Origin of the sequence: Campylobacter sp. RM9334 (assembly GCF_020138145.1) — a bacterium.
Taxonomy (GTDB): Bacteria; Campylobacterota; Campylobacteria; order Campylobacterales; family Campylobacteraceae; genus Campylobacter_E.
In genome coordinates, this window is the sequence record NZ_JACGAX010000015.1 from 1 (window position 1) to 49,782 (window position 49,782).

Sequence of the window (49,782 nt, forward strand, 5' to 3'; positions counted from 1 at the left end):
ATATTTTAAAATATTTAAATAATTTAAACTCACTACTAGTTTTTCCACTTTATATTTTTTTACTTAATCGTATTTGTTTTGTATTATTATGTTATATTATTAATTTCTAGCATTCTTACAACAGAATTAGGTTTGCAATAAAGCTTAATGATGAAATTATTTATTAATTAGACAGTTTCAAACCGTGTTGTGATAAAATTAGGTTTGCAATTTAATTTCGTTTTTTTGCTCGTTTAGGCTGTCTTTGTTTCAAACCGTGTTGTGATAGAATTAGGTTTGCAATTTAATTTCGTTTTTTTGCTCGTTTAGGCTGTCTTTGTTTCAAACCATGTTGTGATAGAATTAGGTTTGCAATTAGTTTTAACCGAACTTTACAATATTTAAAGTTTCATGTTTCAAACCATGTTGTGATAGAATTAGGTTTGCAATTTGAGTTGTAGGGCTGAAATGCCCTACCCCTAAAAGTTTCAAACCGTGTTGTGGTAGAATTAGGTTTGCAATCAGGAACAGGCAATGATAGAGCTATTAGATTAAGTTTCAAACCGTGTTGTGATAGAATTAGGTTTGCAATCATTTACCAGCGCCATATCAGAATGGAGATTTTGAGTTTCAAACCGTGTTGTGATAGAATTAGGTTTGCAATTAGAAGATTTACAATGAGCCGTTTTTTAGTTCCTTTAGTTTCAAACCGTGTTGTGATAGAATTAGGTTTGCAATCATACCAGCACTATCATATCCACGATATTCAAGCTCTGTTTCAAACCGTGTTGTGATAGAATTAGGTTTGCAATCAAATATTGTAAAGTTTTTGAGCCACACAAAAATCTGTTTCAAACCGTGTTGTGATAGAATTAGGTTTGCAATTTCTCCGTAAGTTCTAACAGGAACACCATTATAAAGGTTTCAAACCGTGTTGTGATAGAATTAGGTTTGCAATAGCAAGGAAAACTTGCTTATATATCAAGTATTTGAGAGTTTTTAAAAAATAGTGATTTTTCCACTTTTAAAATTCTTTCAAATTTTAGTACTTTAGTGGAAAAATTAAACCTATGTTTAGTTTGTATCACTAAAATTAAAAAGCAAATCTAATTCTATCACAACACGGTTTGAAACATGTAATCATACCTAAAGACTCTATATTTCACTCAAAATTGCAAACCTAATTCTATCACAACGAGCGTTTGAAATCATAAGTAGGTAGAAATACCGAAAAGTTAGTAAAATATCGGGCAACTGGCTTAGCCACCCCGATAAACTTTAACACAAACATACTAAATTTACTCCCTATCATCACAATAGTTAAAAAATTCACATTGATTACAAGCATTAAGACTAGCGCTACTATTTGGAAAAATTCCATTATCTAAAAGATTTTTCATATCTTTTACAACTCTTTTAAGCCTAGCAAAATCATTCGGAAAAATATTAAAAACCTTATGTTTTAGATGATTTAATGAACATAAAATCACTCTTTTGCAAGGCTTAGCATAAGTTTTACTAGCCATTTTTGCGTATGCTAGTAGTTGCATTTTCGCCCCGTTACTAAGATTTAGATTATCACTTTGTTTAAACTCAAGCACCACCACCTCATCAACCCCAACAAAGAGCATATCACAAACCCCGCACAATTCTTCATCTTCTAAATATTGATTTTTATAGGCTTTATATTCGCTTAGCCCAAGTTTAGCAAATGTGCGACTTTTGAAAAGCTCATCTTGCTTTTTATGAAAATCATTGCCAAAATCTACATGCTTAGGATATTTTGGTGTAATATCGCAAAAATTATAAAAATAAAATATCCTAGGACAAAACACAAACTGCCTAATCAAACTCGCTTTCAAAAGTTCCATGAAATTCCAATCTAAGCTTTTTTGTAGTAATTACACGAATATTCTATTTTATAATCTATCTTATTTAATTTTAAATTCTCTTCTATAATTTTTTTCTTTTTATCGTGCTCCATTGGATTTATGGTATTTAAAATACCTCTAGCTATACCTTCTAAACATTTTTTATTAATCCCTATTGACATATCATCATCACCCCAACCAGCCTTGTGTCTTGTGCCTGTGCATAAAAATGATATGCTTATATTTTTATTTTGTAAAATTCTAGTAGTACTTTCATAACAAATTGCTTGATTTCCTATAACTTCAAGATTATCACAAATTCCATAGCTATATGTATATCCTTGAAAAATACGCATAGCATTATAAGGATTGCAAATAAAAATTATAACATCAGGTAAATTTAAATAATTTTCAATAGGAGCTATAACAACTCCATAATTTTGCTCTTTAAAGTAGTTTAATTTTGAACGAACATTAAAAGCTGTTTTATCGTCTTTATAAAGCCCCCAACTAGCCCATCTTTGTCCTTTATCATTCAATGTATCAGATGGATTTATACCTAATACTCTAGGAGCACTTTTGCACTTAAAATCAGCTTCTTTTGCCTTATAAGCAGTTCCCATAGCAGCCATTCTTACCATAGCACAATAATTAAGAGCCTTTGATGGCTCTTTAAAATCAATTTTTTCATATTCTTCTTTTGAATTAATTAATTTAATTCCTATAATTTTATACTTTAAAATTAGTGAAGAATAAAGTGTATTAACAATATCAATATAATTCATATTAGTCCTTATAAAACTCAAAAACTCCAGGAAAAGCAGCATTTATCTTATCTTGCACACCTTTATCTTTAAAACTATTTGCAAAATCAATTGCCCATTTTGCATTTTCATTTTTTGCTTTTACAATAACACCCATAGGAACATTTATCATTTCATTATCTCTTGCTAAATAACTTTTTGGGTCTTTTTTAGCATTACTCATATGAGTAAAAAATACGCAAGCAGCATCTAATTCATCCAATGCTTTTACTGTTTGGGCTTGGTCTAAATCTATAAACCGAAATCCTATTTGTTACACTGAGTGAATATTTTCTAAGCTTAAATGTTACACTGAGTGAATATTTTGGTGAAAATAGCCAGTAAATCTTAATTATTATAATTAATAAAATAATTTAATTTTATTTTAATATATACTTAAATACAAAATTTGTACTTATACCTAAGTATTTATTTCTTTCATTTATTACTTCAATTAATCTTATTAATTCTAAGATATTATACATTTTTAGTTTTATTCCATTAAAATTAAAATCACATAAATGTAAATTAAAGGCATTGTCTTTAAAATAACTGAAATTAAAAACGTGATGATGCCTAAATACTAAGCAGTCTTTATGATTATAACCATCTTCTACAACTGCTATTTTCCCATTTTTATTATCTTCAATTGTAAAGGCTGCATATTGAAAGTTATGGTCGCTTCTATAAATATATGGGGCATAATAGTATTTCACGCTTGTTTCAAAGAAATAAAACTCATCACTTGAAGATACTGTATCCAAGTCTAAATTTAGCTCAAAACGTGTATATAATTTTAATTTATATCTCATTGGATATATAATTGTATTTACTCTTCTTTGTAGTGTCCTACCAGCACAAGCTATATGTCTGTGATAATAAATACTGCCACACTTTTTGCATTTAAGGTATTTTTTTAATTGGCGTGTATTACAATAATCAACTGTGTTGCATTCTCTACAATAATATATTATATCTATTTCATACTTATCATTCTGTTTATTCATAATCTACCTTAATTGTTTATTTTTATAAAAGCCCGTTCAAAATCTTTTATAGAAATAGCTTTACTAACAACTCCTATGATTTTTGTATTTTCAAAGTCTTCTTCATTGATTTTAAAATCAGGATAAAATGAATTTAAAGAACTAAGTGTTATTTCTTTTGTGTAAGGATTTTTTAATATTTTTTTACAATATATATCGCCATTAATATTAATAATAACAATTTCCCCATCCTTTATACGATTAAAATCATTTTTATTTCGCTCTACAACTACAAATTCACCGCTGTGAACAAATGGTTCCATACTATCACCATATATTTTAATAATATCTATATTTTTTGCATTATTTACATTTAATAATTCTTTTGCAAATGATTTATCAAGCACTATTTCACTACATTGCTCATCACAATTAATTACACCATATCCTGCAGATGCACTTATATCTTGATAATATCTTACACTGATTACATCTCTTACAGGTGCAATCTCATCATAAAACACACTCTCTAGTCTTATATTGTTTTTCTTGCAAATATCAAGTATTAGTTCATAAGGAATTGAGTTACGAAATTTCCAACTTTGCAAAGTGCCATAAACGACATCGTATTTATTACAGAATTCTTGTTCGTTATCAATACCTAGCATATTTAAAAGTTTTGCAATCAATTCTTTAGCAGTTTTCATAATTTAACCTTTACAATTTTGTAAATATTTTAACAAAATTTAGTTTAATTTTCATTTTGTATAAAAAATAATTTCAATTTACATAATTGTGTATTGACTTTAATTTCATTTTGTAGTAACATTTACAAAAAAGTAAAGCAAAGGACTAAAAATGACTATTACAGAACGCATAAAGAATCAATTTGGTTCATTAAAACATTATGCAAAATGTAAAAATATCAATTATGGCTCATTGAGAAATTATATTACTGGTAAAAGACCAGACCTTGTAACGATAGAAAAAATCCTAAAAGAAGATGGCTTTATTAAAGATACAAAGGAAATCGCATAATGCCATTTATTGCTACAAAATACGCTGCATTAATATTTAAAGTAACAGAGAGCAACTTAAGATATGCAGCGATAAATAATTCTAAAAAATATACCTACACAAAATTTCAAAACAAGCTTTTATTTAAGGTAACTTCAGCACAGCTTCGTATTGCTTTAAATAAAGGCTTGATAGACGCTAACATTGAAGTTTATAACGATGAATTAGTGCTTATTCAAGACTTTTTCAAGACTAATAATGAAAAACAAAAAAAAGGAGAAATAAATGCTAATAATAAAGAGAACTCAAGCGATATTAGAAATAACTGCATTGATGGAAAGCACGATGCAAGAGATAGAGAAGCTAGAGCAAGAATATACGAGAGCGTTGGATGTAACGATACTAGACCAACTAATGCAGGAGAAAACAAAGGAACTAGAGAGCTTACACAATCAACTAGCACACTACTTTCTACCACAAAAAAACTTAGCGAACACTCAAGCAGCAAAGCTTCAAACATTGATGAACAAAGCACTCTAAATGAGTGCTTAAACGAGCGTAATGCAGTGGGTAATTACGCTCCTTTAAGCATTCAGCTAGATACTACACAAAGTAAAAATATAAGCAAAAAAGAGCTTATTTATGATGTTATTTGTGAGTATGTAAGGCGTGGTTTTAGTATAAAATCAGCTTGTGCTAAGCTCGGTATATCAAGACAGCAGTATTATAGACTTGCTAAAAAGTATGAAGAAAATGGACTTTTAGGCTTTGTTGATAAAAGAACAATTAAAAAAGCTAGTCGTATTGGCGAATGCATACCTAAATATCTTCGTGAGTTAGCATTAAATCTATGGAGAAAAAGTGGTGCTGGTGGTATAAGTTACGCAGAATTACACGAAATCCTACACGAAAACGCTAAAAACTTTGATTTTAAAGGCTTTTTATTAAAAGATACAGCTGAGCTTTTTAGCGTAAAGACACTTCAAAACTACATAGAAAACTATAAAAAAGAGCATTTACTAGAAGCTGTGATGGTAGAGCAAGGCGAAGATAAAGCTAAGTCATATTTGCAACCAGCTATGGGAGATAGCAAAGCTAGAGTTAGTGCTAGAAATGAAATTTGGCAGATTGATAGCTCTAAGCTAGATATGTTTGTGATTGATGATGAGGGTAATGAATTTAGACCTGATATTTTAAGCGTGGTTGATGTTTTCAGTGGTCGTTGTGTAGCGACTTTAGCCGATAAATCAAACGGATTATCACTTATAAGACTGCTTTGGAAAGCTATAAGTGAGCTTGGAATACCTAAAAAAATTAAGGGTGATAATGGAAAAGACTACTTAGGCTCAACTTTTCAGCACACTTTACAAAAGCTAAATATAGCTTATGAAAACACTCCGCCGTATAGTGGCGAGAAAAAAGCTATGGTAGAAAGACATTTTAAGACTTTACAACATAGTTTTATAAGTTTTGCTCCTGGATATATAGGACACAATTTAGCAAAGCGTGAAAAAATAGAGCAAAGAACAGCTAAAAAAGATAGAAGTGCTAAAAATGCTTATGGCAAAGTCAAAAAAACAAATCAAAAGCACCTATTAAGCTTTGAAGAAGCTTTAAATCTTTTAGATAAAGGTGTGGCTAAGTGGAATATGCAACGCCACAGAGTCAAAAGTGGTGTTTCAAGGCTTGACTTGTGGAACTCATGCACTAATACCATTACAAAAATTACTTATGAATACTTTTTGGCTCGTGCGGGTGAAAGTATCGTGAAAAAAGTTCAAAAAACGGGCATAAATCTAAATAAGAGAACATATATAAGTGCAGATATGCCGCTTGTCGGAACAGAACTTTTAGTGTGTATTAATATAGATAATGTTTCAGAACTTTATATGTATAGTAAAGATGCCGAATTTATAGGTATAGCATACGATAAACAAATCGCAAATATAAGCCTAGAAGAGCTAAAAGCACATCAAAAAGAATTCAAACAAGCACAAAGTAAAGTAAGAAAAGTTATCAAAAAAGCAGAGCTTAGCGACTTTACACAAACTAGCGTTGAATATGACTTAAAAATAAGAGAAAAAGAACACAACGAACTACTAAATACACCAAAAAACAATGTCTTATTGGATGATAAAACGGTAAGTGTATATAAAGCAAATAAAAAGCTTTTAGATGAAGTAAGACTTAGTTTTGAAGATTATGAAATAAGTGAAAGTAAAGATAGCAAAGATGCGACTTGGGAAAGTATTTTTGATGATGTAAATGTTGGATAGTGCTTAAAAAAGCCTTATTTATAAGGTTTTTTTAAATACTTTTCAAAGGAGATAAAATGGATGTTAGAGCAAGACTAAAAGATTTTTGTAAAACAAATAAAATTAGTCAAAGACAAGTAGCTGATAGTATAGGATACAATACTACTTATCTATCAAAATATATGAATAATGATAAAAACTTCAATTATCACGAAGAAGTTGAGCTTAAAGTAAAGCAGTTTTTAGATAGTTTCAAGCCTAAAAAATCGCAACATAGCGATGATTTTATAATCACACATGATGTAAAAGCAATCTTTGGAACTATTGATATGATAGTAAGCGTGTGTGGTATGGGTGCGATTATTGGACTTGCAGGAACAGGCAAGACAAATACTATTAAAGAATACGCTAAAAAACACCCACAAGCAATTCTTATAGAAGTAGTGCCAACTATTAAAACAAAAGCACTTTTAAAAAGACTTTGTTTAAATCTTGATGTTCGCTCTACTGGTTCAAGTGATGATATGTTTTTAGCAATTACTGATGAACTAAAAAAGAGAAATCATATCATCATAGTAGATGAAGCTGAGACGCTAAATCACACATGTCTTGAAATACTTCGCAGAATGCATGATTTAACAAAAACTCCACTTGTATTTGTAGGAACTCACAAGCTAGAAAATAATCTTACAGGCATACTTAAAAACAACACTAATGAATTTGAGCAATTAAGCTCTAGAGCGAGTTTGCATTGGAGACTACAAGGCTTAAAACCAAGTGAGATAAAAGATATTTGTTCTCGCTTTGGCATAGATGATAGCGAGTGTGTAGATTACATTGAGGGTTTAGCTCGTAGAAACTTTAGAAGCACAATGAGTTTATTAAAACGAACAAAAGAACTAAGCGAAAAAGCAAATATCAAGATAACACGCGAACTAATAGCAGAAGCTAAAAAAATGTTGATGTGAAAGGATGATAAATGCAAATAAGATTAGAGAGTAAGAAGGTGATGATTAAAGGATACTTTGCTGATTATTCAAGCAAGTATTTTTATACAGATGGTGAGCTTATTTATCGCTATGGCGATAGCAAAGTCGTTGATATTTTAAAGATTTGAATGTTTATCAAGCCCTTGCAATAAGGGCTTAAATAAGCATTTATGCTAATTATTTTAAAAGGAGATTTTATGGCAATTATTGATGAAAAAGGTCGTTGGCTTAATGGCAAAAGTGAGTGGGTTCATCCAGAGCTCATTAGAGCTGATGAGCAGTTAAAAGATGGCTTAGTTGAAAGCATATTGGCTAAAGTAGAAAACAAAAACACTGAGCTAGTAGCATTAAAAGATGAGATAAATAACGACATTGAAAGCTACTTGGATTTATTGCTAGAAAAATACAATCTAGATGCAAGAAGTAACGCAAAAAAAGGCAACTTTACATTTGAAAACTACTCAAAAACTCTAAAAATTCAAATTCAAATGGCAGAAAAGATTAATTTTAACGAAAAACTAAACATAGCAAAAGCAAAAATTGATGAGTATCTAAATGACATCGTAAAAGATAGCAGTGAAGACATTAAAGTATTGATAAATAAAGCTTTTGAAGTGGATAAAAAGGGTAATTTAGATAGTAAAAAAATTTTATCACTTCGCTCTTATGATATTAAAGACCATAGATGGCAAGAGGCAATGGAAATTATCAGTGAAAGTGTAGAAATCGTTGGCGTTAAGCCTTATATTAGATTTTATAAAAGAGATAAAGCAACTGATAGCTGGGCTAATGTAAGTTTAGATTTTGCAAATATTTAAAATAGTTTTGCAACGCACTTGCAAAAGCGTTGCAAAGCCTTTTTAAGTATTTAGAAAAAGGATTAAAATGATATTAAGAAGCTTAAGAGAAATTATAAAACTTGATGATTATGAGCTTATTTTTACTGAACTAAAAAGACTAGACCACTTTGGTTATATGCTAGAGTTAAATAAGGCTTATGGCACTAAAGGATTAAATTATGAAGAGCTACGCCTTTATGGGTATAGAAAGCTAACATTACAAGAATGCAAAAATGCTATGCGTAAAGCTTTATTTGAATGCGTAAATGAAATTTGCAAGGCTTACAAATGACACCAAAACAAAGAAAATTTAGAGCTGATTTAATACAAATCATTCATATTTTAAAAGCTGAAAAAGGTATTGATGATGAGATGTATAGAGCGATTTTATTTGAAAGATATGGCGTAGATAGTAGCACACTTTTAGACATTGATGAGCTTAAAGATTTTGCTATTATTCTTGGATACAAAGGCTTTGAAACTAGAAAAGCAAAGGCTAATCGTGAAATAGAAAGTCATATTGAAACTACAAATCGTGGCACTTCTACTAAGACACAAATCGCTACAATTTTAAAAATGTGGCGAAATTCAAAAGTAGTAAGAAATAAAGACATTGCAGGACTTTTAAGCTATTGTAATCGTATTTTAGGCTACATTCCGTTTTCTTTAGGAATGATGAGTAAAAGCGATGCAAGTAAAATGATAAATGCTATAAAGAATTTAAAATGAATGATTTAGAATTAGAATACGCAGTATTACTTGCTTGTATTGAAAACAACGAAAACATAAGTGAAATAGTTAATATTTTAAATAAAGCTGATTTTTCTAATAAGAAAAATGGCGAAATATATGAGTTTTTATTACATAAAAATTCTTTAAATGAGAGTGTAGATTTAAAGACTTTAAAAATTGCTATTAATTTAAATGAATATCATTTAAGAGAACTTGAGAATGCAAATTCATTTATAGATATTAAAGAATACGCAAAAATACTTAAAGATTTAAGCGTTAAAAGAAGCCTTTTTGCACTATGTTCTAATACTATAAGCGAGATAAAAGCTAGTAGTATTAATGGCTATGATTATGCTGCTTCTTTTCAAACTAAACTTATAAAAATACTTGAAAGCAAAAACAACGAAAGCATAAAAACAAGCACACAAGGTATTAATGAGTTTTACACAGAGCTTAATCGTGTTGCTAGTATTGTTGATAAAAACCTTATAGGTTTAGATACTGGCTTATCTATGCTAAATTATTATACAAAAGGTTTTAAAGCTGGAGAGTTAATAATTATAGCTGCACGACCAGGAAATGGTAAAACCACACTAGCTTTAAATGTGGTGTTAGCAGCACTTAAGCGTGATAAAAATGTATTGTTTTTTAGCTTAGAACAAGAAGCATATAGCTTATTTGCAAAGCTTATAAGCTCTGATACAAGTATCAATTTAAGCTCAATAATTGAAGCAAATCTATTAGATTATGAAATAGAAAATATTCAAGCAAGTGCTAATTTTTTAAGCACTAAAAAGCTTTTTGTATATGATAATGGCTTTTTAAATATAGATGAATTAAGACTAAATGCTAGAAAATATCATAAAGAGCATAAACTAGATTTGATTGTTTTAGATTACATAGGTTTAATGAACTCAAATATTAAAGCTGAAAGACATTTGCAAGTTGCTGAAATTACAAGAAATCTTAAAATGTTAGCCCTTGAGCTTAAAATCCCTATTATTGCACTAAGTCAGCTTAATCGTGCGATGGAAACAAGAGCTAATAAAAAGCCACTTTTATCAGACTTAAGAGAGAGTGGAAGCATAGAGCAAGATGCTGATATAGTATTATTTTTAAGCGAAAACGAAAATCCAAAAGGTTTAGAAGAACGCCCTACAATTTTAACTATAGCAAAAAATAGGCGTGGAGAATGTGGCGACATTTTCTTAGACTTTAAAGCTAGAATTTCAAGATTTTTTATCTGTGAAAATTCACATCAAGTAGAAGTTTTATAAGTTTTGTTAAAAAACTTTTACTTAACTTATTGTATAATTTCTCACCCACGCAATTCAAATCAAAAAGGTTTTTTAATGTTTTATAGTTTTATAGAATATGCAAAAACGCATTCTACTGAAGATATTATGCGTGAATGGGGTGGAGTTAATATTTATATACCTAGCAAAAAAGATGATTATGCTGAACTTATCGCAAAATACAACGAGTTAAAAGATAAAGTGGAGCATTCAAAACTTATTTTTCAACTTAGTAGAGAGTTTGATTTAAGCACAAGTCGTGTTTATGCACTAACTAAAGAGCATAGACCAAGTGATTTAGGGCTATTTGCTAATCTTTAAAGCCCTTTTTATTGTGTTTTCAAGCTCTTTTAAAATCTTTTGTTTTATCTCATCGTTTAGCTCTGCGTTTTCTATTGTTTCGCCTTTAATAGGCAAAAATGGACGTGCAGGAATGCCATTTTTAGAGCCAAACTGATGAGAAAGCCCATAAGAAAAACCACTTTTAGACTTACCACGATTATTAAAGACAAAAAAGCCTTTATTATCCGCTTTAGTGTCCCAATGATTGCCTAAATCCCCTGTATTAAAAAGCAACTTATGGTCTTTTTTATCTTTTCTTTTAGCCCATTTATTGCCTTTTGCATCACTTTCATTTTCAAAACAATCTTCTATATCTTTAAGTAGTGTTGAAGCCATATTGCTATTTGCACGAGTTAAAAGCTCACTACCTTGAAGATTTGCTAAATCTTTTAAAATGCCTGTTAATTCTTCAAATTCTTTATTCACGCTTCAAACTCCACATTTAAACTATAAACATCACTACTTAGAGTATGATTTACGCTTGTTATACTAAATACTCCGATATTCTCAAGCTCTAAATACCCACCAGCTGATATTTGTTGCCCAGCACAAATTAAAGAGCCTTTTACACCACCCTTGTTAAGTTCGCTTAGCCTTGCTGTAGCTATGCTTTTAAGCTCTGCTTCGCTTTTGTTTGCACTTTCTTTTATCTTATAAACATTATTGCCATCGCCAACCTTTATGCGTGTTAGTGTTGCACTATTTGTATTATGACTTGTGATTTCACAAGCATCGTATTTTATGCGATTATTTTCAGTGATACTTAAAGCAAAACAATCACTAATTTTAAGCTTAAAGCTTGGTAAATCTTCATTTTTGCTTTCTTTTTTACTAGCTATTACTTTATAGCCGTTCATTTCAGCATTTTTCGCAGTAAGAATTAAGCAATTATTTTTAATAGCACAAATAAAGCCATGTTTGTAAGCTAAGCTATAAATAAACTCTATATCGCTTGAATTATCTTGTAAAATATGATTTATCTTTACATTAAATGCTGTGTTTTGCACTTTTGCTGTTAGATTATTTCTATTTGCAATTACTCCTGCAATTGCTCCTAAATTAGTATTTGCAAAGGTTTTTGAATGTTTTATTTTAACTGATGAACTAAAATTAACAGCTGTAGCTCTTACTTCAGTTGTATTATTTATATAATCAATAGTACATTCACTTATACTAAATGTCCCGCATTCAAAAAGCTTTAGCTCTTCATTTACAATATAACCTAAGCTTAATTTTAATGTATCACTAAAAGCAGGCCGCACAAATATACCATTTACTACAAAACTCATCTCATCGCTTTGAACTCCTACCTTATCACTAAATTCAAGACTTATTAAATTATCTTGTATAGTTTGTGTTATATCTTTATCATTTGCAATTAGTTTAAAAGTTGCTACCATAGTGTTTTGCTCTTACTTTCTTGTTTTATATTTGGTGCAATATCTGGTAAATACACCTTATCACCTGCATCTAGGTGCGTTTTTGTGATTAAATGTGGGTTTAATTCAAGCACAAGACTAAAATTATCAAGGCTTTTTAAATGCTTATATACTAGATAATCTAATCTATCGTTATCACTTGCTATTATTATCATTCTCCTACCTTTTTAAGTTTGATTGTAAAATTTTGGCTTAAAAACGCCCCGCTAGGCAAATAATTAGCCGTTTCTTCAACTATATCAACTACAACAAACAAACCAAAATACTCACCTAAGCTATTTGTTAAACTCTGTGGCTCGTTACTCTCTGCGATTTGCTTTAATAAATCAAGTGTTTTTAGTCCATCTACGCGTGGAATTGTGTGTCCTTTGATTTCTAAATCTACCTTTGTTTTAACATTTTTAAAAAATGCTGGGAAGTTTCCTATCCTATCATTAAAGCCTAAAGCGTAATCAGTTGTTTTAGTTACGCTTTCATTATGACGCTCATTAAATGTAAAATCTCCTAATGCAAAAACCATTTTTAACCTCCTATCACGCTACGATTTTTAGCATTTGCGTTTGCTTTATCTATTGCTTTTGTAACTGCTTGTGTGATTTGTTGTGTAAGTGCATTTAAATCAAAATTGCCATTATTTGTAGCTATTTTTATCTCTCCAAAACTAAGATTAATAGTAAAATCTTGTTTAATCTCACTTTTTGCACTCATTACGGCAGTGTTTAGTTGTTCAATTTCTTTACTACTTATTACTTGTGGTGTTTTTTTGCTTTCTTTTTCATCACCAAAGCCAAAAAAATCAGCAATAGAGCTAAAAGTATCAGTAATCCAAGCAAATTTTGAAGCTATCCAATCAAATATCGCACTAAATTTGCTCTTAATAAACTCAATAGGAGAAGTAAAAAACTCACCTAAAGATTTTGCACCAACACTAAAAATATTTGTAAATGCACTAAAACCACTGCAAATACTATCCCAAAGCCCACTAAATAGATTTTTAATGCTTTCAAGTGGATTAGAGAAAAACTCACTAATAAGGCTAACTCCACGCTTAAAATTATCAAGCCAAGCATTAAATAATGATTTTACACCACTCCAAAGCCCACCAAAAAGCCCTTTAATACTCTCAATAGGCTTAGCAAATACACGACCTAAAAAGCTACATAAACTCTTAGTCCAAGCCTTAATCCTATCCCAGTTTGAATAAATCAAAACTCCAAGAGAAGTAATTGCAACAGCGATTAATCCGATTGGATTACTTGCAAGGGCAAGGTTAAATATTCTTACAGCAGCTGCACCAAACTTAAAAGCCTTACTTAGCCCACCACCAAGCAAACTAGCTAAGCTCGTAAGAGCTGATTTACTTTTGCTAATGCTTGAAGTGATTAAGCTTTTACTAAATGCTATACTAGAAATTGCTGCTTTTCTAAATCTTACTTCAGCACCAACCAAACTAAGCCACAAATTCTTTTTAAGCACACCACCTAAAATCATCGCTACATTTTTAGCATATATCATATTTTTAGCCATATTTACCTTGCTAAGTGTTAGCAATGCACTTGCAGCTCTAGTGACGCTAAGTGCTACTTGAAGCCCCATAAAAGCCCCAGCTGTGCCAATTACTATTTTAGTAAGTGTTGGGTATTTACTCATCATATCACTAGTAAAGCTTAAAACACTGCTAAGCTTATCAATTACGCTGCTAACAATAGGTAAAAACACATTGCCTATTTGAATACTTAAAGTTTTTAGCTGATTTGTAAATACACCCACACGGGTATTAAAAAGCTCTTTAATAGCCTTAGCTTCATCATCTAAAGCCCCTTTATTTTTACCTATATTTGCCGTTGCTTCGTTGTATTTGTCTAAATTTTCAACAAAAGCATTCATAATACTAGCATTCCCGACAAACATAGAAGCTAAAAGCTCGTTATATTGTTTTTCATTAGCTTTTTTAGTGATTTTTAATCTATTGAAAAATAAATCAAGTGTAGCTTTTGGGTCTATTTTCATACCGATTTCTATCTGCTGTGCATCCATACCCAAGTTTGCCAAGCTTTGCTTTACATTATCGCCTAAGCTTGTAATATTCATAAGCTTTTCATTTAAGCTATTTATAGAGTTTTCTGCTTGTCCTTCATCTTTTGCAACTTGCAAAAATGCTGCACTTAAAACGGCACTTTCATTCGCACTTAGTCCAAACATTTTAGCATTGGCACTAATTTTACTTGTTAGATTTGCTATGCTTTTACTGCTTGCATTAAACTTATTGCTAAGTGTAAAAATCTCATCTCCAAAACTCAAAGCATCTTTGCTATTTAGCTTAAAATGAGTATTTAGAGTGCTTAGCATTTCGTTTGTCTCATCTGTGCTAAAGCCTAAAGCCATTTGAAGCTTAGATGCTGTGTTTAAATACTCTTTTAAATCGTTTTTAGGAACACCCATTTTTGCTATGTTTTGCCCTAGATTTGCTAATTCTTTACTACTAATATTTACTTGATTACTAAGCTTTAAAAAGTATTCATTCATATCTTTTAGCCCTGCATTATCAAGCTTAGCAGCATTATTAAAATCAGCTAATGCACTCTCATAATCTCCAGCTAATTTAACAGGAACAGCTAAAGCACCCATTTTTGCTATGTTTTTGCCTAAATCATCTTTAAATGCTTGTAGTTTTTCTCTAGCAAGACCTGCTTTTATATCTAAATTATTAAGCTTATTTATGCTTTTTGTTAGCTTGTCCATCTTATCAGTGCTTAGCTTTGCAATTTTGCCAAGTTTTTCTAATCTTTCTTGCTGTGTTTTTAGCTTATCAAATCCACCTAAGGCTAACTTTAGCCCTAAGCCAAACTGCACATCCATTAAGCTCTCCTTAATATTGTTTATTTATAATGCCCCTGCGATGAGTTAGATGGCTACTAACTCGGGTAAAGGGGTTAAACTGCACTGATATCGCTACTTTGCAGAAAGCCTTAAGCATTAGCCAATGCCGTTTATTCGTTGGTTCCCCAAACGCCACCATTTATTCCCACTTTCTTTCCTGTGTAATAGATGTAACAATAGCTTCATTCTTGCTAGTCTTTTTAATAGCTAAGCGATAATAAGTGCCTAAATGACTAACTACTACTTCAGCCTGTGAATGTGCTTTTGAAAGTGTTTTACTTTTAATGTTTTTTAACATTTGCGGTATCATTGCATAATCATAAGATGTTATATGTTTTCTGTGCTTATGAGTAAAAACATTTTCCAAGCTTACAAATAATGGCAAGTCTTGTCCTAAAATATCACAATTACCTACTTTTAAAAGTTTTCCTTTATAGTTTTGCTCTTTCTCATCATTAAATACCTTTTTTATAGTGTTATAATTGTTTCTAACTTCTTTTATTTGCATTAAGCTTTCTTTTATCCTAGTATTAACTGCCTTATGTACCTCGTGAGGTAAGCCTTTTACCTGCTCGTTTAAATACTCTGTTAAGTTTTGGATTTTTTGCTCGTATGATTTTATACCATTTTTAAAGCCATCATCAGGGATATTTAAAAGCGGTGCTTTTTTTCCCGTATAGCCCAAATCTCTTGCTTCATCTTCACTTAATGCTTGAACTTTACACCTGCAATTAAATCCTTTAGGCGGATAATTATCATCCCAAAAAGGGTCATCCTTAGGTAAAATAAGTCCGTGAAATGCTAAATGCGATGCCCTTGCTCTATGGTCTGTAATAGCTACATATCTAAGATAAGGTTTATCTCCTTTTCTTTGGCTTTCAAACCTAGCGTTATTGTATGCCACTCGTAAATTTGTATTAAAAATAGTTTTTATATGGTTTTTATGAAGTCCGCTAATGCTTTCTAACTCTTTTACACAATCTTTAAAGCTTGTGCCTTTTTTATACGCTTTAAACAAGCTTTTATGTAGAGCTTTTAGTGTTTGTATCTCGCTAATCTGTTTTATTATAAATGCTGTTTCATAATGTTCCATTTTAAGTTTATCTAAATCAACATCTAGCGTTGGTTTTTTAAGCATAAAATACTTTAACATATCATCAGGGCTTTGTGTAAAAACCTTAGATAAATCATTCATCACTTAAGCCTTTTAAACTAATATTTGTTAAAACTTGAGCCATTATGTTTTCTAGCTTGTCTTGTTTTATGCCTTGATTAAGTAGCTTATTCATAGCGTCTTCATAAGAATTTGAGTTTTCAAGGACTTTTAAAAATTGTTCTTGTAAATCTTTATCAAGCTCATCGTTAATTTTATTAAAATCATTACTTAGCGTTATTGCGTCTATATCATCTAACGGCTTATTTATTGCGTTTGGAAAGGCTTTTGAAATGGTGTTGCAATCATCTTGTAATGGTGTAAATTTGGTTTGTGTAGATTGATTATTTGCATACATTAAGTTCATATCTCTTTTAACTCCATCAACGCCATAAGTTTCTTTAATGTATTCTTCACTTAAATCAAAGCCCATATTATAAATTATGCTATCACGCTGTGCTAGTTCGCTTTTTATATCGTTAATAGGTTCAAGTTCTGCATAAAGCTCTCCAGTATAGTTATTTATCTCTTTAAAATGCTCTAAAACCTTGTTTATTACGAACAAAAGTAAGTTTAAATCAGCATTTGCTAAATCTTGCCTTACTGCGTTGTGGGTTTCGGCAGCTGCAAAGCTCCCACCATCAACTTGAGATGATAAATTACCACCTAAAATAACACTTCTTATACAATTATCTAAAAAATTAACCAAATTATGAAAATCACTTTGTGTGCTTGTAGGCTGAATTAGTGATATTTCTTCATCCACATCAATTACAGCTGTATCACCACTAAGCATAGCGTGTGTTTCTACAGCTAATTCATCAGGGTTTGCGTTAGTTTTTGCTATAACCCAAGGGCTTCCAAATTTTTCTTGGAAAGCCGCCCAAAATTTAGTGGATGCGTGTTTTAGTTTGACAGCCCAATAAAGTTTAGGTAATAGTGCGTCTCCATATGGTAAAAAAGCCGAGCTTTCATAAAGTGCATAAACAACTTTTCCTTTTGGAATATCTACTAAATCTCCACCATTATTAAACTTAAGCTCATTATTTACAAATGCAAAATCTCTAAAATCTCTTTGAATTAGTTCAGGATAAAAAAAACCATCTTTAAAGCTCCAATTTAACTCAAAAACATTTAGACCAAACAAATAAGTTTCAAGGATTTGACTAATAATGTCAGCATAAAATATTTTACTTTCAAATCTAGCGATGATACGCTCATCATCACATACAAATCTTATAGATTTTGCTTTATTTATAGATTTACGGCTTGTATTTGCTTGAGTAAATGCTAAATCTTTATAAATCTCCATTTGCTCACTTAAGCTTATCTTATAGCTTGTTAAAAAACTACTTGAAAACAGCTTTTTTATTAAAACATCTTGTTGGTTTAATACTAATAGCTTTTTACTCATCTTAAAAACCTTCTTTTTTGATAATAATGTGTTCTTCTTTGTATATTTGTTGTTTTTATTTCTTTATATGCACCAGCTAGACTATCTGGAGCATCATCGTTTTTGTGTTCTGGGTATTCTAAAAGTTGCTCTATTAGTTGTGTTTGACTTTTATGAATAAATAGCTCTTTATTTAAAAATGGCATCTCAAGGCTTTCTATTCTTTCGTGCTTACTTTTATAATTATTTACGCCTTGTAATGGTAAGGAGATATTTTGCTTTAAAGCCTCGTTTTTTAAAAACTCTTTTAAGAAAAATTGTCCGCCGTTTATTTCTACAATAACCTTTCTTGGATTATATGTAAGTGTTAGATTTATAATTGTTTTTATCATATCAGTTACTTGCATAACTTTTACAATGCTTTCAATTAAATAAGCTTTATTCTCATAAGAAAGTCCTAAAACGCTAATAGCTGTAAAATCGCTTTTTTTAGTAGCTCCTGCAGGGTCTATGTAAATAACCTTTGTCTTTATTTCGGGTAAAACATCATAAAAATTAAGGTTTTCAAGTTTAAAGATTTGTTTTTCACTCAAAGGCTCATTTAATTGCTCTTTATTAAATGCCCTTAGGTTTTCAGCTCTTAGCTGCATAAGCTTTTTAATATCTCTTGCACTTTCCCACAAGACTTCACTGCCATTTTTCATAAGCTCTTCATTAGCTTTATAAAAGCCTTCAGCTCTTTGCTTATCTACTTTATAAAGCTTTATATAATCATCCCACAAATCCATTCTGTAAGGAAAATGAATTATTGAGCTAAACTTCTTAGTTAGCCAAAACTCATTTTTAAGCTTACGATTTAGCACACTATCTTGATGAAGTATTGTCCCAATATACAAAACATCTAAGCTATCATCAAGTGAGCCAAGATTAAGAACCGCTTCATCTAGCCAATCTTCAAGCTTATCACGTTGTTCTTTAGAACGCACATTTGTATCGTTTTCTAAGTCGTCCAAAATTGCTAAATCAGGGCGATATGCTCCATAACGAATACCCCTTAAACGCTTACCGCTACCAAATGCTTTGACTTTCACGCCGTTACTGGTGATAAATTCACCAACTTTCCAATTGTCCCCCACTAGGTCGCCAAAGTCGGCTTTTAAATTCTCGTTACATTCTAATTCAACTTTGATAGCTTCAAGGTTAGCTTCTGCAAGTTCAATAGCGTCACTAATCTCAACTATAAAACGCTTTTTCTTATAAACTATGCACCACAAAACAAGACCAACTGAACAATGCGTAGATTTAGCGTGACCACGTGGAGCTGCAACGGCTCTTTTTTTAATTGAATGAGTGCCTAAAGTATTAAAATAATCAGCTAAATATGTATGTAGCTCACAAACCCCACCAATACTTGCATAGTGTGATAGATATGTATTAAAGAACTTTAAATAATCATTCTCACATTCTTTCACACGGCTTTCTTTAAGATTTGCATCAAGCGTTGCTTTGTAATCTAAACTAGTAGCAAATTCATCTCTTAAATCGCCGAGCCACTTTTCAAATTCTTTTCTTTTTGTTGCTGGTGGCTTATCTTTTATGTTCTCATCATTAAAAAAGTTTTCTATTTCTTCTCTACTACAAAACATTAGCTTTCTCCAATGCTTTAATGATTTTACCTGTGCTTAAAAAATCTTTAAAATGCTCATTCAAGCTTTCATTATTTAGCGTTTTTATCTCATCAATAAGCACTTTAATTACTATTTGAGCTATATTTAGCTTGTATGCCTTTGGGTCTTCAATTTCAGCTACTTTTTTCATCTTTGCAAAACTATCGCCCATTTTTGCAATTGCCACAGCTTTATCCTGTGCGTTTAGCTTAGCATCACTCATTATCTCATCTAGTGCTTTTTGCATTTGTTGTGTGAAGTTTGTATAAACTTCTTGTGCGTTTTCATCTGTGATAATTTCTTTAACTCTTAGCTTATCCCAATCACTATCTTTTGACTTGTAGTTTTGAATAGTGCGGATGTTTTTGTTAAGAATTTCTGCTATTTCATTACACTCATAACCTTTTGAATACAAAGACTTAGCCCACTCATAAGTAGTTTTCATTTTTTGCTCCAGTTATTGTGAATGAAAAATCTTATTTTTTCTCTTGGTGGCTTTTTGTCTTCTATGCTCGTTGGAATATTGCCTTTGCTCATTCTTATTAGGTCGTTTTTAATTTCGTTTTTTTGCTCGTTTAAACTTTCTTTTGGAAAACCCTGTTTTGTCTTTAATGCTATTAATGTAAGCTTTACGCATAAATCTTTTAAAAAAGGTGTAGGATTTGCTGGAATGCTTATAAAAGATGATATAAAACTAAGAGCCTCATTAATGCAATCATTTAATACTCTTTCTTCGCTTTCATACTCTAAATAGCAAAGTTCGTTTAATTCTTTCTCACTTACTTCGTTTAATAGGTCAAGTTTTGTTATCATCTTTTATAAATACTCCTTTTATATTTTTATGCGTTGCATTTGCGTTGAAAATCGTTGAACTACTTTCAACGCATACATTTATACTTTTTAAGCCCAAAAAGGACTTTAAAGGCAAAATCTTTACTTTTTAAAAAGCACTGCAAAAGATATACTTTTGCTGCTGTGCTTTTTTATTTTGTAAAACTTAGTTTTACTATAGCTTCTGGGCGTTCGCAGTAAAGCAAAGGGCGACTTTCACTAATGATTGCATATCCTGCTCCGTTAGGTAGTTCTTCAGGTGCTGGTGAAAAAATAAGCGTTGGAGCTGTGTTAAATGCTTCTGTATGATTTGCTGTGCCATAAATAAACTTAAATATATCAGCATTATCAGGCACTGCATAAGCTTCGCCATCTTTTATATACTCAAGCATTTTGCCTTTTTCATTTTCATAATAACCTTGGTAAATCACATACTTTACACCATGGACTATCATTGCTACTTTATCATCATTTGAAAGTGTGGTGGCTTGATTTGTTTTAAATAAATCTTGAGTGGTAGCTAAATCATACACTGCTTGATAATACGATGGAGAGCATAAAATAGTATATTCATTATGTGAAGTGCCTAATTCTTTACATAGCACTTTATCAATTTCTAGTTTGTTTTCTAGTAAGTTTGACGTGGCTGTTAAAGTAATAGCGCTTGATTTGTTTTCAAGCTCAAATAAAACCCTACCATTACCATCTACAACACGACCAAAAATAGCACCAGCCGCCATATATTCAATAGTAGTTATAATTGATGTTTTTTGTTTGCCTAAAATTGAGCCTACTTTTTTGCTTAATGCTTCAAGTTGCAACTCACTTCCATCATATACACGAAATTTATTTAAATCACTTGTAGTTAATTTATCAATTAACGGATAGCGTGGCAAGAGAGCACTGATTTTTATCTCTTTGTTGTTTTGTGTTTTGATATGCTCGGCATCAGAACCAACTGATTTTAAAATAATACCTGCACCTTTTACGATACTAAGCTCTGCGTTTTCTCCCACGATATGCTCGGCGTTTTTAAAATATTTGTTTGTTAAAAACTGCTCACTAACTTTTATTTGCTCACTCGCACTTGTCATTGCATTTGTTGTAAATAATTTTAATAACTCTTCCATTCTTTCTCCTTATTATTGATAAATTAGATTTGATTTAAAAAATGCTGTTTTTATATCATTATGAACATCTACAAACTTCACAGCTCCAATTAGCATCGCTGTATAAATGCCATCAGATGTAGCGTTTTCGCATAAAATAGCGTGTTTTTCAGCTGTTGCTATGTTTAGCTCTGTTGCTTTTTGCCAAGTAGTACCTGTTAGGATTAAAGGTGAACCTATGGCTAATTCATCAGTAACTTTTAGCTCAATATCAGTTTTAAGCACATCTGTAACTAAAATATCAGTTAAGGTTGTTGGTTTTACATAAGTTTTATTCATCTTTTACTCCTGCTATCATTTTTGCCAAGTCTTTTTTTGGTTTTGGCTTGTTAGAGTTGGCGTAAGTGTTGTTTTGCTTTGTTATATCAGAGCTTTTTAGTGTGTTTAGATACTCTTTAAACCCTGCACGATTGCTTTTAGCGTAATTTAATGCCCAAGGTTTTTGGCTGTTTGCTACCAAGCCTTGCTTGATGCTATTTTCCACCATTTCTTCAGCATTTTCACCTTCTAGCTCACTTATTTTTGCTTCTAATTCAGCTACTTTTGTCTTTAGCTCTTCATTCTCTTTAACTAGCTCGGCGTTTTGTGCTTCTAGTTCAGCAAGTTTTTCTTGCAACTCATTTGTTTGCCCATCGCTATTTGCGACTTTTGCATTTTGCGACATCTTATCTCCTTTATTAAATTGATTTTCTTTACAACTAATTTCTCCAAGTTCAGTTAAAAATGGCGTATTTGTTAATGCTATGCTTTGAAGCGTAGTGCCGATGCCTTTGCCACTTACTCTATCAACACTATTAAACATAAAAACAGGACTTATATATTTATATTGTTTATTTTTAATAAGCTCACGTGCTTCATCACACCACTTTGGTAAAGCGTATAAAACGTTATCTTTTATATATAGCTCATCTACCCAGCCGATAGCAGGAGCTTTTTTGTTCTCTAAGCTTTCGTGTTCGTAATCAATAGGTATAGATAGCCCACTATTTTTAAAGTTTTCAATCATTTGCTCTAAATCAGTATGGCTTATCTCAAATGCACCAGCGTGATGACCTTTCCACTTGCCTACAACTGCAACTTTAATTTCTTTAGCTAACTCAAAGTTCATCTACTAATCCTGTGTGATTATTTTCTTGTAAGATAGTTTTAAATGTGCGTGAATATAGCACGATAAAGCCCAAGTCTGTTGCATTATCGTATTCTTTAGCAAGACTTAGCAAATCTACTTTAAAGCCATTGATAAAATAAGTATCAATTAATGCTCTTTCAATCTCGCTAAGCTTATCAAGTGCTTTATATTTACACTCTTCACGCTTTGCTCTTTGCTTGTTTGAAGTTTTAGAGCATACATATATTTTATATGTAATTTCCCTTTGACTTACATTTAAAAAGCTTTCATTTATAAAGTCAAAAAATACTAAGCATTCATCTTTATTAAAAAGTGCTTCAATTTTGTCTTTATCATTAAACTCACCTAAATAAGTTTTAATGTTAAATTCTTTTAAATGCTCTTTTAATGAGTTTTCATAAGCTTCTATTAAACTCAAAATCGCTCCTTTTTGTTTATTACGAGCGTGAGTTTAGACAAAAGCTTTATTTTTAGAAAATAATAATTTTTGTCAATTTTTTCTTAAAAATATGCGAAAAATGTTTTCCTTAATTTTAGCTTAATTTTATACTAGCATACGGCAAAAATTAAGGAGTAAGAGTGAAAGTTTTAAGGTATAAAAGATTTTTCAAAAATCAATATGGAACTTTTTCTAAAGTAACATTATTTGATGAAGATAAAAATATCTTAGCAAACTTTACTGGGCTTGAGTGCATTGGAGAGCCAACCAACGAAAGTGGGCTTAAAAGACCTATCAAGCCTAGCATTTATGCTGCTACTTGGATATGGTCTGCTAATTATTCTCCTGTATTAAAAATAAAAATACCACATGTTTATAGTGATGAATTAAGCAAAGAACGCTTGATAAGAATACATCACGGCTCGTGGTTAAGGGATACTATTGGTTGTCTATTACTTGGGCTTTGCTTTTTATATAACGCACAAGGCGAGATTATTGGTATAGGTAAAACTCGCTTAGCTATGAAAAAATTATATGAGTTAATAGGTGAGAATGACTTTATTGTGGAGGTAATAGATGAGAACTAAGTTTTATGCTGTAATTATAGTTTTAGTACTTTCAAATCTAGCTTTTTATTTTGTAAATAATGATTTATCAAAAGAAAATGAGCTTTTAAAAACTAAATTAAATGCTGCAAATATTAACTTAGATTTTCAAAACGAACGAATAAAAGCATTAAGCGTTGAGATAAAACCTACCGAAATTAAAGAGGTAGAACGCATTAAAAAGATATATGTAAAAGACAATACTTGTGAAGCTGAACTTAAAGCTTATAAGGAGCTTTTTAATGAGATTAATTAGTGTTTTTCTCGTTCTTTTACTTTTAAGCTCTTGTGCTAGTCAAAATCAAATTAAATATGTGAATGTGCCTGTGCAATGCAATGCAAAAATGCCATTAAAACCTTTGAAAAGTAAAAATGTAAATGAATTTGATTACGCAAAAGAAACATTGATATATCTAAGAGAGTGTGAAAGCACCCTAAAACAATGCTTAGGAGTAAAAGAATGAGAAAAGCATTAGAAAAAAATAGGCTTTTAATTGAAAAGCTTATTTTTTATGTCGCAATTGGTGTAGCTGGATATTTTTATGCTTGGGCGGTTGGCTTATGAGCGATGATAGATTTATTTATTATTGGCTTTGTTGTGTGTGCTTTATAGCTGCACTTACAAGCACTTATGAAAAGCATAAGCTTGATGGATTTAATGGTATATCAAGATTAAAAAGACTTTTAAGTGCTCTTAGCTCATCAATGCTTGCGGGTTATGTTAGTTTTGAATTTGCACTTTATTTTATACAAAATGAGCGATTAAGCGTTGCAATTGCAGGAATTGGTGCGTACATTGGAACTGAGATGTTAGAAAAACTACAAAGCATAGTTTTTAATTATATTGAGAAGAAAGGTAAATAATGAATTGCATAGGTATTGTTTGCGATGTAAAAGAAAATAAAGCTAGTGTTAAACTAGACAACGAATTAACAACTGATTATTTAGATGTAGTGCAACATTCAAGCAATGCAAATTCAATATCTTTTCAACCGATAAAAATTGGCGAACAAGTGCTAGTAATCGCTGTAAATGATGATATTAATTCAGGTGTAATTTTGCGTGGAATATATCAAGATAAACATAAATTAGATGCAAGTGATACTAAAGAATATGTAGAGTTTAGTGATGGCACTTGCATTTCATACGATACTGTAAACTCAACGCTAGATATAAATGTAGCTAAAACTATAAATATAAATTGCGTTGATTGTAATGTAATTTGTACTAATTTAAATGCAAATGCAAACACTACAACTATTACAAGCCAATCAATAAATTTAGTTGGGAATACAAATATTGCTGGTGGAATTAGCACAAGTGGTGCTGGTGGTAAAGCTGGAGCTTTTAGTATAAATGGTAGTTTAGAAATAAGTGGAGCTTTGAATGTAAAAGGAGTTTTAAGTGTAGATAAAAACATAAGCACTAAAGCAAGCATAATTGATAGTAAAGGTAACTTAACTAATCATACAAATAGTGGATATGGCAGGGATTAAAATGTATCTAACAAGTATTGAAAATAGCATAAAAGATATTTTATTAACCCCACTTGGTGCAAGAGTAATGCGTCCAAATTATGGCTCACGCCTTTTTGAGTTAGTAGATAAAAGAGTGGATGATGAGTATAAAGCAAAACTAACTCGCTATGTAGTTGAAGCAATTCATAAAAACGAACCTCGTGTAAGGGTTAAAAGGCTTAAATTTGAAAGCCTAACTAATCATAAATTATCTTACAAGATTGAGCTTAGTAGTGGAGAGCTAATAAATGTTGCTTGATAAAGTAGATTATGAGAAAATTTTAGATGAGTTAAAAATCATCGCAACTAAGGAGCTTGATGATGTTAAGCTACTTGAAAGCGATAGGTTATCAGCTCTTTTAGAATGTTACGCTTATCGTGAAGTTTTACTTAGATGTGAGATGAATGAAAAAACAAAATCACTTCTAATTAATTACGCAAAAGGTAGCGATTTAGATGAATTAGTCAAATTTTATAATATAAAAAGACTTGCAGGAACTAAACCAAAAGCTACAATTGAATTTAAGTTGAATACCATATTAGATGCTGATGTAATCATTCCAAAAGATGCAATTTTTCACTCAAACACAAGCGAAGTAGCAACGCTTGATGAAGATGTAATAATTAAGAGTGGTGAGCTTAGTAATGTAGGAGCAATTACATTAAATAAATACATAAAATCAAGCACTATTAAATGCGAATTACTACAAACTCCACTACCATTTTTAGTTGAATGCAAACAAAAAAATGATTTTAATGGCGGAGCTGATGCTGAAAGCGATGAAGACTTACGCACTCGTGCGATTTTAAGCCTTGAAAAGCCAAGCACAGCTGGAAGCACAAATGCTTATATATATCATACAAAATCAGCTAATGCAAAAATAAAAGATGTAAAAGTTTTAAATGGCGGTGCTGGTATTGTTCGTGTGATAATCAAAAGCGATAACGATGCAAATGCTTTAAGCGATGTAGTTAAAGCTTTGAACGATGAAAAGACACGCCCCTTGACTGATATAGTTAAAGTAGAAGAAGCTATCAAAAAAGAAATCATAATAAACGCAGTAGTTTATAAATATGATATGTTTAGCGAATATTTGCGTAAAGACTTAGAGTTAAAAATAAATGAGAATATAAGTTTAAGTGCAATTTATGAGTATTTGCACGATAGTTCAACGCAAAGCGTTGAAATAGACTTGAAAAATAATTTAACCACACTTGAAAACGAATACCTTTTCATTAAATTTAACTTCACTTTTAAAAGGGCTGAGTTATGAGAAATTATAAAAGCTTATTACCTAGCCATAAAACAAAAGATGAAAAAACACTTGAAAAGATTGGAGCTGATTTATTAGCTAAGTTTGATTTAAGTGTAATTGATAATAACCCAAAAACTTGCGATAAAAAATTATTAAAACACTTAGCATATCAATATGATGTAGATATAAATAATCTTAGCGAAAGTGAAGCTAGAAACTTACTTTCACAAGCTTTTTTAATTCATCGCTACGCTGGAACTCATTACGGACTTAAAAAAGCACTAACAAATTATGATGAAAATTTAAATGTAATAGATGACTTAGGCAATTATCAATTTAAATGTGTTTTAGAGCTAAAAAGCAATCTTGCAAATGAAAAACTTGAACACATAAATACACTTGTAAATAAATACAAAAATGTTCGTTCAATTTGCACTGGAATTGAAGTAAAACAAGCTACTGAATTAAACATAAAACTAGCACCTTTTATTTGTATAGGCAAAGTAATTAGCGTTTATCCAAAACAACCTAAAAACATAGTAATAGGCGGTGGCGTTGGTAGTGCTATAGCAGTGCATATTATTAACAAACAGGAGATAAGAAATGTATGAAACATTAATCACAAAGAAAGGTCAAGAGCTTTTAGCAAAAGCTTTAAGCACTAATACTCAAGTAGCATTAAAAGAAATACGCTTTAGCGATTATGCAGGTTCTATTAATGAAAATATGAATGTCTTAGCAAGTATTAAACATACTCAAGATATTACAAGTAATATGCAAGATACAAATAATGCTAATACTATTGTAATTGAAACATTAATCCCTGCAAATATCGGTGGCTTTTACATTGAAACTTTAGGCGTTTATACAAACAAAGGTGAGTTATTTGCATTAGCAAAAATTAACTCAACTTATAAGCCACTTTTAAATGAAAATCTAGCTACTGATTTACACATAAAATTATATTTGCAAGTAGGCAATGCTTCAAATGTTGTATTAAGCATAGATGAAAGTGTAGTACTAGCAAGTCGTGAGTATGTAAATGCTGAATTGCTTTTAATAAAAGATGAGTTTAAAAAATCACAAGGCTTACAAGATAATAAAATATCAGCACTTGAAAATAATAAAGCTGAAAAATTACAAGTATTTACAAGAGATGAAATTAATGTAAAACTAAATACTAAAGCTGATAAAACTACAACTTACACAAAAGTTGAAGTTGATAACAGCCAAACCACACAAAATACAACAATTAGCACAAATCATACAAGTGTATTAAATCAACTCGCACTTCAAAACACACAAATGAGTAAGCTAATGACCCAATGCCAAAACTTACTAACCAAAATTGAGCTGGGGGGGGGTAAAGTAGGTATGATATTTATGTATGCAGGTGCGACAATTCCTAGTAATTATATGCTTTGCGATGGTCGTGAATTACTAAAAACAGCTTACCCACAATTATTTAAAGTGATAGGTATTACTTACGGAGAAAGTGCTGACAAGCTTAAGTTTAAGATACCTGACTTGCGTGGTAAGTTTGTTCGTTGCGTTGGTGGTAATGCTGCAGCATTAGGCGTATCACAAGGTGATGCTATAAGAAATATCAAAGGAGATATGAAAGCTGCTAAAGAGTCTTGGGGAAATGCACAATTTATTGATGCATTGGATTGTACTGGTGTTTTTGAGGTAATTAAAGGTAACAAAAGCTGGACTGGAGATTCACAGTCAAATGCAAATCAGGCATGGGGAGTATCGTTTGATGTTAGTCGTGTTGTTCCAACCGCGAATGAAAATAGACCTGTGAATATGGCAATGAATTTTATTATACAAATTAAGGAGTAAAAAAAATGGAAGAAATACAAAGAAGTTTAAGTGAATTAATCACTAATCAAAGAGCAATGCTAGATGCTCAAAGTAAGCTACTAGCTAGTGTTTATGATAAGCAAGTAGTAGATAACAAGCTTAATGCTAAGCTTAATATTACTGATTTTACAGCTATTAAAAATGCTATGAATATGCACCTAAATCAAAAATCTTTTGTAGACAATGGTTATACAAAATTGCCTAACGGACTAATTTTGCAATGGATAAATGCGAACAATACAAAAGTATCAACTGAAGTAATAAAATTTCCTATAGCTTTTCCAAATAAAGTTTTAAGCGTTATTGCAAATTCAAAAGATAAAACAGATTCAGGTAGTAGTATTGGTGGTGGTTATGGCTCTATATTACATATTACAAATTATACAAATACACAAGTTGAAATTCATAAGACTTATTGGAATAAATATGCCACTAATTCAAATGTTATAGGTTCAATTTTTGCGATTGGTTATTAAGGAGCAATAATGTATGAAACATTAATCACAAAGAAAGGTCAAGAGCTTTTAGCAAAAGCTTTAAGCACTAATACTCAAGTAGCATTAAAAGAAATACGCTTTAGCGATTACTCAGGTTCTATTAATGAAAATATGAATGTCTTAGCAAGTATTAAACATACTCAAGACATTACAAGCAATATGCAAGATACAAATAATGCTAATACTATTGTAATTGAAACTCTCATTCCAGCCAACATCGGTGGTTTTTATATAGAAACTTTAGGCGTTTATACAACAAAAGGAGAATTATTTGCATTAGCAAAAATTAACTCAACTTATAAGCCATTGCTAAGTGAAAATTTAGCAACTGATTTACACATAAAATTATATTTGCAAGTAGGCAATGCTTCAAATGTTGTATTAAGCATAGATGAAAGTGTAGTTTTAGCAAGTCGTGAGTATGTAAATACTGAATTGCTTTTAATAAAAGATGAGTTTAAAAAATCACAAGGCTTACAAGATAATAAAATATCAGCACTTGAAAATAATAAAGCTGATAAAGCAGCTTTGAATAATTACTATACTAAAACAGAAACTTATACAAAAGCTGAGATTGATAAAAAAGATACAGACAAGTATAATGCTTTAAATAATGCTAAAGCTGATAAAACTACAACCTACACAAAAGCTGAAGTTGATAAATCGCAAGAAACACAAAATGCAAAGTCTTTAATAGAAACACTTAATCTAAAAACAATGATTGATAATTTAAAACTTGAAGTTACAAATCTTAAAAATGCTATGAATATGCACTTGGGGGGGGATTGGCATGATTTGTATGTTTGCAAGTAATAGTGTTCCTAGTAACTTTATAGTTTGCGATGGTCGTGAATTACTAAAAACAGCTTACCCACAATTATTTAAAGTGATAGGTATTACTTACGGAGAAAGTGCTGACAAACTTAAGTTTAAGATACCTGATTTGCGTGGTCGTTTTGTTCGTTGCGTTGGCGGTAATGCTGCAGCATTAGGTGTATCACAAAGTGATGCGATTAGGAATATTACAGGTAGCTTTTCTGGAGCATTAGAAAGTATAAGTAATTTAGAAAGCTTTTATGAATTTGATGGGGCTTTTTATATAGATAGAACAAAAGGAGTTTTCGGTCATGGTTCAGGAACAGATAGGGATAATGCTATTTATCGTTTTTCTGCTTCAAAAGTTGTTCCGACTGCTAATGAAAACCGACCAATCAATATGTCAATGAATTATGCAATACAAGTAAATTAAAAAAAGGAGAAACAATGATTTATGTAAATTATGATGAAAATACAAGAGAAATTAAAGCTTATTATGATGATGAGATAAGTGATTTTATACCTGAACCAAATTTTACAATAAGCGAAAAAGAACACTCACAAGCTTTAAGTATAAATGCTAATTATGTAACGAATGAATTGCGTTTAATTTATAAAGAAAAAGAGCTAAGCATAGATGAGTTGAAAGAGCTTAAATTAAACGAGCTAGAAAGTTTAAAATCATCAGCTGAGAATGCTGATATTTTATATAAAGATAAGTTTTATCAAGCAGATAGTAAAGCTAAAGAATTGCTAACTCAAAGTTTAGTTATTTTTAGCTCAGTTGGTGCAGTGCCTGATAATTTTGTTTGGAAAAGTAGTGATAACTATCTTAATATTTTTGGCTTAGATGATTTAAAAAATCTATCTTTATTAATAGCACAAAGATTACAAATAATCACAACTAAATACTGGACTTACAAAGAACAAATTAGAAATGCTGAAAATAAAGAAAGCTTAGATGTAATTAATTTGGAGTTTAACTAATGCAAAGAGTAGTAATAAAACCTTTTGATAAAGATAAATACGAATTAGCAGAGCCATATTGTTACGAATGTGGATTTGCTAAAGTTGAAATTAATAAAGGTTATCAAACAAACGGGGCAAATATTCCAAGAGTGTTTTGGTCTATCTACCCACCAAATAGCCCAGAGTATCTAAGTGCTGTGGTGGTGCATGATTTTTTATGCGATAAAGCATATCAAAACGATAAAAACTATGAAGACTTTATTTTAGCTGACAATATATTTTTTATTGCGTTAAAAGAACTAGGCGTTGATAAGTTTAAAAGTGGTCTATTTTACTTATCTTGTAAGACCTATCATTTTATGAAATATAAATTTTTAAGGAGGAAATAATGAGTGCAAATTTTGGTGTAAATGTAACCATTAGTGCTGAAGCTGCTCGTCCAATTAGTGTTCAAAGCAACACACCGATTGGGCTTGTTGGTACTAGCAACACACTTGATGTAGGCTTACATTTTTTTATGAGTATTGATGATGCGTTGAGCAAGTGTGGAAATGGCACTATTAAAAAAGATTTATTAGCTATAGATGAACAAGCAGTTAAAACTCAAATCATCTTAAGCGTATATGAAGATGATGAGATAAATACTATCACAAACGCTAAAGCAGCTATAAGCTTGTTTAAACAAGCTAAAGCTAAGTTTGATTATAGACCAAATTTACTTATCGCACCAATTTTAAGTGGAGAAGATGCTATAAAAAGTGAGCTTGAAAGCGTAGCAACTGCTCTTAAAGCAACTGCTATTATCGATTTAGCAGCTGAAAGTAGTGTGGATGCGATAGCTAAGATGAGAGAGTTTGGCTCTAAGCGTTTAATTGCAGCTTATCCATTTGTAAAGACTTGGAGTGATGAGCTAAATAGCTATGAATACACGCCACAAAGTGCAAGAATAGCTGGAATGATAGCTAAGACTGACGGAGAAAGCGAATTTGGTTACTCTGATAGTTATAGTAACCGCATAATGCTTGGCATTGCTGGAACTAAAGGCGATATTTATTATGAAATGGGCGAGTCTTGCGAAGCTGATGAACTAAGAAACGCTCATATTAGCACAATTATTCGTGAGCAAGGCTTTCGTACTTGGGGCGGTGAAACAAGTGATGTAGATACGATTTGGCAAGACCTAGCAAGAGTTAGAATATTTGACCGCATTAGTGAAGCGTGCCAAAAAGGTGTATTTTTTGCGATAGATAGAAAGGCTGATGAGCTTTATTTTGCTAAGCAAAGCGTAGAAGAACTTTTGCGAGGTCTGAAAGGTGCAAAAGTCTTACTAGGATATGAGCTAAGCTGGAGTGCAAAAAATACAAAAGCAACAATTACTGCTGGTAAGTTTTATTTAGATGTAAGAATGCAAAATAATCCAATCGTAAAGCAACTAACGCTTGATTTTATCTATACAGATAAGTTTGGCGATGAGCTTATGAGTATGTTAAGTGCGTAAGGAGTTTAAATGAAAAGAAAAATACCTGACATTATAAGTGATTTAAATGTGTTTGTTGGTGGTAGAGAATTTTTAGGAGTTTGCCCTAATTTTAAAATACCTGATATAACTCAAGTTATGGTAGAGCATAATGGGGCATTAAAGGGTAAAGTTGGTAGTGGCATTTATGAAGCACTTGAAATCACTTTCAAATTAAATGAACTTGATTTTGGTGTTTATACTGATTTTGCAGCAAATAATAATAAAACACATATCCCGCTTGCAATGCGTGAAAGTATTCATAAACAAGGCACGGGGGATTTACCACTTGCTGTGGAGCTTTTAGGAGAGTTTGAAAGTCTTGCTATTAATGAAGATAGTGTAGGAGCTACTAGAGAAATCACGCTTAAATTATATGCTGATGTATTTACTTTAAGACAAAACGGAAAGCCAATAATCGTTTATGATAGATTAAATAGCGTTTTTGTGATTGGTGGCGTAGATATGATGAGTGAAATAAGAAAGAATTTAGAGCTATAAAAAAAGGAGTAAAAATGTTAGGAGCAATTGAATTAAATGATTTAAAAATTGAAGTAAGAAAGCCTAAGATAAAAGACATAAAAGGACTTGATATATCTACTCAAGAGGGCATATTAGAGCTTAGCAAACGCTGCATTGTAGGACTTTCTCCAGCAGAGGTTAATGAGCTAGAACTTGCAGTTTTAGCTAAAGCTACAAAACTAGTAGATGAGTATATGGAAAAAAACTTATAGGCGGGCGTGATAAAATGCGTGAGAATTATCACGCCCTTGTTGGCATAGTAAGTAGGTTTTATCATTCAAGCATTGAAGTTGTAGAGAATTTAGTGCTTGATGATTTTAAAAAGTATTTTAATAACGTGCAAAATGCAGTGGAGCAGATACATTGAAAATATTAGATTTATTTAGTGGGATTGGTGGTATTAGTTTAGGCTTTTTAAGTGCAAACTTTAGTGAATATGATTTTAGCTTAAAACCTAACGAACAAAAAACAAAAAATGATGGATTTTTTAAAACTATTGCGTTTTGTGAGATTGAGCCGTTTTGCAAAAAAATCTTAGCAAAAAACTATCCTAACACAAAAATATATGATGATGTAAAGACCTTGCCACTTGATGAGCTACGGGGGGGGGTAGATATAATCACTGGTGGTTTTCCTTGCCAGGACTTAAGTGTAGCAGGAGGTCAAGCTGGGCTTAAAGGTGAGCGTAGTGGGTTGTTTTATGAAATGTTAAGAATTGCAAGAGAATTAAAACCTGATTACATTTTTTTTGAAAATGTTCCACAACTTTTATATAAAGGAGAATTATTTAATGAATTTGATACAAAAGTTCGTGAAAGTGGATACGAATACAAAGCTTTCATACTATCAGCTAAAGAATGTGCCTACTTGCACGAGCGAAAAAGAGCGTTTATTATTGCCTACCCCGCTGGCAAGCGATTGCTGGTCTCTTCAGCATTTTGGAAGCAAGTCGGAGTTAAAAGCATACGAGAACAAAAAACAGAAGAGATTATCAACTTTGCTCTTAATCTCCATAAAGACTTTAAGAAAGCACCAGAGCGAACAAGAGCATTTAGCGATACTTACACAAAAGTACGAACAAATGATGGGCTATCCGCTGAGCTGGACCGCATAAAAGCACTAGGTAATGCTGTAGTGCCTGAAGTTGTAAGTATTTTTGCAAGAGCTATAAAAGAAAATGAAAGATTGAAGGAGGTAAAAATGACTTAGCTAAGAACATGTATTTAATAAAAAGCAAGCAGTTAAAATAAATATAAAGGAGAATTTATGACAAGAGAAAGAAAAGAAGTTGCATTAGCGTTTATTCAAGCATTTTACACAAGAGAAGAGTTAGGCATAGATACAAGTGAGTATAAAGCTGACGATATTAGCGATGAGTTAGTGCTTTTAGTTGATGAGATTATGGATAAGATGGTAAAAAACAAAAGATTAATGTCAGCAGCTAGTTTTTTAAGTAGATTTATCAATTTTAATTCAGTAACACAAGTTGTAAGTTCACATTTTGTTGAAAATGATGGAGATTTAGATATGTTATTAGAAGACACAAGAAAAAGTTTTGCAGATGATAAAAAGCAAATGATGGCAAATTTCTTTACTCGTGGAGCATTACTTGCCTTGCTTGGTGGAAGAAAATCAGAAGTAGCTATGAAACTTTATGGCTTTTAAGCTTGTTGGTGGATTATTTCCACCAACTATCTAATTCTTTATAATTTTCACAAGCTAATTTATAACCACTATCACAAGAAAGCTTATAATACTTTAAAGCTTGTTTTTTATCTTTTTTATCTTTAGTATCAGTGTATAATAATTTATAATGTTTTCCTACCATAATGCAATATTTATTATTTAATTCACAAGATTTTACATAATAATCAAATTCTTTTTTTTCATCACTAAAAATAATTTTATTTTTTGGAGAATACTTAGAATAAAATTTAGCCAAAACCAAACAAGACTTAGCACTTTGTAACTCATCGCAACCTTTAAAAGCTACTTCAGCACTCTCTTTTAATTTTAAATAATCACTACTATCATATTTTTTATAATCCAAATAATTCTCACAAGATTTAGCATTGTTTTCTTTAATGCACTCATCATATAATCTTGCTTGAGTGTAATTTAGTGTGGGCTCAGTATCATAAATCCCCACCGCACCGCAAGCTAAAGCTAATATGCATAATGACAATAATTTTTTCATAAGCTCTCCTTTGCTTTAAAGTTCTTGTTATTTTAGCGTATTAGCTTTATATAAAAAGGTTATTTTATTATGCTTTATTTTTATAATTCATAATAATCAACTCTTTACTTTCTTTTCTAGCAACTGCACTATTTAAAGAATAGCTTACGCTTGTTTGCTTTATATTAAAATCTTTGTAAAGCTCTCTAATTAAAGAACAATCATTATAAGAAAGTATAAACTTGCCTTTAATTCCTTTTAGCAACTCACATAGTCTCTTATGCTCGTTTATGTCAAATCCACCTATATTTTTATAGTAGTCTTCTGTTCCCACATACGGAGGGTCAAGATAAAATAAAGCATCTTCATAATCATATTGCTTTAAAATATACTCATAGTCTTTGTTTTCAATGCTTACATTTTTAAACCTTTTTGAATACTCTTTAAAGTCTTTTACCAACCTTTTTGGCTTTCTTGTTTTGCTCATTGCAAATTGGCTTGTATTTGCACCAAATGAATTACTTATTAGATAGTAATAAAAGGCTGCTTTTTCTATGTCGTTTCTAGGTTTTAGATTTTTGTTTTTTATCATTTCAAATATCTTACGACTCACTAGCATTGATGATAAACATAGCGTTAAACTCTGAGGTCTATTTTTGATACACAAATGCAGATTAATCAAATCATCATTTATATCATTTACTACCTCAACCTTTGATGGTTGTTTTTGATAAAACACAGATAATGCCCCGCCAAAAACTTCAATGTAAGTTTTATGCTTTGGCATTAAAGCAATAATCTCTTTAGCAAGTTTGCTCTTGCCACCAATCCATGCAAAAGGTGCTTTTAAAGTGCTAGTTTTTAAGGAATTTAAGCATTTACTCATGCTATCTCCTTTTAAAATAAAATTTTTTTAGCTAGTTTTTAAAAGTTTGATTAAAATGTTGTCGCTAGTTTTTAAGGATGGTGAGGTTTAATCCTCACTATATTATAATATTTTATCTTAAACTTCTAATTTCTGCAATGATTTCGCCTATTATCATATACTCTCCATGCGAATAAAATACATCATTATAAGCTGTGTTTATGGAGCGTAAGATACAGCCATCATCTTGCATAAAAACTTGCTTTACAAAAAGTCCATCAATGGTATTTACAGCATAGATGTTTGAGTTTTTATACGCTTTTTGCTTATCACATAATAATATAGAATTACTTTTGATAACTGGCTCCATGCTGTCACCATAACAGGTAATCAAATCACATTTTTTAGCTTTAAAACGGCTTAGTAATTTATCATCTATGATAATATCTTCACTCTCTAAATATTCGTTGTATCCACCACCGCCAAGTGAAGCATTAGTTTTGTATAGCTTTAGGATACGATATGTGCTTTCGCATTCTAAAGTATTTTTAGGCGATGTGCCATAAAAAAAGTAATTGATGTTTATATTTCGCTCGTGTAAGAAATTGAGAATTTGTTTATAAGGTATAGCGTTTCTAAACTTCATTGAATTAAAAGTGTCAGGGTGGATTTTAAGAGCATTTGCTATGTCTTTTGCTTTTATGTTTGTTAAACCTTCGCTTGATAATATATCTTTTAGTTTTTCAATGATTTCTTCCATACTTAATCCTTATATTTTATATATAAAGAATTTAAGCATAAATATTGCAAAATAAAAGAAAAGCTTTTATTTTAAAAGCTTTTTAAAGGGCTTTTAAATATCTTTTATTTGATTTATTTTTTTGAAGCTTTGGCATTCTTTGATTGTAAAATAATTATACTGAATTAAAATTATTAAAATCATTCATTTTATTTTACTACTCATCAAAACTCCTTTAATTAAAAATCATATAATTTAACACTATCATTTTTACATTATTTTTGTTAAAAATATATAAGTTTAATTTAAATTTTAATTTTAACTTAATAAATATTATCAAAATATGCGAAGTTTTCTTAAACGCATTATTAAGATTATTTTAAGTTTATTTTATCAATTTAATTTTATTTAAAAAATAACTTGAAACTGCGTTGCATTAGAGTTGCAATGAGTTTTTGCCAAGTGTATTTTTTTAAGTTTATTTTAATATTATTTTTGAAAACTTAAACCACATTCAAAATCGTAACAATGCTAATTCATGGGCTTTGCAATATAAATTCAATTTTGTGCGTTTTGTGAAGTCAGAGAGAAATTATATATGTTACATGTGCGTGGTTTTGTGCATTAGTTTTTACGATTGTAAAAGCTCTTTAAAATCCTATTATATAAAGCTTTAAGCAACTTTTATAATCAATTATTTTTTTAAAAATTCGCCACATTTTGTGTGTAACATATACATATACCCCTTACAAAATCTATTATTTGTATATTTTTAGGATTTTGTACAATATCAATAATTGTAGGATTTTTTACATTTTCATTTAATTTTATAAGCCCTATATTTTCTAAAATTCTAAGTGCAATTTGCATATTCATAGCATCGTTCATTATTGCAATTCTTGCATTTTGTGGAATTTCTTCAATATTTTTATATTTTAAAGAATAAAGCCCTATACCCGTATAATAACCATAAGGCTTAACCATCACTAAATCTCCACCCTTACTAGTATTATAATTTTCTATAAATTTTTTATGCTGACCTAATGAAATATCAACTTCTTCACTATTACAAGCCTCAAGGCAAACTGGATTTGCATCAAGTAAAATAAATTCACTTTTATAGCCTTTACTTTCAAAAACAGGCTTAATAGCATCATAAGTTACTTTTGAAATCACAGTTCCACCGACTTTTATGACTTTTTTATCTTCATTTGAACAAGCTATTAGCAAAAATGCCAAAAGCAACAAAATACCTTTAAATATTCTCATTTTTTCTCCTTATTTAAGTTTGTAATAAATAATTTTGCTTATTTTTTCTATTAAAAAAACTATAATTATCAAAATAAAAACTATAAAATACATTATCATCTCATCATATTGTTGATAACCATAAGCAAGTGCAACTGCTCCTAAACCACCAGCACCAATAGCTCCTGCCATAGCACTCATATTTAGCATATTTACAAGCATTATTGTGTAGTTAGAAATTAAAGTCGGTAAGGATTCAACTAATAAAACCTTAAAAATAATTTGTAAATTTGTAGCACCAAAAGATTTTGCTACTTTTATTAAATCCTTATCAATGGTATTAAACGAATTTAAAGTCATTCTAGCTGCAAAAGGAGTACACGCTAATGTAATTGTAAAAATAGCTGCATTTACACCAATTGAAGTGCCTATAAAAAATTTTGTTATAGGAGTAATTGCCACCATTAAAATAAGGGTGGGAAATGATCTTATTAAATCAGTAAATTTTTCTGCTAAGAAAAATATAATTTTATTGGGCTTTAAACCATCTGGTTTAGTGATAAACATTAAAATTCCAAGTAAAAATCCAAAAAAAACTGAAAAAACAAATGAAAAAAATATCATTTTTAAAGTTACTAAAATTGATGGAATAATTAATATATTCATATATTCAAATAATCTTGTATCACCAAACATTATCATCCTTTTGTTTATAAGTAATATCTAGACTTTTTAATAAATCTAAAAAAGTATTTTTATCAATCTCATTTATTGAAATATTAATTTGCATAGTAGAAGTATTATTAAAATGATGATAATTAGTACTTATAATTTCATAAGGATTATTTAAAATTTTTGATAAATCATAAAATATTTGCGTATACTTTTCATAATTTTTTATATATAAACTAAACTCTAAACCTGATTTATTAAGCCTAAAATCATCATTTAAGAAAAATTCACTGGCACTAAATAGATTAGATATCTCGCCATTTTTTATATAATAAATTTCATCACAAATTGCCCTTACCACATTCATTTCGTGAGTTACTATAATTATTGTTATATTTAGTTTTTCATTTAATTCTTTTAATAGTTTTAATATTGATTCAGTAGTGCCTTCATCAAGTGCTGATGTACATTCATCACATAATAAATACTTAGGCTCTAACGATAAAGCCCTTGCTATTGCTACTCTTTGTTTTTGCCCACCACTTAATTCATTAGGTTTTACATAAAGTTTATCAAAAAGCCCTACTAGTTTTGCAAGTGATTTTACTTTTAAATCAATTATATTTTTATCATATCCCCAACACTGCATAGGTAAAGCAATATTATCATAAACATTTTTTCTTGATATTAAAATATAATTTTGAAATATCATACCTATATTTTTTCTAGCTATTCTTAGTGCTTTTTCATCTAAAGTATTGATTAATTGATTATCTATATAAATTTCACCACTTTGAAATTTTTCTAAGCCATTTATACAAGATAGTAATGTAGATTTTCCTGAGCCACTTTTGCCTAAAATTGCACAGATTTTACCATCATTTATTTTAAAGGATATATTGTTTAAAATTTTATTATTATTGTAAAATTTATTTAAGTTTTTTACAACTATCATTGATTTCCTTACGCCAATTTGTATGCATAACAAAACAAATTATAACAGCAAACAATAAATATGAGATTTACTCATTTTCCCTAATCACTATTTTAAATTCTTTATTTTTTTTCATCGTTTTACTCAAACATACGAAATTTATACTAAGCAATAAAATTTTATAAACAAACAACATTTAAGCTTAAACATATCTAAGCTAAACATACGAAATTTACTAAATACTATCAAAACTAAGTTGCTCTAAATCGGCCTTTTTATAACCGTGCGTATCGTCTAAATCTATCTCACACCTACACAAAAACGCCTTATCCCCATCATCACAAAGCTTTTTAAAAAGCTCTTTTACCACCTTTATCTCGCTTTTGCTAAGCTCTCCATAAAAGACTGATTTTTGGATATTTAAAAGTCCTAAATCCTTTAGCTCTTCAAAAAGTTTTGTTCGTGATTTGTTATCTTCTATATCGTAGCTTACAATATACACGCTCACCACCTAAACACATAAGAATGATAATTATTCGCACCGCACAAAAACCCACTAAGCTTATAAACTTGTCTTTGTATGATGCTTTCAAGACTTAGTTTAGAGTGATTATATGGCAACTTTTTAGCAAGTGAGTTAAAAATCTCATTTGAAATTAGCTTTTTACACTCATTAAAATCGCCCTTTAGCTGATGCCTTAGCTTGATGATATTTCTATCAACTAAAAAACTTCTATACTCTTCCATAATGTCCAAAACTAACGATGGCTTAGCACTTCTTAAGCTATGAAGCACTCCAAAATATGGGTTTAACCCTGCGTTTATCACGCTTTTATAAATTATGTTTAAAAGTATTGCGTAGCCGTAATTTAGGGCTTTATTTACATTATCATCTGCATATCTGCCCATGCGATTTACAAACTCATCTCCTAAAAGCCTTGTTTGTCTAAGATAATCAAAATAAACTTTTGCCGCACTTCCTTCAATGCCAAAAATGCTATCTTTTGTCATTTTATAAGTTTTTAGCTCGTTAATAAATGTTTTTAATTGCTCGGTGGTTTTTTGTTTTAGCAAATCATCTTGCAAATACCTTGAAAAGTATAAAATCGTGGAGCGTTGGTTTTTGATTTTACCTATGATTAGCTCTTTTGCTAAGGCTAGATCTTTGCCGTTTTGTTCGCTTAAAATCTGATGTTTTATCACATTTACGCTTTTATGCTCGTGTAAAGTGTGTAAAGCTAAATGAGATTTAAAATCATTAAAAAATATCTTAACCCCACGCACTCCACAAGCATAGGCTAAGTCACTACTTAGTCCTACACCACGAGATTTTATACTTATGGTTTTTAGGTTTTTAAGTGGATATTCTTTGATTAACTCTCCATCTTTTTTAACTACTAATCTAGCCGATTTTAGCCCCAAATACACCCCGTAAGAATTCACTACGAGATGTTTTAGCACTCTAAACCTTTGTAAATATTTTTTATATTTTTTACATTGCTTGAAAAATTTCCATTTGTGATAAACGATATTTTTAACACATTTTCACTATTTTCCAAAACATCTCTTTTTCTATATGTTTTAGTGTCAAAATTTTCTAACTCTTCTTTGTGTTTTATAATTTCATATTTAAAAAGTTCTGATTTTTTCTTACCATTTTCAGCAATTCCACCAAAACCAAAAGATTTATTAAATAAAATATTTTTACACAAATAAAAAAAGTCATAGTTGATTTTGTTATCTACAATTAAATTTAATTTATTTGTGGAATTAATATTATCAAAATTAATTTCATCGCAATTTATTGTTTTTAAAAAAATATTTGCATTAATTTTATTAATCTCTAAAACAATATTTGAGCGTGTTTTCTCTTGATATAAAATTTCTATACTTTTAAAAGGTATAACATCTATGTTTTTAATTTCTTTTATATCACAAATCCTATACTTTGCAAAACCAGCTTTAAATTGTTTGTGATTGTTAAGAAAATCAATAACCACTAAAATATCTTTTAAGTCTTTTGGTAAAACATTCAAGTTAAAAAACGGAACTGATATAACAGAATTTGTCTTTGTGTTTGTATATGGCAAGGCTTTTACTCCACTAGATGAATTAGTCCACATACCCTCAAAGCCACCATTTCTACGAATTATCATATTTGATGAATTTTTAACCTTTAAAGAATAAATCATTTTTTTAAAATCTCTAAGTTTCCTACCTTTAACATTAAAAAATTCATTATAAGTTTTAAACAATTTGTCTTTATTTAAACTCACTTTACTATGATACTTCACTGCAAATTCTTTTTTAATTTCATCTAAATTTTTATCTTTATTTACAATATAAAATCTTTTTAGTTCTACAGCTTTAGTAACTTTATCAAACTCTTTTTCGCTAAGTTTAAAAATATTATATAAATCATCATATTTAGAATAAAATTTTTGTTTTATAATATTTAAAATCTCTTCTTCGCTATCCGTTTTATTAAGATATAAAAACTTAAGTGATTTTTCTAAGTTTTCTTCTCTTAAATCATTAAAAATATCGCGCTTTTTATTTTTTAAAACACTAACAAGTAACATTTGAGTTTTAATGCTATCAGATAATATTTCATCTGGATTTTGTCTTATGATAAAATATTCTTGATTTTCATTTACTTTATCTTTAAGTGTCTCATAAAATTGATAAGTTTTATTAGGCAAATCATTTTCTTTAAACTCTTTAAACCTAACACCATCAAAAAACAATTTATCTATCTCTTCCCTGCCATAAGCTGATAATTGCTTAAATACTTTTTCTAAAGTTTTATTTTTAAAAAAGTCTGTATTTTTTGCTTTAAATTTTGCAAAATAAATATCAAGCATTAAATTAGTATCTATAAAAATTTGCTTAGTCTCATCTACTTTTTTATCATTTTCTACATACTTAAATTTGCCATTCGTATCTTTATAAATATAGTATTTTTTACCTTTGACTTTTGCAAAAACTACGCTTGTGGTATCTTTTGACAAATCAATTAGATTTTTTGAATGCTGATTAAACTTATAGTTTTTAATATCACTTATATCAATACTACTTAAAAAATCTAATTCGGTTTCGTTTTTAGTGGTATAAATTTCATCAAAACTTAAAGAATATATGCTTTCTTTAAATAGTCCAACTCTGCTTTCTTGATTTTTGGGCTTTAATTCTTCATATGATTTAGAATTAAGTCTTATTATTTCACAATCATCATTAAACACATCACTTAAAAAATCATATTTTTTGTATGTATGATAAAACACCAAACTAGCATCAATAGTATGGCTTAGCTCATCTTGAGTTTTAAGTTTATTAAGCTTTACAAACTGCTCTTTTTGATTTTCGTTTATTAATTTAGTAGTAAATGCTTTTCTAGTGTCGCTGATTGTTTTTGAGCTAATGCTATTTGTTTCAAAACCTATTTTTAAATAAGTATTTTTTATATAACTATATAAAATTATTAGGCTATTTCTTATATCTTCACTTATAAATTCATGGTTTTTAGAGTTTTTACTCCATTTTCTTGGTCTTGTAAAAAGTTCGTTTAGATACTCATCATTGCATATAATGTTGAGTATAAATTCTCTTTTGTTTTTAGGAAAATGATTGCTTGTTTTTGTAAATTTTTTTATCTTTTGTAAAAAATCTAAAAATTCATCGCTATTTAAAATGTTTTTTAAATTCTTTTCTATAATTTTTCTTTTAATTTTTTTATGCAAAAGATTTACAAAACGCTTTTGCACGCCATTTACAAGGCTTGATACTTTTGACATTTTCAATAATTCTAACGCTTTATCAAACACATCTTGATAACTACTCACACCATCTAAAAATAACGCATGTCTAAATGCGATTTGCTCTAATCTACTTAGTGAATGATAGCTCCTATACTCGCTCATTTTTGGCATATTGTTTTTTATAAATTTTTTGAAATTACTTTCATTTATTAGGTCTTTTTTTGTAGTTTCTACTTTTTTGCTTTTTTTATCATCTTTAGGAGTGATTATTAAATTTATCTCTTCATAAATACCTTTTAAGTACTCATCACTTAAATCATCAAGCTTTTTATAATTATCTTTTTTCTTTTGGTTTCCATTGCTGCTTACTAAAATCAAGTTTGCTTCCTGGTTAAACTCACCACGAGATGAACTTCTAGGGATTATATGGTCATACTCTCCTTGTTCTTTGATAAATTCAACTCCTTCATAAGCACATACAAGCTTTTCATCGTTTTTATTTGTACTATCCGAATTTCTACTTGTTTTTACCATATCTTTTAACTCTTGTTCAAACAAAAACTTATTTTGCTCTGTATTTATATGAATTTCATCAAATTTAGAAAAATCAATGCCCTTACTAGATAAATACTCAACTATATTATAAGATACTATATCAAGTAATTTTTCAACCCCACCATTAAACTCTCTAGCTGAGTTTTTGCTAAGCGTTTGGCAAATCGCTACTTTAGAGCCATTTAGCCTAAACATAACTTCTTTTGAATGCTCTTTACAATAATTTGCAAAACCACTTCTAGGCTTCAATAAAGTATTATAAATTTGTAGAATAAAATTAAATTTTCCATAAATTTCGTATGTTTGAAGCCTTGTATAAAGTTCATTTACTAACTCAAAATATTTAATGATTTTTTGAAAAATCTCATCATACTTTTGAACTTTACTAAATTCATCATTACTTAACAATATCTTTTCTTTGCTTAAAGTTTTTTCTGCTTTATACCAAAAGCTATTTGAATTTGATTGATAAATTTTATTGATTTCTACTAAATCTTTTTCAATTTTTTGCTTTTTTATATGGTCTTTAAAATCTTCAACACTATTTTTATCTTTAAAAAATTCATACCCCAACAACGCATTTAAATCTTGTAAAATCATATTTGTTTTATGTGGAGTTTTGCAAGTACAAACAGATAGCTTATCGTTTAAAATGATACCATTTTTAGCAAGTTCTATTTCTTTATAGTATTCTTTTGCGAATTTTTGCAAAATTTCATAATTTTTATCATTTAAGCCAAGTTGTTTAAATCCATTTTTTATCATACTTAAAATTGATATTTCATTATCATTTAATTCATCTTTTAATTGTTTTAAAGCAGTTTTTCCTAAGTGCAAATACCTTGGATATAGCAAACTACCCTTTGGTAAATATTCTTTAGAAATATCCAAATACCTTTGTGTTAAAATCTCTATTTTTTGTTCTTTATCGCTTTTTAGACCACTAAAAATCTCATCATTTAAAATGGTTTCAAATATATTTTCTAGATTATTTTGTTCTAAAGCTTCTTTTTTCAGCATTAAGGCATTGCAAATTTGACCTTGCTTATTAACTAAACTCTCATAAGGGGTGATACTTCTTGTAGGATCACAAGTTTTTAAAAAATCGAAAGCTTTGCCATTTTGATATTTTTCGCCTAAAAGCTCTAACATATATTTTTTGTTTTTTAACTCATCATCACTTTTATATGGGATATAATTTATATTATCTTTTATCGCTTTATATAACTTTTTATCATCATAAATAGCGTTTGATTTACCATTAAAATACTGCCTAAACACTCTAGTTTGAAGATTTGAAAGATTGCAAATGATATTATAAAGCTCATCTTTAGAAATATTTAAAAAATCATAAAGATTTTTAATTTCTGAAAATCCTGTTTTGAATTCTTTTTTAATGTTTTTCAAATTTAGTTTATCAACATTGCCTTGAATATTCTCAAAACGATTTAATAAATCCTTTATATCATTTTGATATCTTTTTCTGTGCTTATTATTGGTATTTTCAAGCTCTTTTATAACCGAGTCTATATAGTTTTGCAATTGTTTGCTATCAAAACCATCTTCTTGTTTTTGCAAATTTGCTTTTACAACTAACCTTTTTTGCTCTTTTAAATCTTGTAAAATATCATAATCTTTATCATCTAAAGCTTTGTCTATTTGACTATTTATAACATCATCTATATCTTTTTTATTTTTAGCACCGATAAAGATAGTTTCGATTAATTTTTCTTGATTTTCTTCATTTATGTTATCTATATTTGGAGTATTTACATAGTTAAACCCACGATGTTTAAAAAGCCCATAAAATAATTCTAAAATACGAATTTGGATATACTCATCTAAAGTTTTAAAATCTTCGTTAAATATATATGAAGCTAACTCTTTAAAGGCTCTTACTACAAAATATTTTCTATTATGGTTTCTTCTTGTGTGTCTTTTAGTAGTTCTTTCATCAACTTTAAAATTTATTTTATCTACTACAAAAGTTGAAGAAAGTGACTTATTTAGTTCTCCTGTAACAGGATTAAAAAGCCCCTTTGCACCTATACCAACCCCATAAAATCCATAATATTTAGCACCTGCATCAAGATTTAAAGAAAGAATTTGTTTATCATACATCATTACTCCTTTATATAATTTATTTATATTATATAAGGATAATATAAATATAAATTAAAATAATAATTGTTAAGTATTAAATTATTTACAATCTACCACAAGTGGTTTAAAAATATATAATATACAAAAGCAACAAATAATATTTTAGATAATATATGAAAATGGGAGAGCACCATCTCTCCCTATCAAGGTTACAGAGCTTTGCAAAAGCAAAGATGCTAGAGCTTGATTTTTTACTAACTTTTCGGTATTTCTACCTAATTATGATTTCAAACGCTCGTTGTGATAGAATTAGATTTGCTTTTTAATTTTAGTGATACAAACTAAACACAGGTTTAATTTTTCCACTAAAGTGCTAAAATTTGAAAGAATTTTAAAAGTGGAAAAATCACTACTTTTTAAAAACTCTCAAATACTTGATATATAAGCAAGTTTTCCTTGCTATTGCAAACCTAATTCTATCACAACACGGTTTGAAACATTCCAGCAATAGCACTTATTACAAGTCCGATAGATTGCAAACCTAATTCTATCACAACACGGTTTGAAACACTAATAAAATATGCGTAGTGGCTGTTTTTTTATCAAATTGCAAACCTAATTCTATCACAACACGGTTTGAAACAACAAATGCAAAAAGCACTAGATGAGATAATGAGATTGCAAACCTAATTCTACCACAATACGGTTTGAAACTAATTACAAAATCTACAGCATCGCCTACTAAATGTATTGCAAACCTAATTCTACCACAACACGGTTTGAAACTTAAAAACAAAAATAAAAAACTTATCGTAATTTTTTATTATAAGCCCAATTCTAATAAAATTTAAATAGAAAAATAAAAACCTATTATTACCAAAATTGTTATTAATGCTTTTTTGCAAGACCTGCTTTTATATCTAAATTATTAAGCTTATTTATGCTTTTTGTTAGCTTGTCCATCTTATCGGTGCTTAACTTTGCAATTTGCCAAGTTTTTCTAATCTTTCTTGCTGTGTTTTTAGCTTATCAAATCCACCTAAGGCTAACTTTAGCCCTAAGCCAAATTTCATCTCCATTAAGTTCTCCTTAATATTGTTTATTTATAATGCCCTTAACTTTGTGCGTGATTAACACAATTAGAAAGAGGGCTTGTAACAAAAGTAGGGGATTTGTTAAAGCTTTAAAAGGTCTAATCAACCTTGCGTTAGTTAGCTTTACCTCGCCCGACCATTAATCTGAACTATTAAATATCAGACTATCTACTAAATACCTATCTTTATCAGGTCTTAAAACAAGTTTATATCTCCTACCTAAAATACTATGAATGATAGTTTTACCCCTTGTTTTGCTTTCTTTTTCGTCTATACTACCCTCTTTAATAATTCTTTCTATTAGCGTATAGTCTAATGGTATAATATCTTTATGTTTTAAATGTGTTGCTATTTGGTATTTATCTATAAATACACTAGCTCCATTTAATTTAGCTACTTCTATAAAGGCATGTTCTCTGTCTTTTAAATTTTTAGTGATTTTGCTTATTTTTTCCCTAAAAGCGTCATTTATCTTTTTACTTGTCTTATCATCTAGTTTTGTGATACCCATTTGCTTCATCTTTTGCTTTACAAAAGCTTCATATTTAGGCTTATATTCATCATAAGAAGTCTTTATTTTTTTATATAAATTCTCTCTTTTCATATAATCAGAATAAGCATTATTCATAATCCTACGAGCTTGTTTTCTTATAGTTTCATCTACACTTTTTACCTTTTCTTCTAATACTTTAAATAAAGCATTATTAGGCTCAATAGGGTTATTATCAAATCCACGCACAGCAGCATTTAATGAGCTTCTTTTATCTTTTTCGTTTTCTTTATAGCCAAGTGCTTTAGCTTCATCAAGGCTTAAAACCTGTGTTTTACACCTACAACCCCAGCCATTAGGCGGGTAATTGTTACGCCAAAAAGAATGCTCCTTAGGTAAAATAAGCCCGTGAAAGGCTTTATGACTATCTCTTACTCTATTATCCATAATTGCCACATATCTTAAGTAAGGCTTATCGCTAATTAGTTGTTTTTCATATCTTGCAAAGCTATATACTTGTCTTAGGTTTTGATTAAAAACAACTCTTAAATGATTTTTATGTAAGCCACTAGCGTTTTTAAGCTCTTCTACACAATCTTTAAAGCTTGTGCCATTTAAATAAGCTTTTTTAAGTATGCTATGCATTCTTTTAAGTGTTTCAATTTCATTTATCCCACTTATTAAGAATGTGCGATTATATGCACTAAAGCGAAGTTTATCTAAATCATAATCTTTAGGTAATTTATCATCAAAGTATTTAATTGCGTCTAAAGGACTTAGATTGGTTGAATAAGTGTGTTTTATTCTTCTGTATCAATTACAACAGTATCTCTACTAAGCATGCATGGATTTCTGTAGCTAATTCATTATGTTATGAATTTGTTTTATGACAATATACGAAGATTTTAACACAATCTCAGTAAGTGAGATAAAAGAAAAAACAAAAGACCTTTTAAAAAATCATCTTAAAGATAATTTAAAGAACTTTTAATGGTAAGTTTAGATAATAAATTTACACAAATGAAGGCTAAGCTTATTGCTAAAATTTGATTTGACAAATAAGTTTAAATGAATTAAAATGCCATACAAGAAATGTTATGTGTTTGTGGTATCATCGTTATGGGGTGACGGGTCATTGGCTATGAAACACTCAACCCTCCGTTCTTACTTCTTATAAATTTGACAAGTAATGCAAAATCCACTAAAATATCACAATAACTACTATCAAGTATGAGACCAAAGACAAATGCGGCGAGTCCTCTTTATCTCATTACTGAGCCGCTAGTAGTTATAAAAAAAGATAGTTAATGTTATTTAGGCAACCTGTATAGATGGCACATAATAGCTTGGCGTAACCAAGTGAAAACTCGGGGCTCAACTTCTTAAATAACTAAGCCATCTCTATCTTTTTTTATAAATCACTTTACCTATGTTTAATTCTTTGAAATATTCTTCATTCTCACTTAAAAACATAGTTTTATTATTTATCACATCGCCTTTTTGATTTACTACCATTACTAAAGCTTTTTTATATTATCATCATAAAACCATTTTATATATGTTTTTTTGATGACTGACTTATCAAATCTAGGGTCTAATTCTTGACTTAGTCTAATCTCATCAGGGTCATTTATTAGCTTTGGGAAATAATCAATGTATAAATGACGATTTCTTTTTTTGATTTTTGGAGCATTTTTCTTTTTATCCATAAAAAATATATCATCAAGTCTTATTACATCGCCTATCTTATCAACTAATAATTCTCCTTTTTTAGCATTAAATCTTTCATAAACTTTATTTAAAGCCTCTTCATCGCTAAGATTTTCATAGCTTGGATTTTTTGGTAATTTATCAAGACTAGAGCTTAGCTCAAGGTTTACATTATTACTTACACCAATCCTTTTATCATACGCAAATTGCTCGTATGCTATATTTGGTGGATTTATCATTATTTTATATTTTCTTGCTTCTTTTTCACTGATTGGTATTACATAACATTTGCAATTATAGTCGTTTGGTGGGTAATTTATCAGCCACCAAGCATCATCTTTATGGATTGCAACATTATTCATTTTAGAATGACTACTTCTACTTGTGCTAAGCTTTGCTGATTTGTAAAGCCAATATGTTTTATAAGTGTAGTTCATCATCACTTTTGCACGGCTTAGATTATAAGATCTTTGCATATTTGTTGTATAGATTGTTTTAAGTCTTGTTGAGTTTATATTTATTACTCTTACTTCGCCTGTGAGTGGATTTACAATGTCTTTTTGTCCGTACCAGTCTTTATCACTTAAAGTAGCTTTTAAACCCTTTTTAAATTCATTAAATCCTACGCCATCTTTTTGAGCCTTAAGTAATGCATCGTGAATACCA

At 29.9% G+C, this 49,782-nt stretch carries 59 protein-coding genes and 2 CRISPR repeat arrays; of the genes, 29 read left to right on the plus strand and 30 right to left on the minus strand.

What is annotated here, in order from left to right; genetic code table 11:
* The first annotated feature begins 173 nt into the window (after positions 1 to 173).
* Positions 174 to 937: direct repeats of the CRISPR family, unit length 38 nt; unit sequence AGTTTCAAACCGTGTTGTGATAGAATTAGGTTTGCAAT.
* A gap of 340 nt (positions 938 to 1,277) precedes the next feature.
* The 5 genes from cas4 to AVBRAN9334_RS06900 all read right to left on the minus strand — a co-directional run bounded on the left by cas4 (position 1,278) and on the right by AVBRAN9334_RS06900 (position 4,346).
* Positions 1,278 to 1,850, minus strand: a complete 573-nt coding sequence (gene cas4, locus AVBRAN9334_RS06880) for a CRISPR-associated protein Cas4 (protein ID WP_336607344.1) — start codon at positions 1,848 to 1,850, stop codon at positions 1,278 to 1,280.
* 11 nt (positions 1,851 to 1,861) lie between these two features.
* On the minus strand, positions 1,862 to 2,635 hold the full coding sequence (locus AVBRAN9334_RS06885; RefSeq protein WP_336607345.1) for a DUF169 domain-containing protein: 774 nt from the start codon (positions 2,633 to 2,635) through the stop codon (positions 1,862 to 1,864).
* Between the two features lies 1 nt (position 2,636).
* Positions 2,637 to 2,876 carry a hypothetical protein gene (locus AVBRAN9334_RS06890; protein WP_336607346.1) on the minus strand — a complete coding sequence of 80 codons (240 nt, stop codon included), beginning with the start codon at positions 2,874 to 2,876 and terminating at the stop codon, positions 2,637 to 2,639.
* A 157-nt stretch (positions 2,877 to 3,033) separates the two neighbouring features.
* Positions 3,034 to 3,660, minus strand: a complete 627-nt coding sequence (locus AVBRAN9334_RS06895; protein WP_336607347.1) for a hypothetical protein — start codon at positions 3,658 to 3,660, stop codon at positions 3,034 to 3,036.
* A gap of 8 nt (positions 3,661 to 3,668) precedes the next feature.
* The gene (locus AVBRAN9334_RS06900) at positions 3,669 to 4,346 is read right to left on the minus strand and encodes a LexA family transcriptional regulator (protein WP_336607348.1); all 678 of its coding nucleotides are present in this window, start codon (positions 4,344 to 4,346) and stop codon (positions 3,669 to 3,671) included.
* Positions 4,347 to 4,497: 151 nt separating this feature from the next.
* Between AVBRAN9334_RS06900 and AVBRAN9334_RS06905 the strand changes: the two genes are divergently transcribed.
* The 9 genes from AVBRAN9334_RS06905 to AVBRAN9334_RS06945 all read left to right on the plus strand — a co-directional run bounded on the left by AVBRAN9334_RS06905 (position 4,498) and on the right by AVBRAN9334_RS06945 (position 11,087).
* Positions 4,498 to 4,677, plus strand: coding sequence for a hypothetical protein (locus AVBRAN9334_RS06905; RefSeq protein WP_336607349.1), 180 nt, complete (start codon positions 4,498 to 4,500; stop codon positions 4,675 to 4,677).
* A complete protein-coding gene (locus AVBRAN9334_RS06910; RefSeq protein ID WP_336607350.1) occupies positions 4,677 to 6,932 on the plus strand; it encodes a DDE-type integrase/transposase/recombinase in 2,256 nt (751 codons plus the stop codon). The genes AVBRAN9334_RS06905 and AVBRAN9334_RS06910 overlap by 1 nt, the downstream gene beginning before the upstream one ends.
* A gap of 56 nt (positions 6,933 to 6,988) precedes the next feature.
* Positions 6,989 to 7,879, plus strand: a complete 891-nt coding sequence (locus AVBRAN9334_RS06915) for an AAA family ATPase (protein ID WP_336607351.1) — start codon at positions 6,989 to 6,991, stop codon at positions 7,877 to 7,879.
* Positions 7,880 to 7,890: 11 nt separating this feature from the next.
* Positions 7,891 to 8,028, plus strand: a complete 138-nt coding sequence (locus tag AVBRAN9334_RS06920; protein ID WP_336607352.1) for a hypothetical protein — start codon at positions 7,891 to 7,893, stop codon at positions 8,026 to 8,028.
* A 69-nt stretch (positions 8,029 to 8,097) separates the two neighbouring features.
* Complete coding sequence (locus AVBRAN9334_RS06925) at positions 8,098 to 8,718, plus strand: DUF3164 family protein (protein ID WP_336607353.1); 621 nt, start codon at positions 8,098 to 8,100, stop codon at positions 8,716 to 8,718.
* A 67-nt stretch (positions 8,719 to 8,785) separates the two neighbouring features.
* Positions 8,786 to 9,031, plus strand: coding sequence for a hypothetical protein (locus AVBRAN9334_RS06930; RefSeq protein ID WP_336607354.1), 246 nt, complete (start codon positions 8,786 to 8,788; stop codon positions 9,029 to 9,031).
* On the plus strand, positions 9,028 to 9,468 hold the full coding sequence (locus AVBRAN9334_RS06935) for a regulatory protein GemA (protein WP_336607355.1): 441 nt from the start codon (positions 9,028 to 9,030) through the stop codon (positions 9,466 to 9,468). The genes AVBRAN9334_RS06930 and AVBRAN9334_RS06935 overlap by 4 nt, the downstream gene beginning before the upstream one ends.
* Positions 9,465 to 10,748: a DnaB-like helicase C-terminal domain-containing protein gene (locus AVBRAN9334_RS06940; RefSeq protein WP_336607356.1), complete on the plus strand. Its 1,284-nt coding sequence runs from the start codon at positions 9,465 to 9,467 to the stop codon at positions 10,746 to 10,748. Before AVBRAN9334_RS06935 ends, AVBRAN9334_RS06940 begins: the two co-directional genes overlap by 4 nt.
* Positions 10,749 to 10,823: 75 nt before the next feature.
* Positions 10,824 to 11,087 (plus strand): Mor transcription activator family protein, encoded by a 264-nt coding sequence (locus AVBRAN9334_RS06945; protein ID WP_336607357.1) that lies wholly within the window; start codon positions 10,824 to 10,826, stop codon positions 11,085 to 11,087.
* Here the strand turns inward: AVBRAN9334_RS06945 and AVBRAN9334_RS06950 are convergent.
* The 14 genes from AVBRAN9334_RS06950 to AVBRAN9334_RS07015 form a co-directional block, all read right to left on the minus strand.
* Positions 11,070 to 11,534 carry a phage virion morphogenesis protein gene (locus tag AVBRAN9334_RS06950; protein ID WP_336607358.1) on the minus strand — a complete coding sequence of 155 codons (465 nt, stop codon included), beginning with the start codon at positions 11,532 to 11,534 and terminating at the stop codon, positions 11,070 to 11,072. The two genes, AVBRAN9334_RS06945 and AVBRAN9334_RS06950, sit on opposite strands and share 18 nt — an antisense overlap.
* A complete protein-coding gene (locus tag AVBRAN9334_RS06955; protein WP_336607359.1) occupies positions 11,531 to 12,508 on the minus strand; it encodes a phage late control D family protein in 978 nt (325 codons plus the stop codon). Before AVBRAN9334_RS06955 ends, AVBRAN9334_RS06950 begins: the two co-directional genes overlap by 4 nt.
* Positions 12,502 to 12,702, minus strand: a complete 201-nt coding sequence (locus tag AVBRAN9334_RS06960) for a tail protein X (protein ID WP_336607360.1) — start codon at positions 12,700 to 12,702, stop codon at positions 12,502 to 12,504. The genes AVBRAN9334_RS06955 and AVBRAN9334_RS06960 overlap by 7 nt, the downstream gene beginning before the upstream one ends.
* Positions 12,699 to 13,067, minus strand: coding sequence for a phage tail protein (locus AVBRAN9334_RS06965; RefSeq protein ID WP_336607361.1), 369 nt, complete (start codon positions 13,065 to 13,067; stop codon positions 12,699 to 12,701). The genes AVBRAN9334_RS06960 and AVBRAN9334_RS06965 overlap by 4 nt, the downstream gene beginning before the upstream one ends.
* Before the next feature lie 2 nt (positions 13,068 to 13,069).
* Complete coding sequence (locus tag AVBRAN9334_RS06970) at positions 13,070 to 15,406, minus strand: phage tail tape measure protein (RefSeq protein WP_336607362.1); 2,337 nt, start codon at positions 15,404 to 15,406, stop codon at positions 13,070 to 13,072.
* 160 nt (positions 15,407 to 15,566) lie between these two features.
* A complete protein-coding gene (locus AVBRAN9334_RS06975) occupies positions 15,567 to 16,622 on the minus strand; it encodes a phage head morphogenesis protein (RefSeq protein WP_336607363.1) in 1,056 nt (351 codons plus the stop codon).
* Positions 16,615 to 17,994 carry a phage portal protein family protein gene (locus AVBRAN9334_RS06980; protein WP_336607364.1) on the minus strand — a complete coding sequence of 460 codons (1,380 nt, stop codon included), beginning with the start codon at positions 17,992 to 17,994 and terminating at the stop codon, positions 16,615 to 16,617. Before AVBRAN9334_RS06980 ends, AVBRAN9334_RS06975 begins: the two co-directional genes overlap by 8 nt.
* Positions 17,991 to 19,619, minus strand: coding sequence for a phage terminase large subunit (gene terL / locus AVBRAN9334_RS06985; protein WP_336607365.1), 1,629 nt, complete (start codon positions 19,617 to 19,619; stop codon positions 17,991 to 17,993). The genes AVBRAN9334_RS06980 and terL overlap by 4 nt, the downstream gene beginning before the upstream one ends.
* The gene (locus tag AVBRAN9334_RS06990) at positions 19,609 to 20,085 is read right to left on the minus strand and encodes a DUF1804 family protein (protein WP_336607366.1); all 477 of its coding nucleotides are present in this window, start codon (positions 20,083 to 20,085) and stop codon (positions 19,609 to 19,611) included. The genes terL and AVBRAN9334_RS06990 overlap by 11 nt, the downstream gene beginning before the upstream one ends.
* A complete protein-coding gene (locus tag AVBRAN9334_RS06995; RefSeq protein ID WP_336607367.1) occupies positions 20,082 to 20,453 on the minus strand; it encodes a hypothetical protein in 372 nt (123 codons plus the stop codon). The genes AVBRAN9334_RS06990 and AVBRAN9334_RS06995 overlap by 4 nt, the downstream gene beginning before the upstream one ends.
* A 170-nt stretch (positions 20,454 to 20,623) precedes the next feature.
* Positions 20,624 to 21,601: a major capsid protein gene (locus AVBRAN9334_RS07000; RefSeq protein ID WP_336607368.1), complete on the minus strand. Its 978-nt coding sequence runs from the start codon at positions 21,599 to 21,601 to the stop codon at positions 20,624 to 20,626.
* Positions 21,602 to 21,613: 12 nt separating this feature from the next.
* Positions 21,614 to 21,919, minus strand: a complete 306-nt coding sequence (locus AVBRAN9334_RS07005; protein ID WP_336607369.1) for a hypothetical protein — start codon at positions 21,917 to 21,919, stop codon at positions 21,614 to 21,616.
* Complete coding sequence (locus tag AVBRAN9334_RS07010) at positions 21,912 to 22,748, minus strand: phage protease (RefSeq protein WP_336607370.1); 837 nt, start codon at positions 22,746 to 22,748, stop codon at positions 21,912 to 21,914. The genes AVBRAN9334_RS07005 and AVBRAN9334_RS07010 overlap by 8 nt, the downstream gene beginning before the upstream one ends.
* Positions 22,738 to 23,187: a hypothetical protein gene (locus AVBRAN9334_RS07015; RefSeq protein ID WP_336607371.1), complete on the minus strand. Its 450-nt coding sequence runs from the start codon at positions 23,185 to 23,187 to the stop codon at positions 22,738 to 22,740. The genes AVBRAN9334_RS07010 and AVBRAN9334_RS07015 overlap by 11 nt, the downstream gene beginning before the upstream one ends.
* A gap of 161 nt (positions 23,188 to 23,348) precedes the next feature.
* Here AVBRAN9334_RS07015 and AVBRAN9334_RS07020 point away from each other — a divergent pair, with 161 nt between their 5' ends.
* The 20 genes from AVBRAN9334_RS07020 to AVBRAN9334_RS07115 all read left to right on the plus strand — a co-directional run bounded on the left by AVBRAN9334_RS07020 (position 23,349) and on the right by AVBRAN9334_RS07115 (position 34,437).
* Positions 23,349 to 23,795 carry a DUF5675 family protein gene (locus AVBRAN9334_RS07020; protein WP_336607372.1) on the plus strand — a complete coding sequence of 149 codons (447 nt, stop codon included), beginning with the start codon at positions 23,349 to 23,351 and terminating at the stop codon, positions 23,793 to 23,795.
* Positions 23,785 to 24,069, plus strand: a complete 285-nt coding sequence (locus AVBRAN9334_RS07025; RefSeq protein ID WP_336607373.1) for a hypothetical protein — start codon at positions 23,785 to 23,787, stop codon at positions 24,067 to 24,069. Before AVBRAN9334_RS07020 ends, AVBRAN9334_RS07025 begins: the two co-directional genes overlap by 11 nt.
* Positions 24,056 to 24,277: a hypothetical protein gene (locus AVBRAN9334_RS07030; RefSeq protein ID WP_336607374.1), complete on the plus strand. Its 222-nt coding sequence runs from the start codon at positions 24,056 to 24,058 to the stop codon at positions 24,275 to 24,277. The genes AVBRAN9334_RS07025 and AVBRAN9334_RS07030 overlap by 14 nt, the downstream gene beginning before the upstream one ends.
* 97 nt (positions 24,278 to 24,374) lie before the next feature.
* A complete protein-coding gene (locus AVBRAN9334_RS07035) occupies positions 24,375 to 24,677 on the plus strand; it encodes a hypothetical protein (protein ID WP_336607375.1) in 303 nt (100 codons plus the stop codon).
* On the plus strand, positions 24,677 to 25,309 hold the full coding sequence (locus tag AVBRAN9334_RS07040) for a phage baseplate assembly protein V (protein ID WP_336607376.1): 633 nt from the start codon (positions 24,677 to 24,679) through the stop codon (positions 25,307 to 25,309). The genes AVBRAN9334_RS07035 and AVBRAN9334_RS07040 overlap by 1 nt, the downstream gene beginning before the upstream one ends.
* On the plus strand, positions 25,296 to 25,589 hold the full coding sequence (locus tag AVBRAN9334_RS07045) for a GPW/gp25 family protein (RefSeq protein ID WP_336607377.1): 294 nt from the start codon (positions 25,296 to 25,298) through the stop codon (positions 25,587 to 25,589). Before AVBRAN9334_RS07040 ends, AVBRAN9334_RS07045 begins: the two co-directional genes overlap by 14 nt.
* Positions 25,579 to 26,604 carry a baseplate J/gp47 family protein gene (locus tag AVBRAN9334_RS07050; RefSeq protein ID WP_336607378.1) on the plus strand — a complete coding sequence of 342 codons (1,026 nt, stop codon included), beginning with the start codon at positions 25,579 to 25,581 and terminating at the stop codon, positions 26,602 to 26,604. The genes AVBRAN9334_RS07045 and AVBRAN9334_RS07050 overlap by 11 nt, the downstream gene beginning before the upstream one ends.
* Positions 26,601 to 27,197, plus strand: a complete 597-nt coding sequence (locus tag AVBRAN9334_RS07055; RefSeq protein WP_336607379.1) for a phage tail protein — start codon at positions 26,601 to 26,603, stop codon at positions 27,195 to 27,197. Before AVBRAN9334_RS07050 ends, AVBRAN9334_RS07055 begins: the two co-directional genes overlap by 4 nt.
* On the plus strand, positions 27,190 to 28,431 hold the full coding sequence (locus tag AVBRAN9334_RS07060; RefSeq protein WP_336607380.1) for a phage tail-collar fiber domain-containing protein: 1,242 nt from the start codon (positions 27,190 to 27,192) through the stop codon (positions 28,429 to 28,431). Before AVBRAN9334_RS07055 ends, AVBRAN9334_RS07060 begins: the two co-directional genes overlap by 8 nt.
* A gap of 5 nt (positions 28,432 to 28,436) precedes the next feature.
* Positions 28,437 to 28,928, plus strand: a complete 492-nt coding sequence (locus tag AVBRAN9334_RS07065; RefSeq protein ID WP_336607381.1) for a gp53-like domain-containing protein — start codon at positions 28,437 to 28,439, stop codon at positions 28,926 to 28,928.
* A gap of 9 nt (positions 28,929 to 28,937) precedes the next feature.
* Positions 28,938 to 29,762, plus strand: coding sequence for a phage tail-collar fiber domain-containing protein (locus AVBRAN9334_RS07070; protein ID WP_336607382.1), 825 nt, complete (start codon positions 28,938 to 28,940; stop codon positions 29,760 to 29,762).
* The gene (locus tag AVBRAN9334_RS07075) at positions 29,740 to 30,198 is read left to right on the plus strand and encodes a phage tail protein (RefSeq protein WP_336607383.1); all 459 of its coding nucleotides are present in this window, start codon (positions 29,740 to 29,742) and stop codon (positions 30,196 to 30,198) included. The genes AVBRAN9334_RS07070 and AVBRAN9334_RS07075 overlap by 23 nt, the downstream gene beginning before the upstream one ends.
* 14 nt (positions 30,199 to 30,212) lie before the next feature.
* Positions 30,213 to 30,752, plus strand: a complete 540-nt coding sequence (locus AVBRAN9334_RS07080; RefSeq protein WP_336607384.1) for a DUF4376 domain-containing protein — start codon at positions 30,213 to 30,215, stop codon at positions 30,750 to 30,752.
* Positions 30,752 to 31,123 carry a DUF1353 domain-containing protein gene (locus AVBRAN9334_RS07085; protein WP_336607385.1) on the plus strand — a complete coding sequence of 124 codons (372 nt, stop codon included), beginning with the start codon at positions 30,752 to 30,754 and terminating at the stop codon, positions 31,121 to 31,123. The genes AVBRAN9334_RS07080 and AVBRAN9334_RS07085 overlap by 1 nt, the downstream gene beginning before the upstream one ends.
* Positions 31,123 to 32,232 (plus strand): phage tail sheath family protein, encoded by a 1,110-nt coding sequence (locus tag AVBRAN9334_RS07090; protein WP_336607386.1) that lies wholly within the window; start codon positions 31,123 to 31,125, stop codon positions 32,230 to 32,232. Before AVBRAN9334_RS07085 ends, AVBRAN9334_RS07090 begins: the two co-directional genes overlap by 1 nt.
* Positions 32,233 to 32,241: 9 nt before the next feature.
* Positions 32,242 to 32,751, plus strand: a complete 510-nt coding sequence (locus AVBRAN9334_RS07095; RefSeq protein WP_336607387.1) for a phage major tail tube protein — start codon at positions 32,242 to 32,244, stop codon at positions 32,749 to 32,751.
* Between the two features lie 14 nt (positions 32,752 to 32,765).
* Positions 32,766 to 32,984 (plus strand): hypothetical protein, encoded by a 219-nt coding sequence (locus AVBRAN9334_RS07100; RefSeq protein ID WP_336607388.1) that lies wholly within the window; start codon positions 32,766 to 32,768, stop codon positions 32,982 to 32,984.
* Positions 32,985 to 32,998: 14 nt separating this feature from the next.
* On the plus strand, positions 32,999 to 33,139 hold the full coding sequence (locus AVBRAN9334_RS07105; protein ID WP_336607389.1) for a hypothetical protein: 141 nt from the start codon (positions 32,999 to 33,001) through the stop codon (positions 33,137 to 33,139).
* Complete coding sequence (locus AVBRAN9334_RS07110) at positions 33,136 to 33,981, plus strand: DNA cytosine methyltransferase (RefSeq protein ID WP_336607390.1); 846 nt, start codon at positions 33,136 to 33,138, stop codon at positions 33,979 to 33,981. Before AVBRAN9334_RS07105 ends, AVBRAN9334_RS07110 begins: the two co-directional genes overlap by 4 nt.
* Before the next feature lie 57 nt (positions 33,982 to 34,038).
* A complete protein-coding gene (locus tag AVBRAN9334_RS07115) occupies positions 34,039 to 34,437 on the plus strand; it encodes a hypothetical protein (protein WP_336607391.1) in 399 nt (132 codons plus the stop codon).
* A 13-nt stretch (positions 34,438 to 34,450) separates the two neighbouring features.
* Here AVBRAN9334_RS07115 and AVBRAN9334_RS07120 read toward each other — a convergent pair whose 3' ends face one another.
* The 11 genes from AVBRAN9334_RS07120 to AVBRAN9334_RS07170 form a co-directional block, all read right to left on the minus strand.
* Complete coding sequence (locus AVBRAN9334_RS07120; RefSeq protein ID WP_336607392.1) at positions 34,451 to 34,969, minus strand: hypothetical protein; 519 nt, start codon at positions 34,967 to 34,969, stop codon at positions 34,451 to 34,453.
* Between the two features lie 67 nt (positions 34,970 to 35,036).
* Positions 35,037 to 35,834 (minus strand): DNA adenine methylase, encoded by a 798-nt coding sequence (locus AVBRAN9334_RS07125; RefSeq protein ID WP_336607393.1) that lies wholly within the window; start codon positions 35,832 to 35,834, stop codon positions 35,037 to 35,039.
* 112 nt (positions 35,835 to 35,946) lie between these two features.
* Positions 35,947 to 36,573 (minus strand): S24 family peptidase, encoded by a 627-nt coding sequence (locus tag AVBRAN9334_RS07130; RefSeq protein ID WP_336607394.1) that lies wholly within the window; start codon positions 36,571 to 36,573, stop codon positions 35,947 to 35,949.
* Positions 36,574 to 37,254: 681 nt separating this feature from the next.
* Positions 37,255 to 37,821, minus strand: coding sequence for a MetQ/NlpA family ABC transporter substrate-binding protein (locus tag AVBRAN9334_RS07135; protein ID WP_336607395.1), 567 nt, complete (start codon positions 37,819 to 37,821; stop codon positions 37,255 to 37,257).
* Positions 37,822 to 37,830: 9 nt separating this feature from the next.
* Positions 37,831 to 38,496 (minus strand): ABC transporter permease subunit, encoded by a 666-nt coding sequence (locus AVBRAN9334_RS07140; RefSeq protein ID WP_336607396.1) that lies wholly within the window; start codon positions 38,494 to 38,496, stop codon positions 37,831 to 37,833.
* Complete coding sequence (locus AVBRAN9334_RS07145) at positions 38,486 to 39,427, minus strand: methionine ABC transporter ATP-binding protein (RefSeq protein ID WP_336607397.1); 942 nt, start codon at positions 39,425 to 39,427, stop codon at positions 38,486 to 38,488. The genes AVBRAN9334_RS07140 and AVBRAN9334_RS07145 overlap by 11 nt, the downstream gene beginning before the upstream one ends.
* Before the next feature lie 214 nt (positions 39,428 to 39,641).
* Positions 39,642 to 39,908, minus strand: a complete 267-nt coding sequence (gene cas2 / locus AVBRAN9334_RS07150; protein ID WP_336607398.1) for a CRISPR-associated endonuclease Cas2 — start codon at positions 39,906 to 39,908, stop codon at positions 39,642 to 39,644.
* A gap of 2 nt (positions 39,909 to 39,910) precedes the next feature.
* Positions 39,911 to 40,867, minus strand: a complete 957-nt coding sequence (gene cas1, locus AVBRAN9334_RS07155) for a CRISPR-associated endonuclease Cas1 (protein ID WP_336607399.1) — start codon at positions 40,865 to 40,867, stop codon at positions 39,911 to 39,913.
* Positions 40,861 to 45,840 carry a hypothetical protein gene (locus AVBRAN9334_RS07160; protein WP_336607400.1) on the minus strand — a complete coding sequence of 1,660 codons (4,980 nt, stop codon included), beginning with the start codon at positions 45,838 to 45,840 and terminating at the stop codon, positions 40,861 to 40,863. Before AVBRAN9334_RS07160 ends, cas1 begins: the two co-directional genes overlap by 7 nt.
* A 443-nt stretch (positions 45,841 to 46,283) precedes the next feature.
* Positions 46,284 to 46,609: direct repeats of the CRISPR family, unit length 38 nt; unit sequence ATTGCAAACCTAATTCTATCACAACACGGTTTGAAACA.
* A 446-nt stretch (positions 46,610 to 47,055) separates the two neighbouring features.
* Positions 47,056 to 48,051, minus strand: coding sequence for a phage head morphogenesis protein (locus AVBRAN9334_RS07165; RefSeq protein ID WP_336607401.1), 996 nt, complete (start codon positions 48,049 to 48,051; stop codon positions 47,056 to 47,058).
* Positions 48,052 to 48,923: 872 nt separating this feature from the next.
* Positions 48,924 to 49,782, minus strand: an 859-nt coding sequence (locus tag AVBRAN9334_RS07170) for a phage head morphogenesis protein (protein WP_336607402.1), incomplete at its 5' end; no start/stop codon positions are given.

Coding starts and splice junctions, on each gene's coding strand:
- AVBRAN9334_RS06975 (WP_336607363.1), bottom strand. CDS start 16,622: ATGAATGATTTATCTAAGGTTTTTACACAAAGCCCTGATGATATGTTA.
- AVBRAN9334_RS06945 (WP_336607357.1), top strand. CDS start 10,824: ATGTTTTATAGTTTTATAGAATATGCAAAAACGCATTCTACTGAAGAT.
- AVBRAN9334_RS06915 (WP_336607351.1), top strand. CDS start 6,989: ATGGATGTTAGAGCAAGACTAAAAGATTTTTGTAAAACAAATAAAATT.
- AVBRAN9334_RS07075 (WP_336607383.1), top strand. CDS start 29,740: ATGATTTGTATGTTTGCAAGTAATAGTGTTCCTAGTAACTTTATAGTT.
- AVBRAN9334_RS06995 (WP_336607367.1), bottom strand. CDS start 20,453: ATGATAACAAAACTTGACCTATTAAACGAAGTAAGTGAGAAAGAATTA.
- AVBRAN9334_RS06955 (WP_336607359.1), bottom strand. CDS start 12,508: ATGGTAGCAACTTTTAAACTAATTGCAAATGATAAAGATATAACACAA.
- AVBRAN9334_RS06930 (WP_336607354.1), top strand. CDS start 8,786: ATGATATTAAGAAGCTTAAGAGAAATTATAAAACTTGATGATTATGAG.
- AVBRAN9334_RS06935 (WP_336607355.1), top strand. CDS start 9,028: ATGACACCAAAACAAAGAAAATTTAGAGCTGATTTAATACAAATCATT.
- AVBRAN9334_RS07085 (WP_336607385.1), top strand. CDS start 30,752: ATGCAAAGAGTAGTAATAAAACCTTTTGATAAAGATAAATACGAATTA.
- AVBRAN9334_RS07055 (WP_336607379.1), top strand. CDS start 26,601: ATGAGAAATTATAAAAGCTTATTACCTAGCCATAAAACAAAAGATGAA.
- AVBRAN9334_RS07065 (WP_336607381.1), top strand. CDS start 28,437: ATGGAAGAAATACAAAGAAGTTTAAGTGAATTAATCACTAATCAAAGA.
- AVBRAN9334_RS06895 (WP_336607347.1), bottom strand. CDS start 3,660: ATGAATAAACAGAATGATAAGTATGAAATAGATATAATATATTATTGT.
- AVBRAN9334_RS07040 (WP_336607376.1), top strand. CDS start 24,677: ATGAATTGCATAGGTATTGTTTGCGATGTAAAAGAAAATAAAGCTAGT.
- AVBRAN9334_RS06960 (WP_336607360.1), bottom strand. CDS start 12,702: ATGATAATAATAGCAAGTGATAACGATAGATTAGATTATCTAGTATAT.
- AVBRAN9334_RS06905 (WP_336607349.1), top strand. CDS start 4,498: ATGACTATTACAGAACGCATAAAGAATCAATTTGGTTCATTAAAACAT.
- AVBRAN9334_RS06970 (WP_336607362.1), bottom strand. CDS start 15,406: ATGGATGTGCAGTTTGGCTTAGGGCTAAAGTTAGCCTTAGGTGGATTT.
- AVBRAN9334_RS07145 (WP_336607397.1), bottom strand. CDS start 39,427: ATGATAGTTGTAAAAAACTTAAATAAATTTTACAATAATAATAAAATT.
- AVBRAN9334_RS07070 (WP_336607382.1), top strand. CDS start 28,938: ATGTATGAAACATTAATCACAAAGAAAGGTCAAGAGCTTTTAGCAAAA.
- AVBRAN9334_RS06910 (WP_336607350.1), top strand. CDS start 4,677: ATGCCATTTATTGCTACAAAATACGCTGCATTAATATTTAAAGTAACA.
- AVBRAN9334_RS07120 (WP_336607392.1), bottom strand. CDS start 34,969: ATGAAAAAATTATTGTCATTATGCATATTAGCTTTAGCTTGCGGTGCG.
- AVBRAN9334_RS07080 (WP_336607384.1), top strand. CDS start 30,213: ATGATTTATGTAAATTATGATGAAAATACAAGAGAAATTAAAGCTTAT.
- AVBRAN9334_RS07060 (WP_336607380.1), top strand. CDS start 27,190: ATGTATGAAACATTAATCACAAAGAAAGGTCAAGAGCTTTTAGCAAAA.
- cas4 (WP_336607344.1), bottom strand. CDS start 1,850: ATGGAACTTTTGAAAGCGAGTTTGATTAGGCAGTTTGTGTTTTGTCCT.
- AVBRAN9334_RS07115 (WP_336607391.1), top strand. CDS start 34,039: ATGACAAGAGAAAGAAAAGAAGTTGCATTAGCGTTTATTCAAGCATTT.
- AVBRAN9334_RS07100 (WP_336607388.1), top strand. CDS start 32,766: ATGTTAGGAGCAATTGAATTAAATGATTTAAAAATTGAAGTAAGAAAG.
- AVBRAN9334_RS07160 (WP_336607400.1), bottom strand. CDS start 45,840: ATGTATGATAAACAAATTCTTTCTTTAAATCTTGATGCAGGTGCTAAA.
- AVBRAN9334_RS07050 (WP_336607378.1), top strand. CDS start 25,579: ATGTTGCTTGATAAAGTAGATTATGAGAAAATTTTAGATGAGTTAAAA.
- AVBRAN9334_RS07090 (WP_336607386.1), top strand. CDS start 31,123: ATGAGTGCAAATTTTGGTGTAAATGTAACCATTAGTGCTGAAGCTGCT.
- AVBRAN9334_RS06920 (WP_336607352.1), top strand. CDS start 7,891: ATGCAAATAAGATTAGAGAGTAAGAAGGTGATGATTAAAGGATACTTT.
- AVBRAN9334_RS06925 (WP_336607353.1), top strand. CDS start 8,098: ATGGCAATTATTGATGAAAAAGGTCGTTGGCTTAATGGCAAAAGTGAG.
- AVBRAN9334_RS07125 (WP_336607393.1), bottom strand. CDS start 35,834: ATGAGTAAATGCTTAAATTCCTTAAAAACTAGCACTTTAAAAGCACCT.
- AVBRAN9334_RS06980 (WP_336607364.1), bottom strand. CDS start 17,994: ATGAGTAAAAAGCTATTAGTATTAAACCAACAAGATGTTTTAATAAAA.
- AVBRAN9334_RS07035 (WP_336607375.1), top strand. CDS start 24,375: ATGAGCGATGATAGATTTATTTATTATTGGCTTTGTTGTGTGTGCTTT.
- terL (WP_336607365.1), bottom strand. CDS start 19,619: ATGTTTTGTAGTAGAGAAGAAATAGAAAACTTTTTTAATGATGAGAAC.
- AVBRAN9334_RS07135 (WP_336607395.1), bottom strand. CDS start 37,821: ATGAGAATATTTAAAGGTATTTTGTTGCTTTTGGCATTTTTGCTAATA.
- AVBRAN9334_RS07095 (WP_336607387.1), top strand. CDS start 32,242: ATGAAAAGAAAAATACCTGACATTATAAGTGATTTAAATGTGTTTGTT.
- AVBRAN9334_RS07045 (WP_336607377.1), top strand. CDS start 25,296: ATGGCAGGGATTAAAATGTATCTAACAAGTATTGAAAATAGCATAAAA.
- AVBRAN9334_RS07030 (WP_336607374.1), top strand. CDS start 24,056: ATGAGATTAATTAGTGTTTTTCTCGTTCTTTTACTTTTAAGCTCTTGT.
- AVBRAN9334_RS07000 (WP_336607368.1), bottom strand. CDS start 21,601: ATGGAAGAGTTATTAAAATTATTTACAACAAATGCAATGACAAGTGCG.
- AVBRAN9334_RS06900 (WP_336607348.1), bottom strand. CDS start 4,346: ATGAAAACTGCTAAAGAATTGATTGCAAAACTTTTAAATATGCTAGGT.
- AVBRAN9334_RS07010 (WP_336607370.1), bottom strand. CDS start 22,748: ATGAACTTTGAGTTAGCTAAAGAAATTAAAGTTGCAGTTGTAGGCAAG.
- AVBRAN9334_RS06990 (WP_336607366.1), bottom strand. CDS start 20,085: ATGAAAACTACTTATGAGTGGGCTAAGTCTTTGTATTCAAAAGGTTAT.
- AVBRAN9334_RS07130 (WP_336607394.1), bottom strand. CDS start 36,573: ATGGAAGAAATCATTGAAAAACTAAAAGATATATTATCAAGCGAAGGT.
- AVBRAN9334_RS06885 (WP_336607345.1), bottom strand. CDS start 2,635: ATGAATTATATTGATATTGTTAATACACTTTATTCTTCACTAATTTTA.
- AVBRAN9334_RS07105 (WP_336607389.1), top strand. CDS start 32,999: ATGCGTGAGAATTATCACGCCCTTGTTGGCATAGTAAGTAGGTTTTAT.
- AVBRAN9334_RS06940 (WP_336607356.1), top strand. CDS start 9,465: ATGAATGATTTAGAATTAGAATACGCAGTATTACTTGCTTGTATTGAA.
- AVBRAN9334_RS07165 (WP_336607401.1), bottom strand. CDS start 48,051: ATGCATAGCATACTTAAAAAAGCTTATTTAAATGGCACAAGCTTTAAA.
- AVBRAN9334_RS07005 (WP_336607369.1), bottom strand. CDS start 21,919: ATGAATAAAACTTATGTAAAACCAACAACCTTAACTGATATTTTAGTT.
- AVBRAN9334_RS07140 (WP_336607396.1), bottom strand. CDS start 38,496: ATGTTTGGTGATACAAGATTATTTGAATATATGAATATATTAATTATT.
- AVBRAN9334_RS06965 (WP_336607361.1), bottom strand. CDS start 13,067: ATGGTTTTTGCATTAGGAGATTTTACATTTAATGAGCGTCATAATGAA.
- AVBRAN9334_RS07025 (WP_336607373.1), top strand. CDS start 23,785: ATGAGAACTAAGTTTTATGCTGTAATTATAGTTTTAGTACTTTCAAAT.